This is a genomic window from Bordetella sp., from assembly GCF_057362025.1.
The window spans coordinates 1-56575 of sequence record NZ_JBMQQZ010000072.1; the positions used below are offsets into that span (position 1 = coordinate 1).

Sequence of the window (56575 nt, forward strand, 5' to 3'; positions counted from 1 at the left end):
CGGATGGTGCCGATTGTGAGCGCCTAGGCGCAACGGTTCGGAGCCGCCGGCGGTCCATTGGCCCAAGGTATCCAGTTCCGCGCTTATCTCGTAGCTGGTCGTTGCTTCGTTGAGCGCGATAAAGCGGCCGCCATGCTGGATAATGTTCACGAAGGCGCCGTTTTTCAGGAACGATGGCGCTTCTCCCGGTAGGAATAGGCCGCGATCGACAGGCACAGGATGCGCGAAGCTTCCAAAGACGGCCCTGCCGGCCCGGCGCTCGACCATCAGGCTTTGCGTTTTCACGAAACGATTGCAATAACGGGCCTTTCCGTCTTCGATATAGACGGCATGAATCATGCCATCGCCGTCGAGCGGATAGGTGTAGCCGATAGGCTTGAACTCCGGGTTGGGTCCGTTGCGCATGTAGACGCCGCGCAAGTCGGCGGGAATCTTCCCCGAACTCACTCGAAGATCGTGTGCGTCGACCTCGCGCTGCACCGGAAGGAAGTTCCCGCTAAGATGCGGATCGTCGTAAGTCCAGGGCACATCGACTCCCTCGTCGGCCCGGGCCAGAGGCCACAGGGCATGGCTGCCGATAAGCGCGGCCCCGCTGGCGGCCAGATGGTGAAACGCGCGGCGTGTGAGTGGTGGCGACATGATGGTCCCCAAGAAAATGGACACAGTCTTCTCGCGCTCGGCACCGCCGGCGCATGTCAGCGTGTACGAATCAGCTATTGGCCTTCCAAAGCGGGATACTGCTCGACGTATTCCTCATCCAGGCAACCGTAGTACTTAACGGTTCGAGCAACCAGGTCCACGTCGTAGCGGACAACACCTGCGCGCCACGCAGCCTCGAGAAATTCCGGAAACGTGCTCTCTCCTGCCTGGTCGGTCCGCAGCGCCTTTACGAGCGCATGCCTATCGAATGCCGGTACGTCTGCCGCGCCTGTCACCAGCGGCGTTCCCTGCATGACCACCGGCCCATCCTGAGTCAGATACAGGCTCTGGCATGCCGGTAAGAACCATATGTTCCGCACGACGCCCGCTCGACGAAGGGTATCGGCCAGGTATGGAAACCCGCCCACTTTAGGTCTGTCGATCACGGCCCGCTGCTGCGCGGATTTCAGATTCTCTATCGCCTTGCTCATTGCCATTCCTCCTATTGCGGAAGCGGTGGTGCGAGAACGTGTGGAGGAGGCATGGCTTTCCATGGAAACTACTGTCGTTTCCATGGAGTGGATTGTCAAGGTTGATTGTCAAGGTCGTCACGTGGACAAAAAAATTGGGAGATCTCACATGTGAGGTGAGTGCCCGCGACGGATTACTGATTTTGGGTGACGACCGTGCTTTCCCGAATATGGGTGGACGGCTGGTTGGCCGGGGACGCGAATTGGAATACGCCAGTAGCCACTAACGCGTGTCACGCTGCCGTCACTCACCGACGCGAGCTGGCGCTGCCAAGCCTCGGCATCGGCAGCTGGAGCCGACGGTGTGGTATCTCTGCATCGAGGTCGTTGATGCTCTGGATATCGCGTGGGAAAAGCTTGTAGCATCGAGCGACTTCAGCTGCCGGCGGCGGATTCCGCCCGGGCGTTCCTGCGCAGGATATCGGCCGGTACACCGTACGTCCGGACGAACGCGCGCCGCATCCGTTCCCGGTCCGAAAAACCCGTTTCCTGCGCGACCACGTTGATCGTATGGCGGCCTTGCTCGATCATGAATCGGGCTGCTTCCAGACGAAGCTGTTCGACAGCTTTGGCGGGCGACTGACCCGTCTCGGCCACGAATGCGCGGCTGAACTGGCGAGGACTGAGGTTCGCCACTTCCGCAAGCTCTTCGATGGTGAGGGGATTGCGCAGGTTACGGCGAATGTGCGCGAGGACCAGTTCGATCCGATCGGATTTCGGCGTCATATCCAGCAGTGCGGAATGCTGCAGCTGACCGCCCAGTCGACGCTGATTCATGACGAGCAGTCTGGCAACCATTTTTGCGGCATCGGGGCCGAGGTCGTTGTCGAGCAACGCCAGGGAAAGGTCGATGCCCGCCGTCATTCCCGCCGAAGTCCAGAACGGACCATCGTTGACGAATATGCGGTCTTCTTCTATGCGGACATTCGGGAAACGCACCCTGAATTCGGACGCGTGCGCCCAATGCATGGTGGCGCGTCTACCATCCAGTAATCCTGCCTCGGCGAGGACAAATGCGCCGCTGCAGATCGAGCTTATCCGCCTGGACGCCTTCGCCGCCTCTTTGACGAACGCAACCACAGGCGCGTCGGAAGGCGGAATCTTCATTTCGGTGATCGAGCCCATGATGACGGTGTCGAATACCGGATCGCCGAATGCCTCGGTTTCCAATGTCATGCCACCTGAAGATACAACAGGACCGCCGTGTTCAGACAACAGATGGACCTCGTAGGAGGGTCCTTTCGGTGGCATGTTCGCGATCTCGAACACCGTCAGAGCCGCGAGGCTCATCATCTGAAATTTTCTCGGCACTATAAAGCCAATCCGGTGCATATCTGTTCCTGCCGTTCGCAATATGAACGTGATGTGAAGGAGTACCGTCTGGGTCGAACTCCCAGCTAGCAGACCGATGACGCTGAGCAGTGAGCTTACTGCGCCACGGCGACGGATGTCATGAATGGTGGCAACAACGACATGGCTAGTAATGGCGCGCGCCGTTAAGGTACAGGCACTTCTCTTAGCCGCGCCAGAACCAGCGAAAGGAACATCACCATGTCGAAAATCATCCGCGCCGCGGCGGTCCAGATTGCGCCCGTCCTCTATAGCCGGGAGGGTACTGTCGATAAAGTCGTCAGAAAAATTCTGGAGCTCGGCAAGCAGGGCGTCCAGTTCGCGACATTTCCCGAGACCGTCGTTCCCTATTATCCGTACTTCTCGTTCATCGAATCGCCGTTCGCCATGGGTTCGGAGCATTACAAGTTGCTCGAGCAGGCGGTGACTGTCCCGTCGGCCACGACTCGCGCAATCGGCGACGCGGCACGCCAGGCTGGAATGGTGGTATCCATTGGCGTCAATGAACGCGACGGCGGCACGCTCTACAACACGCAACTCCTGTTCGATGCCGATGGCAGTCTCGTTCAGCGGCGCCGGAAGCTCTCGCCCACCTATCACGAGCGAATGGTCTGGGGAATGGGCGACGGCTCAGGCCTGCGCGCAATCGATACCGCCGTGGGGCGCGTCGGCCAGTTGGCGTGCTGGGAGCACTACAACCCGCTTGCACGCTACGCGCTGATGGCTGATGGCGAGGAAATCCATTCGGCCATGTATCCCGGTTCGTTCGCAGGCGATCTTTTCTCGGAGCAGATTTCCGTGAACATCCGCCAGCATGCGCTGGAGGCCGGGGCCTTCGTGGTCAACGCCACCGCCTGGCTGACGCCCGAACAGCAACAGCAGATTCTGCAGGATACCAATACAACGCAGATTGGGCCGATCTCCAGCGGCTGTTTCACCGCCATTGTTTCTCCGGAGGGCGAGTACATGGGTGGCGCGCCGCTGCGTGAAGGAGAGGGCGAGATCATCGCCGATCTGGATTTCTGGCAGATCGACAAGCGCAAACGCATGATGGACTCCCGGGGGCATTACAGCCGTCCCGATGTGCTAGGGCTGGTGATCGACCGCACGCCGAAATTGCACGTCGTCGAGCGATCCGTCCGCGCAGCGTGTGAAGAGCCGGCCAGCGATCTGGAAGAGCTCGTCTGAGTCACACATGAAATCGCCCAATACCGTCGTCCGATGCACATCGCGCAAGTGCGATGCGCCAAACGCCGGGATCCAACCAGGCCACGTCGTTCCAACAACGCAGGAGTAAGAGAAAATGGACTTCAACGATGTCATGCTGGAGCGGAACGTCGACTTCGCAAATACCACGTTCGCGCCCGAATTGAAGATGATGCCGTCGACCGGAACGGTGGTTGTGGGCTGTGTCGACCCGCGCGTCGATCCTGCCAATGTGCTCGGTTTGAAGCAGGGCGAGGCGGTCGTCATTCGCAATGTCGGTGGCCGCATCAACAAACCGTTGCTCGAAACGTTGGCAGTGCTGAGTGTCGTCGCGAAAGCGGCGGGGCGTCCCGATGGCGCGCGCAATCTTGTTCTGCTCCAGCACACGGATTGCGGGATTATCGGTTGCCACAAGCATGCGCCTGCGTTGCTCGCAAGGCATCTTGGCGTCGCGCCAGAAGCACTCGATGAACTCGCTATTACGGAACCGTACGAAGCGGTGGCACTCGATGTCGCGGCACTCCGAGCGAACAGGGATCTTCCCGATAACCTGATCGTGTCGGGGCTGGTGTACGACGTAAAAACAGGCCTCATCAAGACCGTGGTTCCCCCCGCGCCCTTGCGTAAGTCGGAAGACTGAGAGCCGGCGGGATGTAAGAGCCAGCCGATCGTCGGGATTTCCTGGATGGTCGCTACCGCCCGCCACGCCGACGGACGAATACCGTCATGTTCCAACCTGGAGTATGAGATGAAGCACGATGTGTATCTGATTACGGGCGCTACCGGTGCAACGGGCGGTGCCGCCATCGAGGAACTGCTGTCGCGGGGCGCACGCGCGCGCGCACTGGTCCATCGCGACGATGAACGCGCCGCTTCATTGCGCACACGCGGCGTTGAAGTGGTTGCGGGAGACCTGCTCGACAGTCATGCCGTTCAGGCAGCGCTACGAGGCACGACGGGTGCCTATTTCGTGTATCCGATCATGCAGCCGCAACTCGTCGATGCGACCGCTTATTTTGCGCACGCCGCGAAGCTCGCAGGCGTTCGCTCCATCGTCAACATGTCGCAGATTTCGGCGAGCGCCGACGCGCGGAGCCATGCATCGCTTGCGCACTGGTATGGCGAGCGCATATTCGATTGGTCCGGCATTCCCGTCACGCATCTGCGGCCGACATTCTTCATGGAATGGCTAAGCTACGGATTTCAGCGCTCGCAGATCGCGAACGACGACCTGCTACGCGCGCCTGCCGGCAGCGGCCGTCACGCTCCGATCGCCGCTGCCGACCAGGGCCGCGTGATCGCTCGCATCCTGCTGGATCCTGAGCCTCACGCAGGCAAGACATATCCATTGTTCGGCGCGCAGGAACTGAATCACGAGCAGATCGCGAAAATAGTCGGCGATGCGCTCGGCCGCCCGGTGCGATATGAAGCAGAGAGCGTCGAATCATTCGAGGCGCGTCTCGAGCAGTTGGGATTGCCGGCGTATTTCATCCAGCACATTACGTCTGTGTATCGCGGCTATCAGGCAGGCGAGTTCGCAGGCACTAACGATCTGGTCGAACAGATAACGGGTCAAAAACCGCTTTCCGTGCGCGATTATGTCGTCGCTAATCGTGAAGATTTTCAGCCGGGAACGCAACGATAATTGATTGTCCCGTTCTGATTCATGCCGTTGGAACATTGATAGATCGACCGGCAGCGAAAGGCAGGCAGGCAGAATCAAACCCTTTTCTAGTCCTATCTCTTGTCGATCACGGTAAGATGCATGTCGACCCGTTCGACAAAGCCCAGTGCTCGATAAAGCGCGATAGCACCCTGATTCGATTTCAAGACGTGCAGGAAGGGGATCTCGCCGCGCGCCAGAATTTCCGAGATCAACGATCCCATTAATTCCCTTGCGAGCCCTTGTCCTCGAAAGTCTGGGGCTACGCACACCGCGCTGATCTCGATGTACCCACTGATCCGCATACGCTCGCCTGCCATCGCAACCAATTTTCCTTGCCGACGCACGCCAAGATAGTTCCCCAACTCGACTGTCCGTCGAGCAAATGGGCCAGGCTGGGTTTCAGTGGCCAAAGCAACCATGTCAGAAGCGTCACTATCGGTCAATCTGACGTACTCTCCTGTTTCGATGGGCATCGGTCTCCCTTGCCAGACCATCTGGACGAGCATCGCATGCTTCGCCACGACAAGATCCGGCAATGCAGGAATTGCGTCCGTGGTGCTGAAAGCAGCCGGCCCATGCTCCGCGATTAACGAGAGCAAGGTTTTGAGAGCGGCAGGGCTGACATCAGGCATTGCGGCGAATGGCGCGATCGTGGGCAGGTATCGGCGCACTCGGCCGTCGCCAATTGAAAAACGCCTTTGTTCGCCCGTGAGCGCATTCCAGATTACTTGATCCAACGGGTGCATCCCGTCTTCACGGTTTTCCATTCGCGTTCCTTCCATTGCCTGCCGCTATATCTGAAATTGCGTAATCCGTACCGGAATCCGCGGCTGTCTTCCGGTAAGGGAAGAGGGGCAGTCGCCGTTTCGGTGCGCTTCGCGTACGAGTTCGCTGCTTCCTGCAGCCTCACCTCCCAGCGCGATTCAGGGGGAGCCATTGACGATGTTATCTCGGTGAACTCGTCCGCAAGCAACGCTGGTTATAGATTTTTTCGACATCTAAAAATCGCGTCAACCCCTATGCTGCGGCGACTTGATATTTGCCACTTGACGTTGGATGTCAATCGACATCTAATATGGTGTCGATCAACATCTAAATTGGCGATAGCAAAGCGATTGCATCCGAGACGGACTCAACAGGCGATTGCGGGCTTCGTCGTCGTTTCAGGTACGGCTAGCCGTGCGTCTCCGCCGAGCCGTGTGTCTCTCGTCCATGATCAAACAGAAAGATATCTATGATGCCCAAGACCGTACTTATCACTGGCACCAGTAGCGGTTTCGGTCGCGACGCGGCGGAAACACTGGCTAAGGCCGGACACCATGTGTACGCCGCCATGCGCGATGTGAGCGGCCGCAATCGGCAACATGCAGAGGCGTTGCAGGCCCTGGGTGTCAAGGTCGTGGAGATCGATGTCACCGATGATGTGAATGTCGAGCGTGGAGTGGCATCCGTGCTGGCGCAGGCCAAACACCTTGATGTCGTCGTCAACAATGCCGGCATTGGGTCGGCTGGTGTCTCCGAGTCATTCACTGCGGACCAGGCCAAGGCACTCTTCGAGGTAAACGTCTTCGGTGTCCAGCGGATGCTGCGAGCCGTGCTTCCATCCTTCCGTCGCCAGGGCCAGGGGTTGGCGATAAACATTGGATCGATTCTCGGTCGAGTGACTTTCCCGTTTTTCGGTCTTTATGGTGCATCGAAGTTCGCCCTGGAGGCATTGACCGATAGCTATCGATACGAGTTGTCCGCCTCGGGCATCGATGTTGTGCTTGTGCAGCCGAGCAACTATCCGACGGGGATTTTCGCGAGTGCCCAGCGACCTGCTGACGAGGGCCGTGCAGTCGAGTATGGGGAGATCGGCAAAGTCCCCGAGAAAATGGTCCAGACCCTGATGGATCTGTTCCAAAGCGAGAATGCTCCGAATCCGCATGACGTCGCCAAGGCTATTGCCACTATCATCGATCAGCCTGCCGGCTCGCGGCCGGCGCGAGTGGTCGTGGGCCAGCCGTTCGGTACCGACATCATGAATGCTCAGTCTGAGTCGATTCAGGGGCAATTGCTGGAAGGCCTCGGTTTGAGCGGACTCGCCAGGCCGGCCAAGGCTGCTGCGGCGGTTTAAGACGGTATGGAGGGCCGGTGTCGCACTGGCCCACTGTCGCTGCTGCGACGCCTGGCCCTACACCCCATCCCGCATCCCCAGCATGCGCTCCACCTCCCGTGCCAGCGCCACCAGCCGTGGACCGATGTCCGCTGCCCGTTCCCGGTATGGCCCGTCACTGGATGGCACGCCGCAATTGAACACATACAAAAGCGACTGATAGGGACGGCAGAGCGGCGCGGCGAAACCGTACGCATCGGGGCGCCACTGCACGTTGTTGCCGCAGTACCCCTTGCGCTCCAGATCCCTGCGGGCGGCCGCCAATGTGCCGATATGCGCGGCGTAGTGGTGGGGGTCGGCCAGTTTCAGTTGGTTCAGGACGGACGCGCGATCGGCGTCGGACGATCGTGCCAGCCACGCCTTGCCGGCCGCGCTGGATAGCAGGGGCAGGGCCGCGCCGATGTCCGGGCGCGTTTGCAGTGCTTCGTTGGATCTTGCCGTATCCACATAGACCATCTGCAGCCGGTCCCGGACCACCAGCGACACGGCGCCGCGTATGTGGTTGGCCACCATTTTCATCAAGGGCCGGGCGACCTGGCGGATGGGCATGCTGGCCAGCAGGGGATGGCTAAGCGCCAGTACGGCCGCGCCCAATCTGTAGCGTGGCGGCTCCCCGACCGCTTGCAGGTAGCCCAGTTGCACCAGCGTATGCGTCAGGCGCGCCACCGCGCTTCGGGACAGTCCGGTGCGCAGCGCGAAGTCCTTGTTGGCCAGGAGGGGGCGTTCCGCGCTGAAGCACGCCAGGATGTCGATGCCGTGCGCCAGGGTGGCGGCGAAGTCGGGGTCGTGGCGCTCAGGCATCTTGCGCGTCCAGCATCCGTTCGACGCGCGCGACCAGTTTGCACAGGCGCGGGGCGATGCGCGTGCGCAGCGCGCCGGGGCGCAGGCGGGACAGGGGCACGCCGCAGTTAAAGACCAGCACGCGGCCGTCGACGGGCTTGCGCATGGGCACGGCGACCGCATGGATGTCCGATAGCCAGTCGCCTTCCGATACGCAGTATCCATGCCGCGCGAAATCGTCCTGGGCTTGCCGCCACGCTGCCTGGTGCCGGGTCCATGCGGCCGCGTCCTGTTGGCGCAGCGCTTCCAGTATCGGCCCTGCCTGGTCCGCCGGGGCCTGCGCCAGCCACGCGCGACCCATGGCGCAGGGCAGCAGAGGAAGCAAGGCGCCGATGTCGGGCCGGAAGGCGATGGCGTCGTGGCCGCGGCAGGTCTCCAGATACACCATGTGCAGGTCATGCTGCATGCCCAGGGACACCGATCCGCCCGCGAATTCCGCCAGGCGCTGCATCATCGGCCGTGCAAGCTGGCGCACGCGCACGTTGGCAAGCAGGGGGTAGCTCAGCGCCAGGACGGCCGGGCCCAGCCGATACCGCCGCAGGCCGGCGTCGTACGAGAGCAGGCCGCGCTGCACCAGAGTGTTGGTCAATCGCGAGATGGTTGCCTTGGACAAGGCCGTGCGCGCGGACAGGTCGCCGTTGCTTAGGGCGGGCTCTCCGTGACGGAAGGCCTGGAGCACCGACAGGCCGTGCGCCAGCGTGGTGGCGAAGGCGGGATCGGGATGGCGCTTGCGGGATGTGGCGGGCATGGGAGGCATCCGGATGCGGCATGGCCTGGCCGCGCGGGTGGTCCGATCATAGAACAGCTGCGGGCGGCGCGGCGTGTCCCGCGTTCAAGATATCGAAACAGTTGTCTCGCGGATTCCAGGGTTTTGCTAGGCTGCTTCCAGCTTGGTCCACGAGCCCGCGCACCCACACCGAACGCGGCCGCCAGGAAATGGAGACAAAGACATGATCAGGGATGCCGAAGGCTACGCGGGATTCATCGATAGCCTGCGCCGCTTCGTCCGGGAGCGTCTGATACCGCGCGAAGCGGAAGTTGCCGCGCGGGACGAGGTGCCCGGCGATATCGTGGCGGCCATGGCCGCGCAAGGCATGTTCGGCTATTCGATCCCGCAAGCCTTCGGCGGCGCCGGCATGACGACCGAGGAGCTGATCCTGGCGGCGCTGGAGCTTTCGCAGTGTTCGGTGGCGTTCCGGGCGCGTGTCGGGACGAATACCGGGATCGGTTCCGAAGCCTTGGTGGCCGATGGCACCGACGCGCAGAAGCAGCGCTACCTGCCGGGGCTGGCCAGCGGCGAGTTGACGGGCTGCTTCGCCCTGACGGAACCGGAAGCGGGTTCGGACGCGACGGCCTTGCGCACGACGGCGGTGCGCGACGGCGACGAGTATGTGCTGAACGGCGAGAAATGCTTCATCACCAATGCGCCCCTGGCCGACGTGTTCACCGTGATGGCGCGCACCGATCCGGACGAGGCGGGCGCGCGCGGGATCACGGCTTTTATCGTCGAGCGTGGCGCGCAGGGATTGTCCACCGGGCAGGCTTACGACAAGATGGGGCAGGCCGGCTCGCCGGTCTCCGCGGTGTACTTCCAGGATTGCCGCGTGCCGGCCGCCAACATCATCGGCGGTCGCGAGGGCCAGGGGTTCAAGACGGCGATGAAGGTGCTGAATAAGCAGCGCATCCATCTGGCCGCGCTGTGCATCGGCCCGGCCATCCGCATGCTGGACGACACGATGCGCTTTGTGGCGCAACGCCGCCAGTTCGGCAAGCCGCTGATGGATTTCCAACTGGTGCAGGCGATGATCGCCGACTGCAATACCGAGATCCAGGCCGCGCGCGCGCTCGTGCTGCAAACCGCGCGCGCCCGGGACGAGGGCAGGGATGTGACGCTGGACGCGTCGATGTGCAAGTACTTCGCGTCGGAAATGTGCGGCCGCGTGGCCGACCGCTGCGTGCAGATGCACGGCGGCTATGGCTATATCGCGGACTACGGCATCGAGCGCTTCTACCGCGACGTGCGGCTGTTCCGCCTGTACGAGGGCACCAGCCAGATCCACCAATTGACGATTGCCCGCCATACCTTGACGCAGGCGGGCCATACGCCCGGCCGCTAGCCAGCCGCGCACGCCGGAGCCACGGCGTCGCGCGCAAGCCCGACGCCAGGTACACAGCCTTTCCCACAGCCGGGCCGCCAGAAGCCCGCATCGCACCGCCAAAGGAGACTTCGCCATGCTTGCCCAACGCCTTCACGGATGGTTGACCGCCATCGCCATTGCCGCCTTATCGTGCATCGCGCCGCATGGCGCGTCGGCCGCCTATCCCGACAGGCCGATACGCTTGATCGTGCCGTTCGCGCCCGGCGGATCCACCGACATCCTGGGCCGCATCCTGGCCGATACGCTGCACCCCATACTGGGCCAGCCCATCATCGTGGAGAACCGGCCCGGCGCGGGCGGCAACATCGGCGGCGACTTCGTCGCCCGCGCGGCGCCCGATGGCTATACGCTGCTGCTGGCCGCGGCAGGCCCCACGGTGATCAACCCCAGCCTGTACCGCAATATGCCGTACGACCCGGCGAAGGACCTGGCCCCCATCTCGTGCCTGGAGCGCGAACACAACCTGATGGTGGTGGGGAAGTCCATGCCGGCGAAGACCTTGCAGGAGTTCCTGGCGTATGCGCGGGCCCACCCTGGCAAGCTTTCTTTCGGTTCGCCGGGTAATGGTTCGCCCGCCCATCTTGCCGGCGAACTGCTGAACCAGAGGGCCGGCTTGAAGATGCAGCACGTGCCTTACAAAGGGACCGGGCCGGCCATCACCGATCTGGTCGCCGGCCACATCGACATGATCATCGACAACATGCCGGCACTGCTGCCGCAGGTCAAGGCGGGCAATCTGCGGGCGCTGGCCGTGCCCAGCGATAAGCGCGCGACCGCCGCGCCGGATATTCCGACATTCTCCGAAGCGGGGCTGGAGGGCTTCGTGGTCATGGCCTGGAAGGGGTTGATGGCGCCGGCCAAGACCGACCCCGCGATCATCGACCGCTTGCATGCCGCCGTGGTGCAGGCCTTGGCGGATCCGAAGCTGCGCACCCGTTTCCAGGAACTGGGCGCGGAGCCCCTGGGCAACACGCCAGCGGAATTCGCCCGCCAGATCACCGAGGAAACCGCGTGGTGGAGCAAGCTGGTGGCGTCCACCGGGGCCAGCGTGCAATAGCCACGGCGCCGGCCGGGCAAGGGCCTCGCCACGGGCGCCGCGCCCGCGGGCCGGCGTCGAATTCAAGGAGTAGAGGGCATGGTTGCCGAAGACGACAACATCCAGGATGCCGGTGTGCAGGCGCTGTGCGCGCGCGTCGAGCGCTTCGTCGATGAAGTGGCGATTCCGGCGGAGTCCCCGGCCATCGCGCGCGATGTCGCGCAGCTGGACCGCCGCGTCGCCGCCTTGCGCCAGCAGGCGCGCGCGGCGGGCCTGTACGCGCCGCAGCTGCCGCCGGAATGGGGCGGCCTGGGCTTGGGATGGCGGGCATTGGCACGGGTGCTGGAGTCCGCCGGCCGAAGTTTCCTGGGGCCCGCGGCGCTGAACTGCGCGGCGCCCGACCAGCCCAATATGCTGACATTGCTGCGCCTGGGGACCCCGGCGCAACAGGCACGCTATCTGGCGCCGTTGACCCGTGGCGAGCAGCGTGCCTGCTTTGCGATGACGGAGCCCCCGCCGGGTGCGGGCTCCGATCCCGCCATGTTGCGCACGCGCGCCGAGCGGCGTGCCGGCAAATGGGTATTGAACGGCCACAAGATGTTCATCAGCGGCGGCGTCGGCGCCGATTTCGCGCTGGTGCTGGCCATGACGGACAGCGGTGCCACGCTTTTTCTGGTGGACGCCGGCAATCCCGGCTACGAGGTCGTGCGCGACATCGGCATGGTCACGGTCTACCAGATCGGCGGCCATGCCGAAATCCGCCTGCGCGATTGCGTGGTGGAGGACAGCGCCGTCGTCGGCGAACCGGGACTGGGCCTGGCGCACGCCCAGTTGCGGCTGGAACCGGCGCGGCTGCTCCATTGCATGCGCTACATCGGCCGCGCCCGCCGCGCGTTGGAAACCGCTCAGGCGCACGTATTGCACCGGGAGTCCTTCGGCGCGCGGTTGGCCGATCTGCAGCAGATACAAGCGATGGTCGCCGATTCGCATATCGACCTGCATGCCAGCCGGCTGTTGACGCTGGATTGCGCTGCGCGCATGGACCTGGGACAGCCGGTCAAGGAGAGCAGCGCCATGGCCAAGGTTTTCGTGTCGGAAGCCGTGGGCCGGGTAGCCGACCGCGCCGTCCAGATGATGGGCGCACTCGGCGTATCCGACGACACCCCCGTCGGCCAGATCTGGCAGGAGCTGCGCGCGTTTCGCATCTACGACGGCGCCAACGAGTTGCACCGCGCGACGCTGGCGCGCCGGCTGCTGTCCCGGCATCGTGCCGCACGGGAGAACGCCCATGACGATCAATGAATTCCCGGCCTACAGGCTGCATGCCGGCGTGGACGGCGGACGGCCGGAGGGCCGCATCGAACCCATCACGGTCGAGGACCTGTCGCCTGGCGACACCCTGGTGAAAGTGGCCTACGCGGGCCTGAACTACAAGGACGCGCTGGCCATGGCCGGCATCGGCCGCATCGTTCGCGACTATCCACGTATCGGTGGCATCGACCTGAGCGGCACGGTGGTGCATTCGGCGGAGCCCGGCCTGCGGCCCGGCCAGGAAGTGGCCGTGCATGGCTTCGGCATCGGCGTGGACCACGACGGCGGCTACGCCCACTACGCCCGGGTGCGCCACGAGTGGGTCATGCCCCTGCCGGAGGGCATCGGCCTGCGCGAAGCCGCGGCAATCGGCGCGGCCGGCTATTCCGCCGCCTTGTCGCTGCACTGGATGGAGCATTGCGGACTGGCCCCGGATCGCGGCCCGGTGCTGGTCACGGGCGCCACCGGTGGCGTGGCCGGCGTCGCCATCGACATACTCGGCGGGCGCGGATACACGGTGTGCGCGATGAGCGGAAAACCCGCCGCGCACGATTATCTGCGCGAGATCGGCGCTCACGTTGTGGAAGCGCCGCCCGATCTGGCCGGCGCCAGCCGTCCCCTGGCGAGCGCGCGCTGGGCCGGCGTGATCGATTCGGTGGGCGGCGCCATGCTGGCGCACGCGTTGGCCGCGGTGAAACCCGAAGGCGTGGTGGCGGCATTGGGCAACGCCGGCGGCGGCGAATTGCCGACCACCGTCATGCCCTTCATCCTGCGCGGGGTCAAGCTGCTCGGCATCAATGCCAACAGTCCCATGCCACTGCGCCGCGAGGTATGGGGCAAGCTGGCGCGCGAATATCGGCCCCGGCATATCGACCGTATGGCGCGGATCATCGACCTGCCGCAGCTTCCCGCGACGCTGCAATCCCTGCTCGATCGGGGCCATATCGGCCGCACGGTCGTGCGCTTTTCCTGATCGCCGTCCATAGCGCGGTCGGGCATCTGCCCGCCGCCTATTGGCGTCGCTTTCGGGCTTTCTACGCTTCGAGCACACATCATGTCCGCAAATTCCGAATCCTCGCTATCGCGCCTGTTCCATCCGCGCAGCATCGCCGTCGTCGGCGCATCGGCCACGCCGGGGAAGATAGGCGCCATGCCGATCACGCTGCTGCGCCAGCATGGCTACGACGGCGGGATCACCCCCATCAATCCGCGCGCGGACACCGTGCAGGGCCTGCCGGCCTATCCCGATCTGGCGGCCCTGGACGGCGAAACGGACCTGATCGTGCTGGCGGTGCCCGCCGAGCACGCGGCCGACGCGCTGGCCCGTGCACGGCCCGGCCAGGCGGCGGGCGCCGTCGTCTTCACGTCCGGGTTCGCGGAGGCGGGCGAGGCGGGCAGGGCGGCGCAGGAGCGCCTGGTGGAAGTGGCCCGTGCGCGCGGCATCCGCCTGCTGGGGCCCAACTGCCTGGGTTTCATGAATGTGCGCGACCGCGTGTATGCGACGTTCACGCCTGCCGCGGCACGCGATCCCGCGCGCGAAGGCGGCATCGGCATGGTGTCCCAGAGCGGCGCCTTCGGCGCCTACGCCTATAGCATGGCGCAGGCGCGCGGCCTGGGCCTGTCGTATTGGATCAGTACCGGCAACGAAGCCGATATCGACGTTGCCGACTGCATCGCCTGGCTGGCAGGGGACCCGCACACCCGGGTCATCATGACCTACATGGAAGGGTGCCGCGATGGCGGCAAGCTGCGCCGGGCGCTGGATGCGGCACGGGAAGCGGGCAAGCCGGTGGTCGTCACCAAGATCGGCCGCACCCAGGCCGGCGCGCAGGCGGCGGCCTCGCATACGGCCGCGCTGGCGGGCGACGATGCCGTCTATGACGCGCTTTTCCGTCAGCATGGGGCACTGCGCGCGCGCACCATCGAGGAGTTCTTCAATCTGGGCTACGCGCTGGATACCTTGCGCCACTATCCACGCGGCAAGCGGCTGGCCATCCTTTCCATTTCGGGCGGCGTGGGTGCCCTGATGGCGGACGAGGCCAGCGACTCCGGCCTGGGGCTGCCCGAGCCCGCGCCCGCGGCCCAGGCCAGGCTGCTGCGGCATGTGCCGTTCGCCAGCGCGCGCAACCCCATCGACGTCACCGGGCAGGCCGTGACCGAGCCGGGCCTGCTATGGGCGACGGCCCAGGACGTCCTGGGCGATGGACAGTATGACGCCGTGGCGGTGTTCCTGGCGGCGGCCGGGTCGTCGCCTGCGCTCTGGCCCACCTTCGAGGCATTCGCGCAGGGGCTGCGCGACAAATTTCCTGAGGTGCCTGCCGCCATCTGCGCGCTGTTCCCGGTGGAACGGCAACGGCAGCTGGAGCAGCAGGGTTGCCTGGTGTTCGCCGATCCCAGCGCGGCCATCCGTACGCTGGGCGTCATTGCCTCCGCTTTCGCGGACACGCCGGCCGCCCAACCGGCGCCGGAGGCGCTCGATGATGCCATTGCCACGCTGGACCTGCCGGCGGGGGGATGCAACGAGGTACAGGCCATGGAGATCCTGCGGCGGGCGGGTATTCCGGCGCCCGCCTTGGCTTTGGCGGGCAGCGCCGACCAGGCCGTGGCTGCCGCCGCGGCCTTGCAAGGCCCGGCCGTGCTGAAGATCGTCTCGCCCGACATCGCCCACAAGAGCGACGTCGGCGGCGTGAAGGTCGGTGTCGCGGGGGAACAGGACGTGCGCGCTGCCTATGCCGGCATCCTGGCCGCCGTGCGCGGCCGGCGGCCCGACGCGCGCATCGACGGCGTGCTCGTCGCGCCGCTGCTGCGCGGCGGCGTGGAATGCATCGCCGGCGCGCACCTGGACCCGGTTTTCGGCCCGGTGGTCATGTTCGGCCTGGGTGGGGTATTCGTGGAGGTGCTGAAGGACGTCAGTTTCCGGTTGGCCCCGTTCGGCCGCGACCAGGCGCTGGGGATGATCCGGGAGATCCGCGGCTACGCGCTGCTGCAAGGGGCGCGCGGCGAGCCGCCTTGCGATATCGACGCCATCGCGGATGTCCTGGTGGCGCTATCGCGCTTCGCGTACCGGCATCGCGCGTCCATCGGGTCGGTCGAGATCAATCCTTTGCTGGCGCGTCCGCGCGGCCAGGGGGTGGTCGCCCTGGACGCGGTCATCGCGCCGCCTCCCTGACGCGATGCCGCACCCGAAGGGGCGGGAATAGCGTCGACATGCCGGTTTGATTTGGGTCAAACCGCCGGCGAAAGATCGGCAGTCTGATAGGCACGGTGGCCGCCTTCGCTCGCGGGAGATGGCAGATGCTGATCATCGCGGTATTCATCTCGACGGTCTTTTTCTACAGCCTGGTGTCCCGGCGACTGGAGCGGACGGTTCTGACCGCGCCCATTGTGTTCACCGCGGTTGGCGCGCTCATGTCCGCTTCGCTTGCAGCCGTGGCCGAACTCGCGCTCGATCGCAAGGATCTGCTGCTCATCGCGGAGCTCGGCCTGGTGATGACCCTCTTCAGCGACGCGTCGCGGGTCAGCCCGCGCATGCTGAAGGGCGACACCAATCTGCCCGTACGGCTGCTGAGCACCGGGATGCTGCTGACGATCGGGCTGGGCGTACTGCTGGCGATGGCGGTGTTCCGCATGCTGAGCTGGTGGGAGGCGGGCATCCTGGCCGCTATCCTGGCGCCGACCGACGCCGGGCTGGGACAGGTCATCGTGAACAGTACCCAGGTGCCGCAACGGATCCGGCAGGCCTTGAATGTGGAGGCGGGCCTGAACGATGGGCTCTCGGTTCCTTTCCTGATGTTCTTCATCGCGCTGGCCGAAGCGACGGAGACGAGCCAGGGGGGCAGGGTACTGACGCGCTTCCTGATCGAGCAGCTCGGCTACGGGACACTGGTCGGACTCGGCGTCGGATTGCTGGGCGGCTGGGCACTGGGGGTGGCGCAACGCAAGGCGTGGATGGCGGAGAACATCGCGCAGCTGGGCGTCATGGCGTTGCCGCTGGCATGCGTGGTGGCGTCCGAGGCCAGTGGCGCGAGCATGTTCATCGCGGCGTTCGTGGCGGGCCTGGCGACGCAATGGGGCTTCAGCGATGTGGGCCGGCACAGCGTCGAATTCGCCGAGGACTGGGGACAATTCCTGAACTATTTCGTGTTCTTCATGTTCGGCCTGTTCGTTGCCGGCGTCTGGGCGCAATTCGATACCGCCATCCTGGCCTATGCGGTGCTGAGCCTGACGCTGATCCGCATGGTGCCGGTGGCGATCGCGCTGCGGGGCACGCGCATGAGCCGGTCGACCGTCCTGTTCATGGGCTGGTTCGGTCCAAGAGGATTGGCGTCGATCGTCCTTGGACTGGTCTACCTGGATGGGGCCACCGGTCTTCCCGGCGAGCAGACGATCAAGCTGACGGCCATGGCGACGGTGCTGCTCAGCATCGTCGCTCACGGCCTGACGGCATTGCCCGGCATCGACCGGTACGCGAAGGCGATCGGCGCCTTGGATGGTTCCGCGCCGGAGCATCAGCGCGAGATCGAGGACGTCGATACATCCCGGTCGACGCACGGTGCCGTCCGTCCATGACCGGGCCTGCGTTGGACTTCGCCTCGTCGCACGCGCGACGAGGCGAATGCGCAGGGGTCAGACCGTGCCGGAACCCGTGATTTCGCCCTTTTCAAGCACGTATTGCCGGTCCGCGACCATTTCGGCGAAGCGCTGGTTCTGTTCGGACAGCAGCACGCTGGCGCCTTGCTGCTTCAGCTCGATGATCGCGCGCGCCATGTGTTCGACGATCAATGGGGCGACGCCTTCCGAGGGCTCGTCCAGCAGCACCAGATAGGGATTGCCCATCAAGGTGCGCGCGACGGTCAGCATCTGCTGCTCGCCGCCGCTCATGCGGCCACCCGGGCGATTCCGCATGGCGCGCAGGTTGGGGAACAAGGCATAGAGCCGGTCGGCGGTCCACGCCGGGGCGGGCCCGCCATCGGGCCACGTCCTTGGCGCTTGCCGGCCGACTTCCAGGTTCTCCTGCACCGTCAGGTCCGCGAAAATCCGCCTGTCCTCCGGGACGAACCCAAGGCCGGCCCTGGCGATCTGATGCGGAGCCTTGTGCGAGATGTCCCGGCCCATGAACGCCACCTGGCCGCGGCGTTTTTCGAGCAAGCCGACGATGGCTTTCAATGTCGTGGATTTGCCCGCGCCATTGCGGCCCATCAGGGCGACGACTTCGCCACGGCGGACTTCCAGATTGATGTCGTACAGGATATGGGCGGCGCCATACCAGGCGTTCAGGTCCCGCACGCGAAGCAGCGCTTCGGGCTGCGCGGGGCGTTGCGGTTCCATGCGGGCGTCGCGGCGCGCGCGCGGGTTGGCTTCGGTCTTTCCGCCCCCGCGACCGGATGGCGGTTCTTCGGCGGGCGGACGATGTTCGGGCTCGAAGGCGGCCCCCGAGCCAAAGTACACCTCCCGTACTAAGGGATCCGCCCGCACTTCGGCCGCGCTGCCCTCGGCGATCGCTTTGCCGCGCGCCAGCACGATGATGCGATCGGCGTGCGCGAAGACAACGTCCATGCTGTGTTCGGTGAACAGGACGGCCATGCCGCGTTCGACCACCAGCCGCTTGATCAGGGACATCAGGGCGTTGCGCTCGGTCGCCGCCATGCCCGCCGTGGGTTCGTCCATCAGCAGCAGCTTGGGGTCGTTCGCCAGCGCCATGGCCAGCTCGACGCGCTTGACGTCGCCGTAGGCGAGTTCGCTGCAAGGACGGTGCGCCTGATCCGCCATGCCGACCTGCTCCAGCAGATCCAGCGCCTGCACGCGGTATTGCGGCGATGCGGGCCTGCATCCCGCGAAAATCCGCCGGTGGTGCGACAGCAGCGTCATCTGCACGTTCTCGACCACCGACAGGGACGCGAAGGTTTCGGTGATCTGGAAGGTACGGCCCACACCCAGCCGCCAGATATCGCGCGGATGCAATCCCGTCAGTGTTCTCCCATCGAGGGTAATGGACCCGGCACTGGGTTCGATCTGTCCGCCGACCATATTGAAGGTCGTGGATTTGCCCGCGCCGTTGGGCCCGATCAGCGCCAGCAGTTCGCCGGCCGCGACGTCGAAGTCGATACCGTCGACCGCCGCGATACCGCCGAAGTGCTTGCTGAGGTTGCGGACTTGCAGCAGGCTCACGACGATCTCCCGATCGCGCCGGCGTTGGACGGCTTCGCGGCGCGGCCGCGCGACTGGCGACGGTCCGCCCATTGACGGGCGAAGCCGGCGATGCCCTGCGGAAAGACCAGCACCAGCAGCAGGATCACGCCTCCCAGCGTGGCGCGCCAGTAATCGGTGGCGCGCATGACGTTGTCCTGCAGCCAGGTGAAGGCGGCGGCGCCGACCACCGGGCCGGCCAAGGTCTGGATACCGCCCAGCAGCACCATCACCAGCCCGTCGACCGATTTGCCGACGGCCATGACGTCGGGCGCGATGCTGCCCTTGGAAAACGCATACAGCGCGCCCGCCAGCCCTGCGAACAGGCCGGCGACGACGAAAGCGGCCCATTGCACGCGGCGCACGTCGATGCCGATGGCGTCGGCGCGCAGGGGGGAATCCCGTCCCGCCCGCATGGCGTAGCCGAAGGGCGAGAACAGCACGCGGCGCAGCAGCAGGACGCCCGCGACCGCCAGGACCAGCGTCAGGTAGTAATAGGCATCACCGGTCGACAGCCAGGCGGACGGCCACAAGCCGGTGATGCCGTTGGACCCGCCCGTCAGCCCGTCCCATTGATAGACCACGGACCAGACGATTTGCGAGAAGGCCAGTGTGAGCATGGCCAGATAGACCCCCGACAGCCGCACGCAGAACCAGCCGAAAACCAGCGCGCCCAGGCCTGCGGCCAGCGGGGCGAGCGCCAGCGCCGCTTCCATGGGCAGCGCCAGGTTTTTCAGCAGCAGGGCCGCGCCATATGCCCCCAGGCCGAAATACGCCGCATGGCCGAACGAGTGCATGCCGGCCGGTCCCATGATGAAGTGCAGGCTGGTGGCGAAGAGGGCCGCGGTCAGGATGTCGGTGAGCAGGATGGTGGCATAGGGGAAACGGTCGCCGGCCAGCGGCAGCAGGACGAGCAGGGCCAGTATCGCCAGGGCGAAGCCGCGCAGCGCGCGCGACGATGGCCGTAGCGGGGCTTCGATGGCGGCCGCGGCGCGCGCCGTGACGGCGGGACGGCCCAGCAGGCCCCAGGGCCGTATTGCCAGCACGACCGCCATGACCAGGAATTCCGCGACCAGGGTAAGCGACGAGAGCGAAATTTCCAGCCCGGCCACGTTGATGGTGCCCAGGGCAATGCACAGGGCCTTGATTTCGGCGATCAACAATGCGGCGAGATAAGCGCCCGGGATGGAACCCATGCCGCCGACCACCACGACGACGAAGGCGTCGCCGATGGTGCGCAGGTCCAGCCCCAGGCTGGCTGGCTCCCGTGGCAGTTGCACCGCGCCGCCCAAGCCGGCCAGCGCGGCGCCCAGGGCGAATACGCCGGTGAACAACCATGCCTGATTCACGCCCAGGGCGCCGAGCATTGCCCGGTCTTGCGTGGCCGCGCGAACCAGCGTGCCCCAGCGGGTGTGCGACAGCAGCAGCCAGAGCAGCAGCAGCACGGACGGGCCGATGGCGATCAGCACCAGGCTATAGGTGGGAAATTGCCGGCCGAGTATCTCCACCGCCCCGCCCAGCCCGGGCGCGCGCCGGCCCAGCAGGTCTTCCGGCCCCCAGAGGGCGAGCGCCGCATCGTTGATGACCAGCACCAGCGCAAAGGTCGCCAGCAGCTGGAACAGTTCCGGGGCATGGTAGACGCGCCGCAGCAGCAGTATTTCGACGGCGGCGCCAAGGGCGCCCACCGCCAGGGCCGTCAGCAGGATGCCGCCCCAATATCCCAGGCCCGTGGCGCCGAAGGTTTCGGTCAGGCTGTACGCGATATACACGCCCAGCATGTACAGCGACCCATGCGCGAAGTTGACGATGCGGGTCACGCCGAATATCAGCGACAGGCCGGCGGCCACCAGGAATAGGGTAGAGGCTTCGGCCAGGCCGTTGAGCAGCTGGACCAGTAATGCGTTGACGTTCATCTGGAAAATCCGCGAAGCAGGCGTGACGCGTGCGGGGCACGCGCCGACATTGCCTGGGTGGCAATACCGGCGCGCATGTCCGCCGCCTGTCCTTGGCGCGGTCGGCTAGCGCGCCGGGCGCAGCTTCCTGACTTCCTCGTCGGAGGGCAGGAAGTCCGCGCCATTCATGTAGCGGTAGTCGACCATGATGCCCTTGCCGTCCTTCTGCGCGAGCTTGCCCACGAAGGCGCCCATGGTGGACTGGTGGTCGATGGCACGGTACTCGATCGGCCCGAACGGCGTGCCGACCTTCAGGCCCTCGAAAGCCGCAATCAGCTTTTCCGTATCGGCGCCGCCGGCTTTCTTCATGCCGGTGGCCATCGATATGACGGCGCTATAGCCGATGATGGAGCCCAGGCGCGGGTAGTCCTTGAAGCGGTCCTGGTAGGCCTTCAGGAAGGCCGCGTGGTCGGGCGTCTGGATGGAATACCAGGGATAACCGGTGACGATCCAGCCGGTGGGGGTTTCGTCCTTCAGCGGATCCAGGTATTCCGGTTCGCCGCTCAGCAGGCTGACGACGGGCGTCTTGGGAAACAGGCCGCGCGTATTGCCTTCGCGCACGAGTTTGGCGAGGTCGGTGGCGAACAGGACGTTGAATATGGCGTCCGGCCTGGCGTCGGCCAGGGCCTGCACGACGCTGCCGGCATCGATCTTGCCCAGCGGCGTGGCTTGCTCGTTGACGAACTCGACATCGGGTTGCGCCTTCTTCATCAAGGCCTTGAAGGTGGCGGCGGCCGATTGTCCGTACTCGTAATTCGGATAGACGATGGCCCAGCGCTTCTTGTGCAGCTTGGCCGCTTCCGGCACCAGCATGGCGGTCTGCATATAGGTGGAGACGCGCAGCCGGAACGTATAGCGGTTGCCATCCTGCCAGACGATCTTGTCCGTCAGCGGTTCGCTGGCCAGGAAGAAGACTTTCTTCTGCCGGGCGAAGTCCGTCAAGGCCAGGCCGATGTTGGACAGGAAAGAACCCATCAGCACGTCGACCCGTTCGCGCGACAGCAGCTCTTCGGCCGCGCGCACGGCATCGCCCGGGTTGGCATTGTCGTCGCGGGTGATCAATTCCAGCTTCTTGCCGTCGATGCCTCCCGCCGCGTTGACCTGCTCCACCGCCAGTTCCATGCCCTTGCGGTAGGGCTCCAGGAAGGCCGGCTGCGCCTTATAGCTGTTGATTTCGCCGATTTTCAGCGTGTTGCCCTGCGCGGCCGCCGGGGCCGATAAGGACAGGCCCGTCAACGTGAATGCAAGGCTGACGCCAGTGAGCGCGGCTGCGCGAAACAGGCGACCGGCGGCGCCCGGTTTCCGCGCGGCTTCTTGACTGTCCATGACTTCCCCTCGGAATACAGATCGATGATCGCCAATAGTAATGGGAATTCCCGTCAGGTCCCGGATCCGACAGGCGGCGGCCATCAGCCATAGGGCGCAAGCGGCATCAGGCGTCCGTGTCCGCGGTTTCCAGCCTTTGCGCTTCCCCGGCGATCAGCACGCGGAGCAGGCGTTCGCGTTCGGCGCCTTCCAGGCCGTGATCGTAGTGGGGTTTCTTCGCGATCCAACTGGCGACGGGAACGCCATCGCGGAACAGGATGCGGTTGCCCGCCAGGGCGGGCACTTTATCGCCGGGCAGCAGGCTGCCGCACAGGTTCAGCGGATCGACCGCCGATAGGCGAACCAGGGCGCCATCCAGGGGGCGGCGGCGGACTTCTCGCAGCAGGGGAATGGCTTCCGGCAGCGCGAACTGTTCGCCTGCCAGCCCGTCGACAAAGCGCCCGCCGCGGATTTCGCCGCGTGCTTCCATGCGGTGCAGGACGGGCAGCCATTCCCGCCAGGGGGGCAGCCAGCCCGGTTCGCGGTCCAGCAAGCGCCAGAAGACCACGCCGTAGCGGCGCAGCAGCACGCGGGCGATGTGTTCCAGGGTGTCGGGCGGGGCCGCGGCACGGCGCGGCGACTTCGCGGCGCGCGCCGGCCCACAGATCGCGCCGGTGCCCGCACTTCCGTTGTCTCGAGCGGCGTCCACCGCGGCCGACATCGTGGCCATCGCGACTTCCCGTGGATGCCGCACGGGCGCCCATCGTCCGGCGGCTTCGAGCGGGTCCGGCATGGCACCGCGCCGCCGGCGCGCGGCGTGGGCAGTGCGCCTGGACGCCGGCACGAGCAGGGCGCGCAATCCGGCAAAGCTGTCGGCGGCGATCAGGCCGGCGGCGACCAGTTCTCCCAGCACTTCTTCCAGCTGGCCCGGCAGCAGGCGCGTTTCCGCGGTCAGCTCGTCGAAGAACATGGCGCCGCCGTCCAGCAGGGCGGCGAGCACCAGTTGCGCGCGGGGAGAGATCTCCACCGGCGCTTCCAGATGCGGCAGCGATTGCCATATGCGCAGATGCCGTCGCGGCAGAATCACCATGGGCGTGGCGCGGACCGGTCCCGCGCCCGGACGGACGCAGGCGCCGTGGACGGGGTTGGACAGGCGCGTCCAGGCGATCTTGCCTGCGCGCGACAGTTCGTCCAGCCAGTCCGGCGCATAGTCGGCGATGCGTGCGGCCAGCAGTTCGCTTTCCCAGGCGCCGGCGGGGGCTTCGTAGCCCTCCAGCTGGTCGAGAACGGTGGGCAGCGCGTGCGGGCCGCGCAGGCGTCCCTCGGCGGACAGGTGCTGCCAGTCGAACAGGAAGCGCATGAAGTCCTGGCGCGAGACCGGTTCGATTTCGCTGCGCAGGCGCTTCAGCGTGTAGCGATGGATGCGGGCGAGCAGGTGGCGCTCGCACCATTCTTCTTCGCGGGCGCCGGGGCTGAAGCGGCCGCGCATGACGCTGCCTTCGCTTTCGAGCCGCGCCAGGGCAATGGCGACGCTGGATGCGGGCCGGCACAACAGGCCGGCAAGCGCGGCGGCCGTGATGGGGCCGGCGGCCCCCAGGCGCGCGCGCAGGACCTCTACCTGGGCGTTGTCCGCTTCCCAGTCCGTATCGCCGGGCAAGGGACTTAGCACCGGTTCGGCGCGGGCAGCGGGGTAGGCGGCAAGAAGCGCCCCCAGGCGTTCCAGCGGCACCCAGCGCACGGATGCGGAAGCGGAGTCGGAAGCCGGTGCGGTCGAAGACGCCGGCGCCGGTTGCGATGCCAACGTCCCGTCCGGTAGTGCCGCCGGCAAATACAGGCGGCAGGCGCGCCCGGCCCGCATCAATGCCTGCAGCCAGGTGTTCCAGTTTTCCCCCGCGTCCGCCTCGGCGGGGGTGATGAAGGCCAGTTCGTTCAGCGCCTCGTGCATTTCATCGGCATCGCGCGGCTGGGGCCAGGCTTCGTCGCGCACGCGCTGGATGGCGTCGGCATCCAGCGCGCCCAGGTCGTCGGTGCTGGCCGGATCGGTCCAGCGGCGCGCCATGACGGCGTGGGTACGGCGTTCTTCCAGCGGCGCATCGTCCAGGAAGGCATAGGGTTTGGCGCTAAGGATCTCCATCGCCAGCGGCGAAGGCGCGGGCAGATCGCGCGCCAGCAACCGGCACTGGCCTTGCTCGATGCGGCGCAGGACGTCCAGCCATCCCGCGCTGTCCATGGCTTCATGCAGGCAATCGTCCAGCGTCTGGCCGACCAGGGGATGGTCCGGCACCTCGCGTTCGCCCTGGATGTTTTCCAGGCAGGCGGCCTGGTCCGGGAACACTGCGGCCAGCAGGTCGTCGCTGCGCATGCGCTGGATCTGCGGCGGTACCTTCCGGCCGCCGGAGAACCGCGGCAGCGCCAGCGCGACACCGGCGGTCCAGCGCCATCGCACATTGAACAGGGGCGCGTCGAGCAGGGCCTGGACCAGCACATGTTCGGCCGTCGCCGCGCGCAGGTAGCTCCAGACTTCCTCCAGCGGGAAGCTGTGCGAGTCCGATAGCGAAAGCACGATGGCGTCCTCGGTCGCGGCCGCCTGCAATTCGAAGTTGAAACGCCGGCAGAAGCGCTTGCGCAGGGCCAGGCCCCAGGCGCGGTTCACGCGGCTGCCGAAGGGCGCATGCAGCACCAGTTGCATGCCGCCCGATTCGTCGAAGAAGCGTTCCAGGATCAGCGTGTCCTGCGTGGGCAGCTCGCCCAGGGCGGCGCGCGCGCGGGCCAGGTACTCCACGATCTGGCGGGCGGACGACAGATCGATGCCGGTCTCGTCGGCCAGCGCTTCGGTCGCATGGTCCAGCACGGCCTGGCCCCCGGCGGGCAGCCCGGCGGCCGATGCCCGGTCCAGGTCGTCAGGGGTATCGCTGCGCAACGCCATAGCGCCGCCAGCCGCGGCGTCCGGGGCGGGCGTCGCGCCCAGCAGGGCATTCACGCGTTCCCGCAGCCGCGCCACGCCGGCCGATAGCTCATCGCTGCGTCCCGGCGCTTCTCCCATCCAGAAGGGAATGCTGGGGGCCATGCCGTGCGCATCCTCGACGCGCACCCTGCCGGTCTCCACGCGCAGGATGCGGTACGAGGTATTGCCAAGCTGGAAGACATCGCCGGCCAGGCTTTCGACGGCGAAGTCTTCGTTCACCGTGCCGATGTTCAGGCCCTGCGGCTCCAGGATCACCGCGTAATCGGCGTTGTCCGGGATGGTGCCGCCGGACGTCATCGCGGTCAGCTGGCTTCCACGCTTGCCTCGCACCGTGCGCGCCACCGCGTCGCGGTGCAGGTAGACGCCGCGCTGTCCATTGCGGCCAACATAGCCGCTGGCCAGCATGCGCAGCACTGCGTCGAAGCGTTCGCGGGGCAGGCCGGCATAGGGATCGGCCCGGCGCACCATGTCGAAGAGGTCGTCTTCGCCCCATTCGCGGCACGAGACGTCCGCGACGATCTGCTGCGCGAGTACATCCAGCGGCGCGCGGGGAATCCGCAGCAGATCCAGTTCGCCGCGCCGCACGCAATCCAGCAGCGCCGCGCATTCGATCAGGTCGTCGCGCGAGGTGGGGAACAGGCGCCCTTTGGGCACGCCGCCCACATGGTGTCCCGCACGCCCGACACGCTGCAACAGCGCCGAGATCCCGCGCGGCGAACCGACCTGGCAGACGAGATCGACATCCCCGATATCGATGCCCAATTCCAGCGAAGCAGTGGCCACCAGTACCTGCAGGTGGCCGCGCTTCAGGCGCTGTTCCGCGTCCAGGCGGTGTTCCTTGGACAGGCTGCCATGATGGGCGGCCACCGCTTCCGTGCCCAGGCGCAGCGCCAGATGCCGGGCGGCACGTTCGGCCATGCGCCGGGTATTCACGAAGACCAGCGTCGTGCGGTGCTGCGCCGCCAGCACCGCCATGCGGTCGTACAGCAGCTCCCATACATCGTTGGCCATGACGGCTTCCAGCGGCACGGGCGGCAGTTCGATCGCCAGATCGCGCCGGCGGGTATGGCCGACATCGACGATGGCGCAATCGTTACCCCGGCCCGTTCCGGCCAGGAAGCGGGCCACCGCGTCCAGCGGTTTTTGCGTGGCCGACAGCCCGATGCGCGCGGGCGCTTCGCCGCACAGCGCGTCCAGCCGCGCCAGGCTCAGCGCGAGATGGCTGCCGCGCTTGGTGCCGGCCACCGCATGGATTTCGTCCACGATCACCGTGCGCGTGGTCGCCAGCATGGCGCGGCCGCTGGCGGAGGTCAGCAGGACATAGAGGGATTCGGGCGTCGTCACCACGATATGCGGCGGGCGCTTGCGCATTGCCGCGCGGTCCTGCTGGGTGGTATCGCCGGTGCGCACGGCGGTGCGGATGCCGTGATCGGGCAATCCCAGGCGCCGCAGCGCCTGGCCGATGCCGGCCAGGGGGGCTTCCAGGTTGACCTGGATATCGTTGGACAGCGCCTTCAGGGGCGAGACGTAGACGACCGTGGTTGCGTCGGGCAAGGTCCCGCCGGCCGCGATGCTGGCGCGCACCAGTTCATCGATGGCGGCCAGGAAGGCGGTCAAGGTCTTGCCCGAACCGGTCGGCGCGGCAATCAGCACGGGGCGGCGCTCGCCGATCAGGGGCCACGCGGCCTCCTGCGCCGGGGTGGGCGACGGAAAAGCGTGACGGAACCAGGCGGCGACAGCGGGATGGAAAGCGCCCAGCGCATCGGCGCCGGCACGGGAAGCGGTCATGCCTTCTTATATCGGGGCGCCGAAGCCGAAGTCAACGGCTAACATTGCCCCCATGAAGACGACCCTCGACGAAATGCAGACCTTCATCGCCGTGGTGGATAGCGGTTCCATCACCGCGGCATCGGCGCGGCTGGGCCAGACGGTATCCGCCATCAGCCGCGCCCTGGGCCGCCTCGAACGCAAGCTGGACACCACCCTGCTGCAGCGTACGACGCGCCGGCTCGCATTGACGGAGGAGGGTCGGCACTTCCTGGCCGACGCCCGGCGCATCGTCGAATCCGTGGACACCATGGAAGAGCAGATGGCCGTGCGCCGCCACGTGCCCTCCGGCCTGTTGCGCATCAATGCCGCATCGCCCTTCATGCTGCACGTCGTCGTACCGCTGGTCGGGGGCTTTCGCCAGCGATACCCCGAAATCACCCTGGAGCTGCATACCAGCGACCAGATCATCGATTTGCTGGAGCAGCGCACCGACATCGCCATCCGCATCGGCCCCTTGCGCGATTCGACGCTGCACGCGCGGCCGTTGGGCAGCAATGCGCTGCGGATCCTGGCCAGCCCCGCGTATCTGGCCGAACGGGGAAAGCCGAGCACTCCCGACGACCTGGCGCGCCACAGCCTGCTGGGTTTCACGCAGCCGGACACACTGAACCACTGGCCGCTGCGTCACGCCTCGGGCGACAGCCTGCCGATACAGCCCACGCTGTCGGCGTCCAGTGGCGAAACCTTGCGCCAGTTGGCGCTGGCCGGGCAGGGCCTGGTCTGCCTGGCGGATTTCATGACACGCGAGGATCGCCGCCGCGGCGACCTGGTGCAGGTGCTGGCGCGCGATACCGTGGAGACGCGCCAGCCCGTGCACGCGGTGTACTACCGCAATACCCAGCTGGCATCGCGTATCGCGTGTTTCCTGGACTACGTCGCCGGGCAGATGGGCGAGCTGCGGGATTGACCGGCCTTATTGTTGACGCAACTGCGCCGTCCGCCATTGCGTCAACGCGACCTGGCATGCCAGCTCCATATCGCCCGCGCCGGATCCCCCCAGCATGGCGGCACCCTGGCGCCGGCATTCCTTGTGCATGAAGCTATTGAAGCTGTCCTGCGAGTGCTTCAGCGCGCGCAGCGCCTCGGGCGTCGCGGCCGAATCGATTTTCTTCAGGCCGGATTCCACCTGGGCATACGCGGCGCGCATCGTCTGTTGCGCGGTCTTCAACCGGGTCTTCAGGCATCCCTGCATGGCGGTGCGCGGTTGATTGCCGATGGCCGTTTCGCAGGTATTCAGGACGCTGGCCGCGGTCGATGCGTCGGCCGCCCGCGCGCCGGCGGCCACGCCCAGCAGCGCGGCCGACATTGCCGCGCAAGCGATAGTGGTACGCAGGATGGTCGGTTTCATTGCCTACTCCTTGATCGAACGGCGTGTGCGGAATAACACTGCGGACGATTGTAGGCAGGACGCGCGCGGCGAGCGGCCCAGGGCATGAAATAGGCATGGAATCGGCAAGATAGTGCGTGCTTCCAAAAAAAAACCATGCACGGAAACAACGGTCCGGGATGCAGGCGGCGCGGCCGCGCTCGTGTCGTCCTGCATGCGGTTCCGGCACGCCGACCTGCCGGGTCGTGCGGGCATGTCGTGCCAACATGCTGCTCCTGTCTACGCGGCGTCGTGGAAGATTACCCCCATCACATGGCGGCGGCCTTCGCGCAGGCGGCTGACGCCGTGGCGCAGCTTGACGCGATAGACGCCGCGCGTGCCTTGTACCGGACGTTCGTTGACGGCGAATACCACGGCATCGCCCTTATCGAGCGGCACGACTTCCACGCGCGATTGCATCCGCGGCCGTTGTTCGGTCAACACGAACTCCCCGCCGGCGTAGTCGCGACCCGGCCGGGAAAGCAATATCGCGATCTGCAGCGGGAATACGTGTTCGCCGTACAGATCCTGATGCAGGCAGTTGTAGTCCCCCGGGCCATAGCGCAGCAGCAGCGGGGTGGGGCGCGCCTGGCCTCCCTGGTGGCAGCGGCGCAAAAAGCCCGCGTGCGTCGGCGGATAGCGCACGGGATTGCCCATGGCGGCATTCCAGCGATTGGCGATAGGGGCCAGGTAAGCGTAGGCCTGTTCGCGCAAGGCCTGGATCAGCCCGGGCAGGGGGTAGGCGAAGTACTGGTATTCGCCGCGTCCGAAGCCATGGCGGCTCATGACGATACGGCTGCGAAAGCGTGCGTTGTCGTCGTAGCAGGCCGCCACCGCGTCGCACTGCGCGTTGGACAACAGGCCGGGCAGCACGGCGCAGCCTAGATCGTCCAGCGCCCGGGCCGCCTCGGCCCAGTCCTGTCCGGCCAGGCCGACGGGCGGCGTGTCCAATTCGAGGGCGGACGGGCGCGCGGCGCGGCCGGGCGGGCGCCCGGGGGTGTCGACGCCCGCCGCGGTCTGGCGCGCGGCGTGATGCTCGGATGAGGACATGCAGAACCTTGCCGCGTGCGCGGCGTTAACTGGACAGTGTGAATGCCTGGACTGTGTGAATGCGGTTTCAGTCTAGGCCTGTCCACGTTCCGATCGCACTCCGGATGTTGCTCGGATACGGGCCGGGAGCGGCCGCCCGCCGATTTCCGGATGGCGGGCCTCGGCCGGCAGCCCGCACCGCCTGCCGCGCGGGAGTTCGGCATTGCCGGTCGCACGCCTGCGATGTACTGGTCCACTTCTTCGGCGCGGCATCATCAGTTGTCATATAACAAAAGCTCGGTTTTTCCGCGTATGCCTGGGCGTTCAGCTATGAGACAGGATTCCGGGTCTCGGGTGTAGGGATTTGTGCCATGTACGTTGTCGTACATCGATGATATAGTCTGCACCAGCGTAGGCCGGTGCCGCACCGCCGAACCGACACCGCGATATCCAAGAAAAGAGGGGTGGGCCACAAGCACCGCCCCGATGAAGAACGAGACTAGCGCGCGATGAGCTTTTCCCTGGATTTCAGCAGTCTCTGGCCCTACTGGCCGGTCTTTCTCAAGGGCGCGTGGCTGACCCTGAAAATGACCGCCGTCGCGATTTTCTTCGGCGTCATCCTCGGTACGCTGGTGGCGTTCGCCAAGCGCAGCCCTTACCGCCTGCTGGCCCGTGCGTGCGGCGTTTATATCGAGGCGGTGCGCAACACGCCTTTCCTGGTCCAGATATTCCTGCTGTTCTTCGGCCTGGCCAGCGCGGGCATCCATTTGCCGACATTCACGGCGGCGGTGCTGGCCATGATCGTCAACATCGGCGCCTATTCGGCGGAGATCATCCGCGCGGGCCTCGAGGCCGTGCCACGCGGCCAGATCGAGGCCGCGGAATGCCTGGGGTTATCGAAGTGGCGCATCGGCTGGCATGTGATGCTGCAGCCGTCCATCGAGAAGGTATATCCATCGCTGACCGGCCAGTTCCTGCTGATGATGCAGGCCTCGGCCGTCGCATCGCAGATTTCGGCAGAGGAACTGACGGCCGTCGCCAATACCGTGCAATCCGACACGTTCCGCTCGCTGGAGACCTATATCGTGGTCGCCGCGCTGTACCTGATCCTGTCCTTGCTGATCAAGCTGCTGGCATGGGCGGTGGGCGAGTACGCCTTCAAGCGGCGTCGCGCGATCCGGCTTGCCGCGGTGCGGGCCGGCAAGGCGCCGCCCAAGCGTGCCGGCGTATCGGCGGCCATCAAGCGGGGGGCCGCGTGATGCACGGTTTTTCGATGGCGCACTTCTGGTATCTGGTGCAGTCGATCGGCTGGACGCTGGTGCTGTCCGCGCTGGCGTTCGTGCTGGGCAGCATCGGCGGGTTCGGTGTGATGCTGGCGCGGATTTCGCCGCGCCGCTGGCTGCGGGTATCGGCCCTGGTCTATATCGAAATCATTCAGGGCATCCCGTTGCTGATCCTGTTGTTCATCGTCTATTTCGGCCTGTCGGTCTATGGCTACGAAGTGCCGTCGCTGGTGGCGGCCGGCCTGGCCCTGATGGTCTACGCCAGCGCCTACCTGGGCGACATCTGGCGCGGTTGCGTGCAGGCCATGCCCAAGCCGCAATGGGAAGCCTCCGAATGCCTGGCCATGACCCGCTGGCAGACGCTGCGGCTGGTCATCATCCCGCAGGCGGTGCGGCTGGCACTGCCTTCCACGGTCGGCTTCCTGGTGCAGCTGATCAAGATGACCTCGCTGGCGTCGGTAATCGGCTTCATCGAGCTGACCCGCGCCGGCCAGATCATCAACAACTCCATTTTCGAACCCTTCCTCGTATTCGGCCTGGTGGCCGCCTTCTATTTCGTGCTGTGCTACCCGCTGTCGCGCTGGAGCCAATCGATGGAGAACAAGCTCAATGTCGGCAATCGTTAAGCTCGACGATGTCTATAAGCGCTTCGGCTCGAACCAGGTCCTGCAGGGCGTTTCCTTCGAGGTGGCGAAGGGCGAGATGATCGCCGTGATCGGCGCCAGCGGCTCGGGCAAGAGCACCGCGCTGCGCTGCATCGACCGCCTGGAAACCATCGACCAGGGCAGTATCGAGGTTTGCGGCATTCGCGTGGACGGGCCGGACGTGGATCTGCGGCAATTGCGGCTGGAAGTGGGGATCGTGTTCCAGAGCTACAACCTGTTCGCCCACCTGACCGTGGAAGAAAACATCATGCTGGCGCTGCGGCATGTCAAGAAGCACAGCCGCGAGCAGGCGCGCGGCATCGCGATGTCGGTGCTGGAGCAGGTGGGCCTGGCGCAAAAGGCGGCGGCCTATCCGGAACAGTTATCCGGCGGCCAGCAGCAGCGCGTGGCGATCGCCCGGTCGCTGGCCATGTCGCCCAAGGTCATGCTGTTCGATGAAGTTACCTCCGCGCTCGATCCTCAACTGACGGGCGAGGTGCTGCGCGTCATGGAAGACCTGGCGGCCGGCGGGATGACGATGATCCTGGTCACTCACGAAATGGCCTTCGCCAAGCGCGTGGCCGACCGCATCATCTATATGCACCAGGGCAAGGTCTGGGAGGTGGGCGACGGCGGCATGCTGGACACGCCCCGGACGCCCGAGCTGCGTGCCTTCCTGAGCAACGGGCTTTGATCCGCTTTCTTTTCACGGCAGTTCGATCAACACAAACCTCAACGAGGAGACATTCTTGAAACTCAACCCTCTATTCCTGCGCGGCGGCGTCGCCGCGCTGTTGCTGGCCGGTGTCGCGCACGCGGCCGTCGCGGACGAACTGGCCGATATCAAGAAGGCCGGCAAGATCCGCGTGGCCATCGCCATGGGCACCCCGCTGTACAGCTATGTGGATGACAATCTGAAGCCGGTCGGTTCCGACGTCGAGACCGCGCAGTTGCTGGCCAAGGACCTGGGCGTGAAGCTGGATATCGTGCAGGTCACCAACGCGGCGCGCGTGCCGACGCTGCAGGCCAAGCGCGCCGACCTCGTGGTGGCGGACTTGTCCATCACGCCGGAACGCGCCAAGGTGGTGGATTTTTCGGTGCCTTACGCGGTGATTTCCCTGATCGTGGGCGGGCCCAAGAACATCAAGATCACCGGCTATCCCGACCTGAAGGGCAAGACCATCGGCCTGACGCGCGCCACCGTGAACGACAGCATCACCACGGAACTGGCCAAGGGCGCGGACATCAAGCGCTACGAGGACGATGCCACGTTGATCACCTCGATGGTAACCGGCCAGATCGATATCTTCTCCAGCACGCCCTCCAATCTGGCGGAAATCCAGAAGCGCGCGCCGCAGCGCAACGTCGAAATGAAGTTCGGGCAGAAGGATTTCGACCTGGGCATCGCCCTGCAGCAGGGCCAGCCCGCGCTCAAGAACTGGGTCAACAACTGGATCCGCGAGAATATGAAAAACGGCAAGCTGAACGCGATCTACAAGAAGTATCACGGCCGCGATCTGCCCACGCGTATCACGCAGGCGGGGTAAGGCCCGTCCCGATACCTTGCGCAGACGTGCGCTGACGCCACCGGCGTGCGGCGTGCAGGCATAGCCTGCGCGCCGGCGCCGGTTTTTCGTTATGCTGGGCGGCTTCGATGCGGACGAGGCGACGGATGCGCGCCATCCCGCACCGGGATCCGAACGGGAGCACATGGGGATGAAACGGGGGGGAATGCAGTGTCTGCGTTGACGCAATCCGGCAAGGGCGCGGGAAGCGCGGCCCGCGCGACCGGGATAGGCGTACTCGCCATTCTGCTGTGGGCCGCGCTGGCCTTGTTGACCGTCCGGGCCGGCGCGCTGCCGCCGTTCCAGCTGCTGACACTGAGTTTCGGCGTGGCGTTCGTGGGTGGCATTTGCGCGCTGTTGCCCCGCGGGCGCGCGGCGCTGGCGGAAATGCGCCAGCCGCTGCGCCCCTGGCTGCTGAGCTTCGGCGGCATCTTCTGCTATCACGCCCTCTACTTTTACGCGCTGTCCCACGCGCCGGCCGCGCAAGCCAGCCTGATCGCCTACCTGTGGCCCCTGTTCATCGTGCTGTTCTCCGCGCTGGCGCCCGGCGGGCGGCTGCAAGGCCGGCATGTGCTGGGCGCGGTGCTGGGCCTGGCCGGCACCGCGCTGATCGCGCTGGATCGCTCCGGGGCCGCCGATGCCGCGTGGCCGGTTGCCGGTATCGCCGCCGCCTTCGGTTGCGCGCTGATCTGGTCGGGGTATTCGGTGCTGAACCGCCGCTATGCCAATGCGCCCAGCAGCATGATGGTGGGCGTTTGCGGACTGGTGGCAGTGGCCGGGGCCGCCTGCCATGCCGCGCTGGAGACCACCGTGCCGGTCAGCGGCGCGCAGTGGGGCGCGATCCTGCTGCTGGGGCTGGGGCCGACGGGCCTCGCCTTTCTTGCCTGGGACTATGCCACCAAGCACGGGCATCTGGCCTTGCTGGGGCCCTTGTCGTACCTGGCACCGCTGCTTTCGACACTCTTGCTGGTCCTGACGGGCGAAACGCCCGCCACGCTGTCGCTGCTGATGGCGGCGCTGCTGATCATCGGCGGGTCCGTGGTGGCGACCATCGCCCGCCGGTAGCGGAATGCCCTAAAGCACTTCCAGCGGCAGCTTGCGTTTGGGGGGTGGAAAGGCCTGGTCCAGTTCGGCCAGGTCCCGGTCGGTCAGCGTCACATCCAGGCACGCCAGGTTTTGCTTCAGGTGCTCGCGCGATGCGCTCTTGGGGATGGCGATGACCCCGGGGTCGCGCAGTACCCATGCCAGCGCCGCAGCCGCCGGGGCGATGCCGTGGCGTTCGCCTATCTGCTTGAGCGTGGGGTCGTGCAACAGGCGGCCTTGCTCGATCGGCGAGTAGGCCATGATGGGTATCCGCCGCTCGCGGCACCACGGCAGCAGGTCGAACTCGATGCCACGCCGCCCCAGGTTGTACAGCACCTGATCGGTTTGCACCCGATCGCCGCGGGGCAGGGCGCTGACTTCCTTCATTTCGCCGAGGTCCAGATTGCTGACACCCCACGCGGCGATCTTGCCTTGCTCGACCAGTGCCTCGAAGGCTTCTATCGTTTCGCCCAGCGGATATGGCCCGCGCCAGTGCAGCAGGTAGAGATCGATGCAGTCCACGCCCAGGCGCCGCAGGCTGGCCTCGCAGGCACGCGCCACGCCGCGGCGCGACGCATTGCCCGGCAATACCTTGCTGACGAGGAAAACGTCGTCCCGCCGGCCCTGGATGGCGCGGCCGACGATCTCCTCCGCGCCGCCATTGGCGTACATCTCGGCGGTATCGATCAGTGTCAGCCCGTGGTCGATGCCGGCTTGCAGCGCGCGGATTTCGGCCGCCGCGCGCGTGGGCGATTCGCCCATGAACCAGGTGCCCTGGCCCAGGGCACACAGGGATCGTCCATCCGGAAAAGCGACGGTTCGGCGCGTGGTCGTCATGGCGGGCTCCTCCGTTGCGTGCCGCGGCCCGCAAGCCGCGGCGGGTGTTCAGCCGCAGCGCAGCGCGGTCAGGGCTCCCTGTTCGTCCAGGATCAGATTGATGCGCCGCGGGTCGTATTCCATCGTCATGACTTCGCCGGGCTTGAGCACGCGGGTCTTGCTGGAAGAAGACGCCTGCTTGATCTGGTTTTCCACCGAGCTGGTCAGCTTGGTGCCGATCAGTTTCTGCACCGGTTGGGCGTCGCAGTCCCGGCCGGCCGCATAGGATGGGGTATAGCCGCCACCGCCGCTATCCGTGGAGCCTTCCGTGGCGGTCGTGCTGTCCGTGGTGCCGGAGGCCGTGGAGGATGTCGTGTCGTCCGCGCCGGCCGACGATGCCTGCCGGCCCGTGGGGGCGCAGGCGGCGAGACTGGCGACAAGAACGAGCGGGATGAGCTTGCTGATCATGCGTACCCCTATAACGGCGTTGATATGGCGCCTGAGCGCCCTTGCGAGAATGACCCGTACATCATAGTTCAGTGCGAACGGCTTGCGTTCGCGGCGGCGCGGGCGCGTTGCCTTCCGCCCCCAGCGGCGTGGCGACCTCCTCCAGCGGCTTGCGTTCCGCATCCACGCCATGGCGCAGGGCCAGCAGGCCGGCCGCGATGACGAGCAGGGCGGCGATCGCATAGCCGACGCCGACGGCGTCGCGGCTGCCGCTTTCGATCAGTGTGCCGAACAGCACCGGGCCGATGAAGCCGCCGGCCCCGGTGCCGACGGCGTAGAAGATGGAAATGGCCAGCGCGCGGGTTTCCAGGGGGAAAACTTCGCTGACCGTCAGGTAGGCGGAACTGGCCGCGGCCGACGCCAGGAAGAACACCGCCGACCAGCACAGCGCCAGTGTGCCGGCGTTCAGCCAGCCCGCCATGAAGGCCCAGCCGGTCAATGCCAGCGCGATCCCGGCCGAGACATACGTCAGCGCGATCATGCGGCGCCGCCCCACGTGGTCGAAGAGCGGGCCGAGCAGCAGCGGTCCCAGCACATTGCCGGCGGCGAAGGGAAAGATGTATAGCGCCACCCGTCCCTGCGGGACGTCCATGAAGCGCGTCAGCACCAGCGAATAGGTAAAGAAAATCGCGTTGTAGAAAAAGGCCTGGGAAATCATCATCGACAGGGCGACCACGCTGCGCCTGCGATACCGCTGCAGCAGGACGTGCGCCACCTGGCGCACCGTCGGCACGGCCTGGCGATCGAAAGTCACGCTGCCGGCCGCCGGCGGCAGGCCGCCTTCGCGGACGGCGACCTCGGCCTCGATATCGTCGACGATGCGCAGGGCTTCGGCCTCGCGCCCGTGCGACAACAGCCAGCGCGGGCTTTCCGGCACATGGCGCCGTACCAGCAGGATGGCCAGGGCCAGCACCGCCCCCAAGGCGAAGCCGGCCCGCCAGCCGTATTCCGGACCCAGTACGCGGGCGTCGAGCAGGACCAGGCTGACGGCCGCGCCCAGCGCGGCTCCCAGCCAGAAGCTGCCGTTGATGGCCAGGCTGACGCGCCCGCGCACCCGCGCCGGAATCAGTTCGTCGATGGCCGAATTGATGGCCGCGTATTCGCCGCCGATTCCCAGCCCCGTGGCGAAGCGGCAAATCGAAAAGAAAACGAAGTTTGTGGAGAATGCCGTCAGCAGCGTGGCGGCCATATAGAGCGCCAGCGTCATCAGAAAGAGCTTCTTGCGTCCCAGGCGGTCGGCCAGCCGGCCGAAAACCAGGGCACCCACCACCGCGCCGGCGATATACAGCGAGCCGGACCAGCCGACCTGGATCGCGTCCAGCCCCAGCGTGTCCGGGCGTTCGAGCACGCTGCCCAGCGAGCCGACCAGCGTCACCTCCAATCCGTCGAGCACCCATGCCACGCCCAGCGCCAGGACGACGCGGGTGTGCCAACCGGACCATGGCAGGCGGTCGAGCCGGGCGGGGATGTCGCTGTGGATGACGCTCATGTCGCAGTTAACGGGGCGGTTCAGTGATTCTTCCCGGAGTGTGAGGGCGCGCGGTGTTCCGCGGGCGTGTCAAAATCCTTTTGACGGATACCAATGGAGACACGCCGCGGCGCCGCGGCGCAGACGCCCGATGCTCGACCTGAATGAGTTCCTGACCTTTTCGGTGATCGCGGAAGAGAAGAGCTTTTCGCGCGCCGCGGAAAAGCTCGGTATCTCCAAGGCACTGGCCAGCAAGCATGTGGCCGACCTGGAACATGCCCTGGGCGTTAAATTGCTGCATCGCACCACCCGTAAGATCGGGCTGACCACGGCCGGCGCGCTGTTCTATGAGCGCTGCCGCCAACTGGTGGCCCATGCGGAGGACGCCCGTCACGAGATCGAACAGTTCCGCAGCGCGCCGGGCGGCCTGATACGCGTCAGCTCGGCCATGGCGTTCGGGCGCCGCCATCTGGTGCCCGCGATTACGCGCTTTCTGGAGCAGTACCCCGATATCTCCATCGACCTGGACCTTAGCCAGCAGTTTCCCGACCTGATCACCGGGGGCGCCGATGTAGTGATACGGCAGGCGGACGAACCCTTGCTGGTTTCGCTGGTGGCGCGGCGACTGGCGCCGGTACGCTGGGTCGCCTGCGCCAGCCCGGCGTACCTGGCCCGGCATGGCGCGCCGCGCGTGCCGGCGGACCTCGCCGCGCACAATTGCCTGGTGTATTTCGTCAACAGCAAGGGGGAGTGGTCGTTCACCGATGCGACCGGCGCGCATGCCGTGCGGCCCAAGGGCAATTTCAAGGCCAACAGCGCGGATGCCGTCCTGAACGCCGCGCTGGGCCACCTGGGCATCGGCGTGGTGCCCACCTTCGCGGCCGGCGACGCGCTGCGCAGCGGCCAGTTGGTGCGTGTGCTTCCGGCGTACGGGCTGCCGGAGCGCGGCCTGTACGCGGCCTACCTGCCCAATCCGACCATGGCACAGAGCACGCGCCTGTTCGTCGGTTTCCTGGGGGAGTATTTCGGCGACGGGCCTTACTGGGACCACGGCCTGGCCGGGTGAGTCACCCGAAGCGCGGTGAACAATCCGGGCCCAGCTTCGTGAACAATCTTTTCACGGAACCCTGTTGAATCGGGCGAGCCGGGCGGTCACCATGTTTTCCTCTGTAGATGACACTTCATAGGAAGACAGCATGGTTCAAGCAGCATCGTCCCAGGACCCGTCCTTGAGCGGTACGGGCGCCGTCACCTGGCAGGGAGGCCAGGAACACTGGATCCAGCGCGACGGCGACATCACGCTTTTCATGTGGCATAAGCCGGCCGCCGCCGGCGTTCCCCACGCCGGCACGGTGCTGTTCGTGCACGGGTCTTCCATGGCCTCGCAGCCCACCTTCGACCTCCGCGTGCCGGGCCGGCCCGATTCCTCCGTCATGGACTGGTTCGCCGCGCGCGGTTTCGATACCTGGTGCATGGATAACGAAGGCTATGGCCGCTCCAGCAAGCATCGGCCGATTAACTTCGACATTCCCAATGGCGCGCTCGACCTGGCCGCCGGCAGCGAATACATCCTGAAGCGTGCCAAGGACGACAAGCTGATGGTCTACGGCATTTCGTCGGGGGCCCTGAAGGCCGCGCTGTTCGCGCAGCAGCATCCCGAGCGCGTCGCCCGCGCGGCCCTGGACGCGTTCGTCTGGACCGGCGAAGGCAGTCCCACGCTGGCGCAGCGCAAGCTGAAGCTGCCGGAATTCCTGGCCAAGAACCGCCGGCCCATAGACCGGGCCTTCGTCGAAAGCATTTTCTCGCGCGACCATCCCGGCTGCGCCGACGAGAAGACGGTGTCCGCCTTCGCCGATGCCATCCTGTCGCTGGATAACTCCATGCCCACCGGTACCTATGTCGACATGTGCAGCAAGCTGCCCCTGATCGATCCGGAACAGCTGCGCGTCCCGACCATCGTCATGCGCGGCGAATACGACGGCATCGCTTCCTTCGACGACCTGGCGGAATTCTTCAAGCGCCTGCCCAACACCTTCAAGCAGTTCACCGTCATGCAGGGTATTTCGCACGCCAGCTTCCAGCAGAAGAACTACAAAATGGTCTATCACATCCTGCACGCATTCTTTACGCAGCCCGACCCCGTGTATCGCTGACGGCGGTGCGCCCCGGCGGCGCGATGCGCGAGTCCGGAACACCGGGCCGCGCCTTCCATAAATAGAAAAGGAGGAGACAACGATGCGACATCGATTTGCAGGCATCATGGCGGCGCTCGCCCTGGGCACGGCCGGCATGACCGGCGCCTGGGCGCAGGGCGATGCCAACACCTATCCCAGCGCGCCGATCAAGCTGGTCGTGCCGTTCGCGCCCGGCGGTTTCACCGACGTCGTGGCGCGCATGCTGGCGGAAAAACTCACCCCCGAACTGGGCCAGCCCGTCGTGGTGGAAAACCGCATGGGCGCGGGCTCCACCATAGGCACGGATTTCGTGGCCAAGGCGGCGCCGGACGGCTATACGCTGGTGCTGGTTTCCACCACGCACGTCATCGGCCCGTGGCTGTACAAGAAGCTGCCCTATGACGCCATCAAGAGCTTCGCGCCGATCACGAAACTGGTGGATAGCCCCTATGTCCTGGTCGTCAATCCCAAGGTGCCGGTGAAGACCGTCGGTGAACTGATCGCGCTGGCCAAGGCCAAGCCGGGCCGCCTGGATTATGCATCGTCGGGCAACGGCAGCAGCCAGCACCTTGCCGCGGCCTTGTTCGCCACCATGGCCGATGTCAAGATCAACCACGTACCGTATCGTGGCAGCGGGCAGGCCTTGAGCGACATCATCGGCGGCCAGGTGTCGATGGGTTTCCTGGGGGTGACGGCGGCCTTGCCGCAGATCGCGGCCGGGCGCCTGCGCGCGCTGGCCGTCACGACCCGCGAACGCTCGGCGGATCTGCCCGGTGTGCCGACCCTGGACGAGGCCGGCCTGAAAGGCTATGAAGCCAATATCTGGCTGGGGCTGCTGGCGCCGGCCGGCACGCCCAAGCCTATCCTGGACAAGCTGCATGACGCCACGGCCAAGGTGATGAAGGGACCGGAAACGGCCAAGGCGTTGGCCACCGCCGGGCTGACACTGAGCCTGAGCAGCGAAAGCGGGTTCGAAGCACTGCTGAAATCGGAATCGGCCAAGTGGGGCAAGGTCGTGCGCGATACGGGCGCGACGGTCAACTGACGCGCCAGAGCGGAACGCTTATGGCAGGATCGCCGGATAGCCGTCCAGCGCCAGGCTGATCTGCTGGCGGATATCCCATTCCTCCAGCCTGGCCTGCACCGGGCCATGGAAGGCGCCGTCGCGGATGACGAACATGGCGGGCAGGTGGAAGACTTCGTAGCGTTCGACCAGCCCGCCGTTATCGCCGGCATCCACCCAGCACAGGCGCTGCACCGGCAAGTCCATCTCCGGCAGGCGCTCGCGCGCCTGCCGGCAATTGCCGCACGTGAGGCTATGAAACACCAGCAGCGACAGGCCGGGCGCATCCAGCAGGAAGCGGTCGGCCGTGCCGTCATTCAGTTCTATCTGTTCCATCGGGATCGCATATGAAGGCAGGCGGATACCGGGCATCTTAGCGCGGTGCAACGCGGGGCCGCGGCAAAGCCGCGACGGTCGTGGGCCTTCAGGGGCCTGGCGGCGGGGCGTCAGCCATCGTGGCGACCGACTGTGGTTAAGATACACGGAACCGGCATCCTCCCGAGGCGACATGCAATCGAACAGTTTCTTTGAATCCCTGGGCAGCGTCCTGGGCGAAATCATCCGATCCATCGTCGGCGTGTTGCGCTACCTGTTGGGCGGCATCGGCCGGGCGATCAGCCAGTTTTCGGAAGGCGTGGCCCACGCCATGGGCATGAGCCCCAATCTGTTCAATTTCGCCGTGCTTATCCTTGGCGTCCTGTTGCTGATCGCGGCGATACGCGCCTTGCTGCGGCGATCCATACTGGGATTTTTGTTCTGGGCCATATTGGCCGTGCTGGTATTGGGCGCCTTGATCGGCTAAGGCACCGGGAGAACGCACATGGCGGAAGGTCGGATACGCACGGGCATCGGTGGGTGGACATTCGAGCCGTGGCGCAAAACCTTTTATCCCGAAGGGCTGCCGCACAGCCGCGAGCTGGAATACGCCAGCCGCCAGGTCACGGCCATCGAGATAAACGGCACCTACTACAGTACCCAGAAGCCCGCGTCCTTCGCGCGCTGGCGCGACGAGACGCCCGACGATTTCGTGTTTTCCCTGAAGGCGACGCGCTACGCCACCAACCGCCGCGTCCTGGCCGAGGCCGGGGATTCCGTGCACCGCTTCATCGAGAGCGGCATCAGCGAGCTGGGCGGCAAGCTGGGCCCCATCCTGTGGCAGTTCATGCCCACCAAGCGCTTCGACGCGGAGGACTTCGAGGCCTTCCTGGCACTATTGCCGGACCGCGTCGACGGCCGCCGGCTGCGCCACGTCATGGACGTGCGCCACGATAGCTTCATGGACCCGGCCTATCTGAAGCTGGCGCACAAGTACAAGGTGGCGACCGTCTATACCGACTCCGACAAGTATCCGTCTTTCGCCGACCTGACCGCCGACTTCGCCTATGCGCGGCTGATGCGGTCCAGCCCGGACAACCGTGCCGGCTACCCGCCCAAGGACTTGCGGGCCTGGGCCGACCGCGCCCACGCATGGGCGGCCGGCGGACAACCCGGCGATTTGCCCTGTGTCGATGCCGCCAGGACCAAAGCGCGCGCCAAGGGCAGGGACGTGTTTATCTTTTTCATCAACGGCCATAAGGAAAAGGCGCCCGCCGCGGCGCAGGCGTTGCTGGAGCAACTGGCCTGAATCCATCATCGACATCCCACGGCCTGCATACCCTCGTACCTCGACATCCATCATGACGCGCACCAACGAATACGGACAACCCATCGGCGATCCTCTACCGGGATGGACGCCGCGCCCGCGCCCCCCCGCCACGCCCATGCACGGGCGCTTCTGCCGCATCGAGCCGCTCGATCCCGGCCGCCACGCCGCGGACCTGTTCCACGCCTACAGCCAGGCGCCGGACGGGCGGCTGTGGACGTACCTGTCGAGCGAGCCCTTCGCCGACGCCGCGGCCTTCGATGCCTATATGGCCAAGGCGGCGGCCAGCACGGACCCCATGCATCACGCCATCGTGGACCTGGCGTCGGGCAAGGCCATCGGTACGGCCGCGCTGATGCGTATCGATCCCGCCAACGGCGTGATCGAAGTGGGGCACGTCAGCTACTCGCCCTTGCTGCAGCGGACGGCACACGCCACGGAGACGCAGTACCTGTTCATGAAGCGCGTATTCGAGGAATTGGGCTATCGCCGCTTCGAATGGAAGTGCGACAGCCTGAACGAGCCCTCGCGCAAGGCGGCGATCCGCTACGGCTTTACCTTCGAGGGCATATTCCGCCAGGCCATTGTCTACAAGGGCCGCACCCGCGATACGGCGTGGTTCTCCATGATCGATGGCGAATGGCCGGCTTTGCGCGTTGGCTACGAGGCCTGGCTGGCGCCGGACAACTTCGACGCCCAGGGCCGGCAGCGGCGTACCCTGGCGGCGTGCATGGGGCGGGCATGACTGCCGGTACGGATGTCGCCGCGGCCGACCGGGCGGAAGCGGCCAGCCTGATCCGGCGCTTGAGCCTGCAGCCGCATCCCGAGGGCGGCTATTACCGCGAGACCTACCGTGCGCCGGAACGCGTGCATCGCGCTGGCCAGGCTGCGGATCGCGCGGCCAGCACGGCGATCTATTACCTGCTGAGCGGCGATGCGTTTTCCGCGTGGCATCGCATCGGGTCCGATGAGATCTGGCATTTCCATGCCGGAGGGCCATTGCTGGTGCACGTGCTGGACGGGCGAGGGGGCCTGGCCACGCATCGGCTGGGCAATGCCATCGAGGACGCGGATTGCGTCTTCCAGGCCGTTGTGCCGGCCGGCTGCTGGTTCGCCGCGGAGCGCGTCCGCGCAGACCGCTACACCCTGGCCGGCTGCACGGTGGCGCCGGGCTTCGAGTTCAGCGAGTTCCAACTGGCCGATGCGGACCGCCTCGCCGCGGAGTACCCGGCGCATCGGGACCTGGTGAAAAGACTGGCGCCGCGATCGCGTTGAATCCGGGATCCGGCAGGCCGGGCGCCCGTACGGTCGCATCGATGGGTTCACGCGGTACCATACCCGGGTCTTCCGCATTCCATCCGGCCCGATATCGATATGCTCACGTCTCGCCATGCCCGCCCGTCCGTCACATCCCGCTCTCCGCGCCGCCACCGGCTGATTCGCCGTTGGCTGCCCGCGGCCATGCTCGCGGGGGCGGGAATCGCGGGATGCGCGCAGCCGTCCACGAGCGCCTCGGCACAGGCCATTGCGCCGGCCGCGGGTACGCCATCCACGACTATGCCATCGCCGAATGCACCCATGGCGAACCCGGTGTTGTCGCCGGGTGGCGCGGCCGATCAGCAGGATCGCGATCCCGCGCAATGCCTGGCGACGCTGCGCGCATCGGCGCCCGCCAATGGCGTCAGCGTCGCGGACTTCGACCGTTATACGCAGGACACGCGTTTGCTTGCCGTGACCGTGGCGGCCGCCAAGGCGCAGCCCGAAGGCCAGGAAACCTGGTGGGACTACATCGCCAAGACGGTGGACGACCAGCGCGTGGCCGACGGCAAGGCCGTCTTGGCCAAATCGCATGACGCATTGGCGGCCATCGACGATCGCTACCGGATCGACAGCGAACCGCTGGTCGCGATCTTCGGCATCGAGACGAATTATGGTTCCCAGCTCGGCAAAGTGGACGTACTGAATGCGTGGCTGACGCGCGCGTGCACGGAGCAAAAGCCATTGTGGGTAAAGAACGTCTATGCGTCCGTGCGGCTGCTGCGCGACGGTACCGTCACGCGCGACCGCTTCATCGGCTCGTGGAGCGGCGCCTTCGGCATGACGCAGTTCATCCCGACGTCCTTCTACGAGCTGGCCGCCGATGGCGATGGCGATGGCCGTATCGACCTGTACGGATCCCTGCCGGATGCGCTGGCGTCGACAGCGAATCACCTGCTCAAGCGCAAAGCCACCTGGACGCGCGGTATGCCGGCGGTCATCGAGGTACGCCTGCCGCCGGCGATGGCCGCGACCCTGCCTCCTTCGCCGGACAACGAAATCATGAATCGGGACGATCGCCGGTCGCTGTCGCAATGGAGCGACTCGGGTGTGACCCGCGCCGACGGTACGCCGCTGTCCACCGTCCCCCTCCCGCAGCCCTGGACATCCGTGCAGGCCTATCTGTTCGCGCCCACCGGGGCGCAGGGTCCGGCTTTCCTGGCCACGCGCAATTTCGATGCGATCCTGCACTACAACCAGTCGCACAAATATGCCCTGGCCGTCAGTCTGTTGACGAACCGGCTGAAGGACGGCCCGGGGCTGATCGCGGCGTGGCCGACCGACGATCCGGGCCTGTCGCGCGCGCAGATCAAGGAATTGCAGGGGCTGCTTGCCGCCCGCGGCTATGACGTCGGTACACCGGACGGCATCCCCGGCAGCAAGACGCGCCAGGCCGTCGCGGCCGAACAGCAGCGGCTGGGCCTGCCGCAGGACGGCAGAGTGGGCTACAAGATCTATAGCGCGCTTCAGAACGCCAGGTAAAAACGCGCGGCCGAGCCGGCTACAGCGCGGGCAGCACCAGATCCGCGGTGCCCGGCCTGACCCAGCGTACGCATTCGCGCGTGGTATCGATGCAGCCGCCGTCGATATACACGCCGCGCGGCTCGCGCAGCCTGACCATCTGCTTCAGGATACGCTCGACCTGGGCCGGATCGGCCATCGATTCCCGTACCCGCGCTTCCACGCGCGTTTCGTCCAGCCGCAGCATGCCCGTGTCATCGGTATGAACGCCATGGCGCCAGTGGTAGATCTCCACGCACTTGGCGGTCAGGCTGAAGGGTTGCTTGTGCTTCCAGAAGTTGTTGAACATACCGCCGCCCAGGTAGAACACCCAGGAGCCCTCGAAGCCTTCCACATTGGAAGAGCGTTCGTCCGGGTTGCGAAACCACAGGCGGTCGCCCGGCACGTAGAAGCGCGGCGGCAGCGGCTCTTCCATCGACCCGTACTCGCGCAGGAAGACGTCATGGAACAGGCCGGACATGATGGCGCGCTGTTCCCAGTGGCGCTGTAGCTGGTCCAGCAACGCCGGATTGCACAGCGCGAGTTCTTGCGCGATGCCCAGCAGGGTAACGTATTCGGTGGCGCGATAGCAGGAAAAGGAATACAGCTTGCCGGAGGCTTCCGGCTGCGTTGCCTTGATCAGGCCGTCGATCAGGGACTTGCCGGGCAGGATGGTGAAGCCGCGCGCTTCGTCGTAGGTCCAGTAGTCTTCCGGGCGTTCGGCGTGTTCCGTATCGAAGGCCAGTTCGGTCAGGCTGGCGGCATGCACGATGTTCAGCTTGATGCGTACCGCGGAAATGAATTCGTCATGGCTGGGATAGCGAAAGGGCACCGGCGCGGCCAGCATGGCCAGTACGACTTCGCGTTCCAGGTTGCGGCTGTCGTCCGGATAGCGCCCGGCCAGTGCCGCGGCCAGCCGCGTGGTGTCGTGATCGGGCGTCCAGCGCTCGGCCGCGGCGTCCGTCAGGCGGAACGCCGATACGGGGCCGTCCTCGTCCCGCCACGCCTGTGTCGCGACCAATTCTTCCAACCCAAGATCCGCAAGATAGGCCGTCATGCGCCGCGCCGTTTCGCCGTGATCCGCGGCGTGGCCGAACACCTGCACGCCTATTGCGCGGGCACGCGCGGAAAATGGGGTATTTCGATTCACGAAAAGGCCTCCCTGGGGCCGTCGCGACAGTGCGCGACGCTGACGAATTTCTGAACGGTACGCCGTGAATGGCCGGCTTTCGCGGCCTTCTTGCGGTCGATTTCGCGATCATAGGCGATCGGCCTATGATTGCCGACGTTCGGGTGCATGAGGTGTCGCGCATGACGCGGCCACCCCGCCCATAGAGAGGGGAAATGAAGGAAAGTTCGTCGCACCGCGGCATGCTCTGGGTCGTCGCCGCGGGATTTTTCATGCAGTCCCTGGATGCCACGATCGTCAACACGGCCTTGCCGGCCATGGCTGACAGCCTGCACGAGCTGCCCCTGGCGATGCGGCCGGTGATCGTCGCGTACTCGCTGTCGATGGCGATGCTGACGCCCGCTTCCGGCTGGCTGGCCGACCGTTTCGGTACGCGCCGCGTCTATTTCACATCCATCCTGATTTTTGTCCTGGGCTCGCTGTTCTGCGCCATGGCCGCCAATCTGTCGCAACTGGTCATCGCACGTGTGGTCCAGGGCGTGGGCGGCTCGATGCTGCTGCCCATCGGCCGCCTGGCCATCCTGCGCTCGGTGCGCGGCGAGTCGTACATCGCGGCGCTGGCGTTGATTTCCATCGCCGGGCAGGTAGGGCCGATGATCGGTCCCATGACCGGCGGCTGGCTGGTGCAGGTACTCAGCTGGCATTGGATATTCCTGATCAATATCCCCATCGGCATCCTCGGGCTGGCCGCCGTGCGGCGCTACATCCCGCCCGAATCCGCGGCGTCTCCGCCCGCGTTCGATTTCGTCGGCTTCACCCTGCTGTCCACCTGCATGGTGGCGTTCTCGTTCGCCATGGAAGGCACGGACGGCCCCGGCCGGGCCGCCTATATCGCGGGCCTGTTGGGCTTGAGCGTGCTTACCGTGATGGTCTATATCGCCCATGCCCGCCGCCGGCCGAGGCCCTTGTTCAGGCTGGGCCTGTTTCGCGACGAAACCTTCAGCATCGGCCTGGTGGGCAATCTGGTCTCGCGCATCGGCAGCAGCGGCGTCACCTTCCTGCTGCCCCTGCTATTGCAATTGCAGCTGGGCTACGAACCTTTCTATGCGGGGATGATGATTTTCCCGACCGCCCTGGCGGCCTTGATCACCAAGCGCTGGGTGGCGCCGCTGGTGCGGCGTTATGGCTATGAGACCTTCCTCTCGGTGAATACCGTCGTGGTGGGCGTATCCATTATGTCGTTCGCGCTGATCGCGCCGGGATGGCCGCTGGCATTGCAGATCGTGCAACTGGCGATCTTCGGCGGCGCGAATTCCATGCAGTTCGCCGCGATGAACAGCGTCACCCTGAAGGGCCTGAGCGTCGAGGACGCGGGCAGCGGGAACAGCCTGTTTTCCATGGTGCAAATGCTGGCCCTCAGCCTGGGGGTCAGCCTGAGCGGCGGCCTGGTCGGCATGTTTTCCCACGGCGCCCACGCCGACGCCTGGGGATTCCGCTGGACCTTCCTGTGCGTGGGCGGCGTCACGCTGCTGTCGACCCTGATCTTCAAGAGGCTGGACGTCGATACGGTGCGCGGCAGCGCGTGAAGGTTATGCTCATCCGTGGGCACGGCACTTGCTGGACCATGGCTTTACGAACGCGCTGTCCCCAGGGCAGCCATCGACTGGGAGGTCAAGCATGACGCATCGAATCAAATTGTCGGCAATCGGATTGGCATTCTGCGCCGCGGGCGTGCTGGGCGCCGCGGGGCCGGCATGGTCTGCGTCCGGCCCGGACGCGCAATACCGTGAAGACGTAGCCCGATGCAAGAGCGGGGCCAGCGGGCAGGACCAGGCGACTTGCATGCGCGAAGCGGGCGCTGCGCTGGTGGAGCGCCGCCGCAATGGCCTGAGCACGCCGGCCGATCCCCAAAGCAACGCCACGGCGCGCTGCAATGCGCTACCGGCGGATCAGCGCCGGGATTGCATGATCCAAATGTCCGGACAGGGCAATACCACCGTGCAGGGCAGTGTCTCGGCGGGCGGCGTCCTGCGTGAAACCGTCATCCCGGTACCGGCCGGCACGCCCGGCAGTACCCCGGCGGGAACCACGCAGCCCGGCTATACGCAACCGGGGTATTCGCAACCCGCCACGCCCGTGGCGCCGCCGCCGGCCGTTCCGCCCAGCGGCTACGGCACGCCCGCGCCCTACGGCGGTACGATGCCCCGCCGCTAAGCACGCGCCGCAGCGAGCGGCCCGGGCGGGCCGCTCGGGCTTCTCTCTTAAGGGCAAGTCTATTCGGGCCGCGGGTCCCTCAATCCCGTGTCGGGCCGGCACAGCCGGCCCTCTCGTATTTGGCCGGCCACCGCCGCCGGGGCGCGGCGTTGCGCAACTCGTCCTGCACATCGGCGCGCATGCCCGGGTTGCTGCGATGCAGCATAAGGGGTTTAATGCAAACACCGGGACTTACCCGCCAGGCCAATCGCAATGCGAAGCAAGCTGTCCACGCTATTCTTTTCTACCGCCCGCAAGGTCGCGCGCCTGCAGCGGACCGCGTGGCGGCTGGGTATGCCAGGGCTCTTCGACGAAAGGGCCACGCAGCGGCCCCGGTCCCGGCCGGCGAAGGGCCCCTCGGCGCGCAAGCCCCTGGCCGCCGACGCGGCACCCGAGTTCGATACCGCCGATTTCGCCGGAACCTGGAAGGCCCGCGTTTACCGCACGCCGCCCGTGCCGGGCGCCTGGCCGGTGCGCCTGTCGTATTTCGTTTATATGCCCCCGAAGCTGCGCAAGGGCGGTCCCGTACTGGTCATGCTGCATGGGTGCGAACAGAGCGCCCTGGATTTCGCGGTGGGCACACGCATGCACCGCCTGGCCGATCGCGAGGGTTTGCTGCTGGTGTATCCGCAACAGCCGCTGCGCGGCCATCGGCATCGCTGCTGGCATTGGTACCAGCCCGACGCCGCGCACGGATATGCGGAGGCCGATGCGATCGCCGGCATCGCGCGCGCCGCCGTGGCGGACTACCACGCCGATCCGGCGCGGATCTATATCGCCGGACTGTCCGCCGGCGCCGGCATGGCGGCACTGACCGCCCTGCGCCATCCGGATGTCTTCGCCGCGCTGGCCATGCATTCCGGGGCGGTGCTCGGCAGCGCGCGCAGCGCCGGCGAAGGGCTGCGCGCCATGCGGCATGGGGCCTCGGAGCCGCCGGAGACGGCCCTGGCCTCGCTGCTGCCGGACCGCGCCGCGTTTCCCGGCATGCCTGCCATCATCCTGCAGGGGGATCGCGACACCGTCGTCGACCGGCGCAACGGCGCGCAGTTGCTGGCGCAGCTGGCATGGGCCAACGGCCTGAAGGTGGGCGCCGCCGCATCCCAGCCGGAGGCCGAGGGCAGTTCGCGCCACTATCTGCGCACCGATGTACCGGCTGGGCGGGGCGCCGTCGTCAGCCTGTGCGAAGTGCCCGGTCTGGGACATGCCTGGAGCGGCGGCGACGCCCGCGTGCGCTTTCACGCGCGCCAGGGACCCGACGCGTCGCGCCTGATGTGGCAGTTCTTCAAGACACGCCGCCGTCTTCCGGTGGCCGCTGTCGCCGAGGAATGACCGATTTGCCGCGTCCTGCCGTTCGCGGCCGCCGCCAGGGACCCATACGCGGCAGCCTGGCCGCACGGGGGCGCGTTGAAATTCAGCCCGGAGGCTGCGCCAGGGTATGCCAGGCGAAATCAGGCAAAATGGCGGCTATTTCCCCCGCACGCTTTTTCCATGTCCGACGTTATCGCCCTGATATTCGATTTCGACGATACGCTTGCGCCAGACAGCACGTCCGGCTTTCTGGCGAACATCGGCGTGGACACGGCCGGCTTCTGGAAAGAACAGGTGGATCCCTTGTTGTTCGAACAGGACTGGGACCCGGTCCCGGCTTACCTGTATCGCATGATTCAGCTCTCGCGCGCCGGCTCGCATGGCCTGATCACGCGCGACCGCTTGCGGGACTGGGGGCGTCAACTGCCTTTGCATGACGGCGTGACGACGGTATTCCAGCGCCTGCGCGACGCGGTGCGCGAAGCGCAACCCCAGGTATCGCTGGAGTTCTATCTGATCTCCAGCGGCATCGGCGACGTCGTCCGGTCCACCGCGATTGCCCCCGAGTTCACGGAAATCTGGGCGTCCGAATTCGTCTACGGCGAAGACGGCGGCATCGACTTCCCGCGCCGCGTCGTCAGCTTCACGGACAAGACGCGCTATCTGTTCCATATCCAGAAAGGCATCATCGGCCGCGAATTCCACAACAAGCCCTTCGAAGTCAATCGCAAGGTGCCGGAAGACCGCCTGCGGGTGCCCTTCGACCAGATGGTGTTCGTCGGCGATGGCTATACCGATATCCCTTGCTTTTCGCTGATCCGCGGCGCGGGCGGCATCGCCTTCGGCGTATGGGATCCGCGCCACCGCGACAAACGCAGCCGGGCCTGGGGGTTCATCGAACAGGGCCGCGTGTCCAATCTGAACCACGCCCGCTATGACGAGGACGCCGAACTCTATCAACTGCTGGAAGAGGCCGTGAGCAGCCTGGCGCATCGCATTGCCCTGAAGTCCCGGGTGTATCGTGGTTGAATCGGTCGCCGCCAGGACGGCCGGCGAACAGGCGCAGTTCGACGCGGCCATGATGGCGCTGGCGCTGGCGCAGGCCCAAGAGGCCGGGCAGGCGGGCGAAGTGCCCGTGGGCGCGGTCGTGGTCGATTCCCAGGGGCAGGTGCTGGGCGCCGGCTACAACCGTACGATCATCGACGCCGACCCCACCGCGCATGCCGAAATCGTCGCCCTGCGCGCGGCCGCGCGGCGGCTGTCCAATTACCGTTTGCCCGGGCTGACGCTCTACGTCACGCTGGAGCCGTGCGTCATGTGCATGGGCGCGATGCTGCATGCCCGGCTGGCGCGCGTCTGCTATGGTGCCAGCGATCCCAAGACGGGCGCCTGCGGCAGCGTGCTGGATGTCGGCGCGGTGGCGCAACTGAATCACCATACGTCGTTTCATGGCGGCGTCCTGGCCGAACCCTGCGGCGACATTCTGCGGCAGTTTTTCCGGGCGCGTCGCATCAAGGAAAACCCCCAATGAGCAGCAAGCACGGCATTTATCTGTTTTCCCCTTCCTCCGCGGTACAGGATCCGGCCGCGCTGGAACGCGCGCGGCAGCGGCTGGAGGCCGAAGGCTTCAAGACGGCGATCGACCGCGGCGCGGCCGCCACGCACCAGCGCTTCGCCGGCACGGATGCGCAACGCCTGAAGGCGCTGTCGCGCGCGCTCAAGCAGAAGCACCCGATCGTCATGGCCACGCGTGGCGGCTACGGGCTGGGACGCCTGCTGCCGATGATCGACTGGAAGGCGGTGGCCGATAGCGGCAAGCGTTTCGTCGGGCACAGCGACTTCACCGCATTCAACCTGGCACTGCTGGCGCAGACCGGCGAGATCAGCTACAGCGGTGCGACCGCCGTCGCGGATTTCGGCGGCGACGAGATGGACGACCTGACGGCCGCCCTGTTCGGCGAGCTGATGCGCGGCGAACTGGAAATCCTCAGTTTCGAAACGCCGGATGCGGATCCGGTGGATTGCCGCGGTATCCTGTGGGGCGGGACGCTGGCCATGGTCGCCTCGCTGGTGGGGACGCCCTACATGCCCGGCATCAAGGGCGGAATCCTGTTCCTGGAGGACGTCGGCGAACACCCGTATCGCGTCGAGCGCATGCTGACGCAGCTCTGGCAGGCCGGCATTCTGCAGAAGCAGAAGGCAATCCTGCTGGGGTACTTCACCAACTATCGCCTGGCGCCCCATGATGCGGGCTTCGATATGCCGGCCGTGCTCGCCTGGTTGCGCAAGACCGTGAAGGTGCCGGTGCTGACGGGCCTGCCGTATGGCCACATCGCATCCAAGGCGACGCTGCCGGTGGGCAAGAAGGTCGGCCTGGCAACCGAGCCGGGCATGGTGCATCTGGTGCTGGACGAACACGACCACTGACCGCGGTCGTCCGCCGGGGCCGTGATATCCTCGGCGCGTTGAACGCGTTCAGCGGTTATTCAGAATGGCGCCCTGGCGCCGCCAACTTTATTTGCTGGAGCCTGCATGCCTCATTCCACACCGCTCATTACGACGATTGTGGGCGGTCTGGTATTGGCGTTTGTCCTTGCCGCCATCGCGGTGCGCCTGAAGCTGCCCCCCCTGATCGGTTATCTGTGCGCAGGCATCCTCTGCGGGCCCTATACCCCGGGCTTCACCGCCGACAGCCACCTCGCCAATGAGCTGGCCGAACTCGGCGTCATCCTGCTGATGTTCGGCGTGGGGCTGCATTTTTCGCTGCGCGACCTGCTGTCGGTCAAGCACATCGCCGTGCCCGGGGCCATCGCGCAGATCGCGGTGGCCACGGCGATGGGCCTGGGCCTGTCCTGGATGCTGGGCTGGAACATGGGCGCTGGACTGCTGTTCGGGCTGGCCCTGTCGGTGGCCAGTACCGTCGTCCTCATCAAGGCCATGGAGGACAGCAACCTGGTCGATACCAACGAAGGCCGCATCGCGGTCGGCTGGCTGATCGTCGAGGACCTGGCCATGGTCGCCGCGCTGGTGCTGATTCCCGCCCTGTCCGGCGTGCTGGGCGGCCGAGAACAGGATAACGGCGGCGCATCGCTGTGGGCGATATTGGGCGTGACCGCCGTCAAGGTGGCGGCCTTCGTCGCCCTCATGCTGGTGATCGGTCGGCGCGTCATTCCGTGGCTGCTGGAACGCGTGGTGTACACCGGCAACAGGGAACTCTTCCGCCTGGCGGTGCTGGCTTGCGCGCTGGGTATCGCCTATGGCGCGACCGCGCTGTTCGGCGTGTCGTTCGCGCTGGGCGCCTTCTTTGCCGGCATGGTGATGGCAGAGTCGGAATTCAGCCAGCGCGCCGCGGACGAATCCCTGCCCATGCGCGATGCGTTCTCGGTATTGTTTTTCGTATCGGTCGGGATGCTGTTCGACCCGCTGGTACTGGTGCGCGACCCATGGGGCGTGCTGGGCACCTTCCTGATCATCCTGGTCGGCAAGTCGATTGCCTCTTACCTGATCGTGCGCTCCTTCCGCCATCCCAAGCTCACGGCCCTGACGATTTCCGCCAGCCTGGCGCAGATCGGCGAGTTCTCTTTCATCCTGGCCGGCCTGGGCGTGATGCAGGAGATCCTGCCCAAGGCGGGGCAAGACCTTATCCTGGCCGGCGCCATTCTTTCCATCCTGGTCAATCCCTTGTTGTTCAACGCGCTGGACCGCTATCGGGCCAATCTGGAGCGGGTGCGCATCCGGCCGGAAGAGCCGGATCCAGGCGTGTAGGGCGCGTGCGGGCGGCCGTTTCAGGCTCCCAGCATCCCGGTCATCCATGATGGACCGCGGCCCGGGCCGCTGTCGCTTTCCGGCGATGCCGGATTCCTGCCGGCCAGGATGCCGCAACTCGCGAGACTGTCCGCGTCGCAATGTGCCGCCGCCCGCCCGGGTACCTCATGGACCAGCGTTTTGGTGGCGGCGACCGCGTCGGGCGCGGTCAGCATGAAGGTGTCGACCAGCGCGGCGATGCGCATATCCAGGGAGTCCGGTTCGGACAAGCCATGCACGAAGCCGATGCGCCAGGCTTCGGCGGCACTGAAGGTTTCGCCCGTCAGGAACCAGCGCGTGGCGTCGCGCGGGCTCATGGCGCGCAGGACATAGGGCGCGATGATGGAGGGGATCAGGCCCAGCCGCGTTTCCGGCAGCGCGAAGGTCGCCTGCGACGAGGCGATCGCGATATCGCAGGCCGATGCCAGCCCCATGCCCAGCCCCATGCAGACGCCGTGCAGCCGCACGATGGTCGGCTTGGGGCAGCGGTATATGGTCTCCAGCATGGCGGCGCAGGCCGCCGTATCGGCCCGCACGGACATCTCGCCCGCCTGCGCGCTCTGGCGCAGCCATGTTTCGTCCGCGCCGCCGCAGAAGGCGATGCCGCGTGCCGCCAGCACGATGGCCCGTACCTGGCTGTCATTGGACAGGGACGCGTAAGCCTCCGTCAGCTCCTGGACCATTTGCGCATCCAGGGCATTGCGTACATCGGGTCTCGACAGCCAGACCAGCGCCGCCTGCGGCTTGTGTTCGATTTCCAGCGTTTGCAGCATGATGTGTTTTCCTCGTCGATGCCTGGCAGCCCCGCGCCGGCGGCCTCGCAGCTGGACGGGCGAGGCGCTTCTCGGGCGTCGTTCCCGGGGCCTCACGGCGTGCGGCGATCGGACGGTTTGCGTCGCATCGATCCGTCGCGCTCTGCTCGCATTACATCCTCGTTGCCGTAGCTTGACAATCAGCGGATGCGGACTAATCCAAACGTCACCGTCCGCAGGGCGAGCCGGTTGCGGTGGCGCTGTCGCCTGTCTGTCGGGGCGCTGTCGCGCTTCCGTCATCCGGTCTGCGCCGTCTCGCCCGGTCCGCGTCCACCTTCATCCGGTCGTCGGCGTCTTCATCGGGTCCGCGCCCATCCGTACCGCAAGGGGTACACTGATGGGTTTTCGCTTCGCCTAATTCGACTCAAACGTGATATCCACCGCCAATCTCACCATCCAGTTCGGCCCCAAGCCGCTTTTCGAGAACGTCAGCGTCAAGTTCGGGGACGGCAACCGGTATGGACTGATCGGGGCCAACGGATCCGGCAAGTCCACCTTCATGAAGATCATCGGCGGCGACCTGGAGGCCTCCTCGGGCAACGTGTCGCTGGAGCCGGGCGTGCGGCTGGGCAAGCTGCGCCAGGACCAGTTCGCCTTCGAGGATTCCCGCGTGCTGGACGTCGTCATGATGGGCCACACCGACATGTGGGCCGCCATGACCGAGCGCGACGCCATCTACGCCAATGCCGACGCGTCCGAAGAGGACTACATGCGGGCGGCCGACCTGGAAGCCAAGTTCGCCGAGTACGACGGCTATACGGCCGAGGCCCGCGCGGGCGAGCTGCTGCTCGGCCTGGGTATCGCCGTCGAACAGCACAACCAGCCCATGCGCGAGATCGCCCCGGGCTGGAAGCTGCGCGTGCTGCTGGCGCAGGCGCTGTTCTCCAACCCCGATGTGCTGTTGCTGGACGAACCGACCAACAACCTGGATATCAATACCATCCGCTGGCTGGAAGACATCCTCAACGGCTACCAGAGCACGATGATCATCATCAGCCATGACCGGCACTTCCTGAACCAGGTGTGCACCCACATGGCCGACCTGGACTATCGCGAAATCCGCGTTTATCCGGGCAATTACGACGACTACATGCTCGCGTCCACGCAGGCGCGGGAGCGTGTGTCGGCCACCAATGCCAAGGCCAAGGAACGCATCGCGGAACTCCAGGACTTCGTGCGCCGCTTCTCCGCCAACAAATCCAAGGCGCGCCAGGCCACGTCGCGCATGAAGCAGATCGATCGCATCAAGGCGGACCAGATAGAGGTCAAGCCCTCCTCGCGCCAGAACCCGTATATCCGCTTCGAGCAGAACAAGGTCATGCACCGCGTGGCGGTGACCGTGGACAACATATCCAAGTCCTATGACGCGCCGATCATCCGCGGTTTTTCCGCGATGGTCGATGCGGGCGAGAAAATCGCCATCGTGGGCGCGAACGGCGCAGGCAAGACCACGCTGCTGCGCATGCTGGCGGGCGATCTGGCGCCGGACTCCGGCTCGATCAAGTGGTCGGAAAACGCCGACGCCGGTTATATGGCGCAGGACGTGTCGGATCAATTCCAGCAGACCGATATCAACCTGTTCGACTGGATGGCCGAGTACCGGCAGCCGGGCGATGACGATCAGTCGGTCCGCTCCGCCCTGGGGCGCCTGCTGTTTTCGTCCGATGACCTGCCCAAGGCGCCCAAGGTGCTGTCGGGCGGCGAGAAAAACCGCATGACCTTCGGCCGGCTGATGCTGGGCCGGCACAACGTGCTGCTGCTGGACGAGCCGACCAACCACCTGGATATGGAGTCGATCGAATCGCTGCAGTTCGCGCTGGAAAAGTACGAAGGCACGCTATTCTTCGTGTCGCATGACCGGGAATTCGTATCCGGATTGGCGACCCGCATCATCGAGATCTTGCCCAATGGCGAAATCGTCGACTACCGCGGCGGCTATGAGGATTACCTGGAGACGCGCAGCGCCCAGGCCTGAACCGCGGACGGCCCCGGGGCCGGGAGACGATGGGGCACGCCAGGACGTCGGGCGCGGCATGCCGGCAACATCACATTGTGAAATCTGGTGCGGCGCAACAGATTGCCGGCGGGCTGCGCTAAACTACGGGAAAACCCTTAGTCAGGCGTCGCCTTGTTTTCCATGTCCGTTTCCCGTTACGCGCCGTCCCGCCCCGCGGCGATCACTTTGCGGGTGATCTCCATCGTGGTCTTCACCTTCCTGTGCTACCTGATGATCGGCCTGCCGATGGCGGTCCTGCCCGGCTATGTCCATGGCAACCTGGGTTATGGATCCGTCCTGGCTGGGCTGGTGATCAGCATCCAGTACGTCGCGACGCTGCTCAGCCGCTCCCATGCCGGCCGCATGGCCGATACCGTCGGCCCGAAGCAGACGGCGATGATAGGGCTGGCCGCGTGCACCGCCAGCGGCGGCTTGATGCTCGTCGCCAATCTTCTGTCCCACATGCCCGCGCTCAGTCTGGCCGCATTGATGGCGGGCCGCCTGGTCCTGGGCTTCGGTGAAAGCTGGGTCGGCACGGGCTGCATCATGTGGGGAATCGGCCGCGTGGGTGCGGCGCATACGGCCAAGGTGATTTCCTGGAGCGGGATCTGCACCTATGGCGCACTGGCGATCGGCGCCCCGCTGGGTGTGCAGCTGCAGACGCATTGGGGTTTCGGTGCGGTGGG

Annotated in this window: 51 protein-coding genes (1 of these 51 cut by a window edge); 33 read left to right on the forward strand and 18 right to left on the reverse strand. The window is 66.0% G+C overall.

Translation table 11 applies throughout. From position 1 onward, the window contains the following. From ACO1P8_RS13750 to ACO1P8_RS13760, 3 genes are all read right to left on the reverse strand, one after another. Positions 1–663: carotenoid oxygenase family protein (locus tag ACO1P8_RS13750; RefSeq protein ID WP_486296447.1), on the reverse strand; the 663-nt coding region annotated here is incomplete at its 3' end. Positions 664–713: 50 nt separating this feature from the next. Then, positions 714–1130: a DUF1398 domain-containing protein gene (locus ACO1P8_RS13755; protein WP_486296448.1), complete on the reverse strand. Its 417-nt coding sequence runs from the start codon at positions 1128–1130 to the stop codon at positions 714–716. A 414-nt stretch (positions 1131–1544) separates the two neighbouring features. Then, positions 1545–2501 carry a GlxA family transcriptional regulator gene (locus tag ACO1P8_RS13760; protein WP_486296449.1) on the reverse strand — a complete coding sequence of 319 codons (957 nt, stop codon included), beginning with the start codon at positions 2499–2501 and terminating at the stop codon, positions 1545–1547. A 219-nt stretch (positions 2502–2720) separates the two neighbouring features. Here ACO1P8_RS13760 and ACO1P8_RS13765 point away from each other — a divergent pair, with 219 nt between their 5' ends. The 3 genes from ACO1P8_RS13765 to ACO1P8_RS13775 all read left to right on the forward strand — a co-directional run bounded on the left by ACO1P8_RS13765 (position 2721) and on the right by ACO1P8_RS13775 (position 5370). Continuing rightward, on the forward strand, positions 2721–3707 hold the full coding sequence (locus ACO1P8_RS13765) for a nitrilase-related carbon-nitrogen hydrolase (protein ID WP_486296450.1): 987 nt from the start codon (positions 2721–2723) through the stop codon (positions 3705–3707). A 115-nt stretch (positions 3708–3822) separates the two neighbouring features. After that, positions 3823–4365, forward strand: a complete 543-nt coding sequence (locus ACO1P8_RS13770) for a carbonic anhydrase (RefSeq protein ID WP_486296451.1) — start codon at positions 3823–3825, stop codon at positions 4363–4365. A 108-nt stretch (positions 4366–4473) separates the two neighbouring features. Next, a complete protein-coding gene (locus tag ACO1P8_RS13775; RefSeq protein ID WP_486296452.1) occupies positions 4474–5370 on the forward strand; it encodes an NmrA family NAD(P)-binding protein in 897 nt (298 codons plus the stop codon). 92 nt (positions 5371–5462) lie between these two features. Here ACO1P8_RS13775 and ACO1P8_RS13780 read toward each other — a convergent pair whose 3' ends face one another. Further along, entirely contained in the window at positions 5463–6158 is a 696-nt protein-coding gene (locus ACO1P8_RS13780; RefSeq protein ID WP_486296453.1) for a GNAT family N-acetyltransferase, read from the reverse strand. A 467-nt stretch (positions 6159–6625) separates the two neighbouring features. Here ACO1P8_RS13780 and ACO1P8_RS13785 point away from each other — a divergent pair, with 467 nt between their 5' ends. After that, positions 6626–7507, forward strand: coding sequence for an SDR family oxidoreductase (locus ACO1P8_RS13785; RefSeq protein ID WP_486296454.1), 882 nt, complete (start codon positions 6626–6628; stop codon positions 7505–7507). A gap of 57 nt (positions 7508–7564) precedes the next feature. On the opposite strand, the gene ACO1P8_RS13790 is transcribed toward ACO1P8_RS13785, so the two are convergent. After that, positions 7565–8347, reverse strand: coding sequence for an IclR family transcriptional regulator (locus ACO1P8_RS13790; protein ID WP_486296455.1), 783 nt, complete (start codon positions 8345–8347; stop codon positions 7565–7567). Then, positions 8340–9134 (reverse strand): IclR family transcriptional regulator, encoded by a 795-nt coding sequence (locus ACO1P8_RS13795; RefSeq protein ID WP_486296456.1) that lies wholly within the window; start codon positions 9132–9134, stop codon positions 8340–8342. Before ACO1P8_RS13795 ends, ACO1P8_RS13790 begins: the two co-directional genes overlap by 8 nt. 202 nt (positions 9135–9336) lie before the next feature. On the opposite strand from ACO1P8_RS13795, the gene ACO1P8_RS13800 reads away from it, so the two are divergent. The 6 genes from ACO1P8_RS13800 to ACO1P8_RS13825 all read left to right on the forward strand — a co-directional run bounded on the left by ACO1P8_RS13800 (position 9337) and on the right by ACO1P8_RS13825 (position 17461). Continuing rightward, positions 9337–10503: an acyl-CoA dehydrogenase family protein gene (locus ACO1P8_RS13800; protein ID WP_486296457.1), complete on the forward strand. Its 1167-nt coding sequence runs from the start codon at positions 9337–9339 to the stop codon at positions 10501–10503. Between the two features lie 115 nt (positions 10504–10618). Beyond that, positions 10619–11602 carry a Bug family tripartite tricarboxylate transporter substrate binding protein gene (locus ACO1P8_RS13805; RefSeq protein ID WP_486296458.1) on the forward strand — a complete coding sequence of 328 codons (984 nt, stop codon included), beginning with the start codon at positions 10619–10621 and terminating at the stop codon, positions 11600–11602. A gap of 78 nt (positions 11603–11680) precedes the next feature. Then, positions 11681–12883, forward strand: a complete 1203-nt coding sequence (locus tag ACO1P8_RS13810) for an acyl-CoA dehydrogenase family protein (protein WP_486296459.1) — start codon at positions 11681–11683, stop codon at positions 12881–12883. Next, positions 12870–13865 carry an acrylyl-CoA reductase family protein gene (locus ACO1P8_RS13815; RefSeq protein ID WP_486296460.1) on the forward strand — a complete coding sequence of 332 codons (996 nt, stop codon included), beginning with the start codon at positions 12870–12872 and terminating at the stop codon, positions 13863–13865. Before ACO1P8_RS13810 ends, ACO1P8_RS13815 begins: the two co-directional genes overlap by 14 nt. 81 nt (positions 13866–13946) lie before the next feature. Further along, positions 13947–16061, forward strand: coding sequence for an acetate--CoA ligase family protein (locus ACO1P8_RS13820; protein WP_486296461.1), 2115 nt, complete (start codon positions 13947–13949; stop codon positions 16059–16061). Between the two features lie 125 nt (positions 16062–16186). After that, complete coding sequence (locus ACO1P8_RS13825; RefSeq protein WP_486296462.1) at positions 16187–17461, forward strand: cation:proton antiporter; 1275 nt, start codon at positions 16187–16189, stop codon at positions 17459–17461. 57 nt (positions 17462–17518) lie between these two features. Here the strand turns inward: ACO1P8_RS13825 and ACO1P8_RS13830 are convergent, their stop codons facing one another. From ACO1P8_RS13830 to ACO1P8_RS13845, 4 genes are all read right to left on the reverse strand, one after another. Then, positions 17519–19060 carry an ATP-binding cassette domain-containing protein gene (locus tag ACO1P8_RS13830; protein ID WP_486296463.1) on the reverse strand — a complete coding sequence of 514 codons (1542 nt, stop codon included), beginning with the start codon at positions 19058–19060 and terminating at the stop codon, positions 17519–17521. After that, positions 19057–20991: an ABC transporter permease gene (locus tag ACO1P8_RS13835; RefSeq protein WP_486296464.1), complete on the reverse strand. Its 1935-nt coding sequence runs from the start codon at positions 20989–20991 to the stop codon at positions 19057–19059. Before ACO1P8_RS13835 ends, ACO1P8_RS13830 begins: the two co-directional genes overlap by 4 nt. Positions 20992–21096: 105 nt before the next feature. Beyond that, positions 21097–22356, reverse strand: a complete 1260-nt coding sequence (locus ACO1P8_RS13840) for an ABC transporter substrate-binding protein (protein ID WP_486296465.1) — start codon at positions 22354–22356, stop codon at positions 21097–21099. A 106-nt stretch (positions 22357–22462) separates the two neighbouring features. Next, positions 22463–27088: an Lhr family helicase gene (locus tag ACO1P8_RS13845; protein WP_486296466.1), complete on the reverse strand. Its 4626-nt coding sequence runs from the start codon at positions 27086–27088 to the stop codon at positions 22463–22465. 52 nt (positions 27089–27140) lie between these two features. Here ACO1P8_RS13845 and ACO1P8_RS13850 point away from each other — a divergent pair, with 52 nt between their 5' ends. Beyond that, positions 27141–28037: a LysR substrate-binding domain-containing protein gene (locus ACO1P8_RS13850; protein ID WP_486296467.1), complete on the forward strand. Its 897-nt coding sequence runs from the start codon at positions 27141–27143 to the stop codon at positions 28035–28037. Positions 28038–28043: 6 nt separating this feature from the next. Here ACO1P8_RS13850 and umoC read toward each other — a convergent pair whose 3' ends face one another. Both umoC and ACO1P8_RS13860 read right to left on the reverse strand, forming a co-directional pair. Beyond that, on the reverse strand, positions 28044–28478 hold the full coding sequence (umoC, locus tag ACO1P8_RS13855) for a UmoC family flagellar biogenesis regulator (protein ID WP_486296468.1): 435 nt from the start codon (positions 28476–28478) through the stop codon (positions 28044–28046). Positions 28479–28736: 258 nt separating this feature from the next. Next, the gene (locus tag ACO1P8_RS13860) at positions 28737–29546 is read right to left on the reverse strand and encodes a 2OG-Fe(II) oxygenase (RefSeq protein ID WP_486296469.1); all 810 of its coding nucleotides are present in this window, start codon (positions 29544–29546) and stop codon (positions 28737–28739) included. Between the two features lie 488 nt (positions 29547–30034). Between ACO1P8_RS13860 and ACO1P8_RS13865 the strand changes: the two genes are divergently transcribed. From ACO1P8_RS13865 to yddG, 5 genes are all read left to right on the forward strand, one after another. Further along, a complete protein-coding gene (locus ACO1P8_RS13865; protein ID WP_486296470.1) occupies positions 30035–30784 on the forward strand; it encodes an amino acid ABC transporter permease in 750 nt (249 codons plus the stop codon). Then, positions 30784–31434: an amino acid ABC transporter permease gene (locus tag ACO1P8_RS13870; protein WP_486296471.1), complete on the forward strand. Its 651-nt coding sequence runs from the start codon at positions 30784–30786 to the stop codon at positions 31432–31434. The genes ACO1P8_RS13865 and ACO1P8_RS13870 overlap by 1 nt, the downstream gene beginning before the upstream one ends. Next, a complete protein-coding gene (locus ACO1P8_RS13875) occupies positions 31418–32146 on the forward strand; it encodes an amino acid ABC transporter ATP-binding protein (protein WP_486296472.1) in 729 nt (242 codons plus the stop codon). Before ACO1P8_RS13870 ends, ACO1P8_RS13875 begins: the two co-directional genes overlap by 17 nt. A gap of 55 nt (positions 32147–32201) precedes the next feature. Next, positions 32202–32999: a transporter substrate-binding domain-containing protein gene (locus ACO1P8_RS13880; RefSeq protein ID WP_486296473.1), complete on the forward strand. Its 798-nt coding sequence runs from the start codon at positions 32202–32204 to the stop codon at positions 32997–32999. Positions 33000–33188: 189 nt separating this feature from the next. Then, complete coding sequence (yddG, locus tag ACO1P8_RS13885) at positions 33189–34082, forward strand: aromatic amino acid exporter YddG (RefSeq protein ID WP_486296474.1); 894 nt, start codon at positions 33189–33191, stop codon at positions 34080–34082. A 9-nt stretch (positions 34083–34091) separates the two neighbouring features. On the opposite strand, the gene ACO1P8_RS13890 is transcribed toward yddG, so the two are convergent. From ACO1P8_RS13890 to ACO1P8_RS13900, 3 genes are all read right to left on the reverse strand, one after another. Next, entirely contained in the window at positions 34092–34937 is an 846-nt protein-coding gene (locus ACO1P8_RS13890) for an aldo/keto reductase (protein WP_486296475.1), read from the reverse strand. Positions 34938–34985: 48 nt separating this feature from the next. Then, positions 34986–35384 carry an I78 family peptidase inhibitor gene (locus ACO1P8_RS13895; protein ID WP_486296476.1) on the reverse strand — a complete coding sequence of 133 codons (399 nt, stop codon included), beginning with the start codon at positions 35382–35384 and terminating at the stop codon, positions 34986–34988. Positions 35385–35445: 61 nt separating this feature from the next. Further along, positions 35446–36912 (reverse strand): MFS transporter, encoded by a 1467-nt coding sequence (locus ACO1P8_RS13900; protein ID WP_486296477.1) that lies wholly within the window; start codon positions 36910–36912, stop codon positions 35446–35448. A gap of 130 nt (positions 36913–37042) precedes the next feature. On the opposite strand from ACO1P8_RS13900, the gene ACO1P8_RS13905 reads away from it, so the two are divergent. The 3 genes from ACO1P8_RS13905 to ACO1P8_RS13915 all read left to right on the forward strand — a co-directional run bounded on the left by ACO1P8_RS13905 (position 37043) and on the right by ACO1P8_RS13915 (position 40110). Continuing rightward, complete coding sequence (locus tag ACO1P8_RS13905) at positions 37043–37957, forward strand: LysR family transcriptional regulator (RefSeq protein ID WP_486296478.1); 915 nt, start codon at positions 37043–37045, stop codon at positions 37955–37957. 130 nt (positions 37958–38087) lie between these two features. After that, complete coding sequence (locus ACO1P8_RS13910) at positions 38088–39044, forward strand: alpha/beta hydrolase (protein WP_486296479.1); 957 nt, start codon at positions 38088–38090, stop codon at positions 39042–39044. 82 nt (positions 39045–39126) lie between these two features. Further along, positions 39127–40110: a tripartite tricarboxylate transporter substrate binding protein gene (locus tag ACO1P8_RS13915; protein ID WP_486296480.1), complete on the forward strand. Its 984-nt coding sequence runs from the start codon at positions 39127–39129 to the stop codon at positions 40108–40110. Positions 40111–40128: 18 nt separating this feature from the next. Here the strand turns inward: ACO1P8_RS13915 and ACO1P8_RS13920 are convergent, their stop codons facing one another. Further along, the gene (locus tag ACO1P8_RS13920) at positions 40129–40464 is read right to left on the reverse strand and encodes a thioredoxin family protein (RefSeq protein WP_486296481.1); all 336 of its coding nucleotides are present in this window, start codon (positions 40462–40464) and stop codon (positions 40129–40131) included. A 172-nt stretch (positions 40465–40636) separates the two neighbouring features. On the opposite strand from ACO1P8_RS13920, the gene ACO1P8_RS13925 reads away from it, so the two are divergent. The 5 genes from ACO1P8_RS13925 to ACO1P8_RS13945 all read left to right on the forward strand — a co-directional run bounded on the left by ACO1P8_RS13925 (position 40637) and on the right by ACO1P8_RS13945 (position 44569). Next, positions 40637–40930: a hypothetical protein gene (locus ACO1P8_RS13925; RefSeq protein WP_486296482.1), complete on the forward strand. Its 294-nt coding sequence runs from the start codon at positions 40637–40639 to the stop codon at positions 40928–40930. Between the two features lie 18 nt (positions 40931–40948). After that, positions 40949–41752: a DUF72 domain-containing protein gene (locus tag ACO1P8_RS13930; RefSeq protein ID WP_486296483.1), complete on the forward strand. Its 804-nt coding sequence runs from the start codon at positions 40949–40951 to the stop codon at positions 41750–41752. A gap of 52 nt (positions 41753–41804) precedes the next feature. Beyond that, the gene (locus ACO1P8_RS13935) at positions 41805–42515 is read left to right on the forward strand and encodes a GNAT family N-acetyltransferase (protein ID WP_486296484.1); all 711 of its coding nucleotides are present in this window, start codon (positions 41805–41807) and stop codon (positions 42513–42515) included. Then, positions 42512–43045, forward strand: coding sequence for a cupin domain-containing protein (locus ACO1P8_RS13940; protein ID WP_486296486.1), 534 nt, complete (start codon positions 42512–42514; stop codon positions 43043–43045). Before ACO1P8_RS13935 ends, ACO1P8_RS13940 begins: the two co-directional genes overlap by 4 nt. Before the next feature lie 303 nt (positions 43046–43348). After that, positions 43349–44569 carry a lytic murein transglycosylase gene (locus ACO1P8_RS13945; RefSeq protein ID WP_486296487.1) on the forward strand — a complete coding sequence of 407 codons (1221 nt, stop codon included), beginning with the start codon at positions 43349–43351 and terminating at the stop codon, positions 44567–44569. A 19-nt stretch (positions 44570–44588) separates the two neighbouring features. On the opposite strand, the gene ACO1P8_RS13950 is transcribed toward ACO1P8_RS13945, so the two are convergent. Further along, positions 44589–45692 carry a hypothetical protein gene (locus tag ACO1P8_RS13950; RefSeq protein WP_486296501.1) on the reverse strand — a complete coding sequence of 368 codons (1104 nt, stop codon included), beginning with the start codon at positions 45690–45692 and terminating at the stop codon, positions 44589–44591. A gap of 239 nt (positions 45693–45931) precedes the next feature. Here ACO1P8_RS13950 and mdtD point away from each other — a divergent pair, with 239 nt between their 5' ends. The 7 genes from mdtD (at position 45932) to ACO1P8_RS13985 (ending at position 53042) form a co-directional block, all read left to right on the forward strand. Then, the gene (mdtD, locus tag ACO1P8_RS13955) at positions 45932–47302 is read left to right on the forward strand and encodes a multidrug transporter subunit MdtD (RefSeq protein WP_486296488.1); all 1371 of its coding nucleotides are present in this window, start codon (positions 45932–45934) and stop codon (positions 47300–47302) included. A 91-nt stretch (positions 47303–47393) separates the two neighbouring features. Beyond that, a complete protein-coding gene (locus ACO1P8_RS13960) occupies positions 47394–47930 on the forward strand; it encodes a hypothetical protein (protein WP_486296489.1) in 537 nt (178 codons plus the stop codon). 252 nt (positions 47931–48182) lie between these two features. After that, a complete protein-coding gene (locus ACO1P8_RS13965; RefSeq protein ID WP_486296490.1) occupies positions 48183–49298 on the forward strand; it encodes an extracellular catalytic domain type 1 short-chain-length polyhydroxyalkanoate depolymerase in 1116 nt (371 codons plus the stop codon). A 159-nt stretch (positions 49299–49457) separates the two neighbouring features. Then, the gene (locus ACO1P8_RS13970; protein WP_486296491.1) at positions 49458–50306 is read left to right on the forward strand and encodes an HAD family hydrolase; all 849 of its coding nucleotides are present in this window, start codon (positions 49458–49460) and stop codon (positions 50304–50306) included. A gap of 52 nt (positions 50307–50358) precedes the next feature. Then, entirely contained in the window at positions 50359–50808 is a 450-nt protein-coding gene (gene tadA, locus ACO1P8_RS13975) for a tRNA adenosine(34) deaminase TadA (RefSeq protein WP_486296502.1), read from the forward strand. Then, complete coding sequence (locus tag ACO1P8_RS13980; RefSeq protein ID WP_486296492.1) at positions 50805–51704, forward strand: LD-carboxypeptidase; 900 nt, start codon at positions 50805–50807, stop codon at positions 51702–51704. Before tadA ends, ACO1P8_RS13980 begins: the two co-directional genes overlap by 4 nt. A 105-nt stretch (positions 51705–51809) precedes the next feature. Further along, a complete protein-coding gene (locus ACO1P8_RS13985) occupies positions 51810–53042 on the forward strand; it encodes a cation:proton antiporter domain-containing protein (RefSeq protein ID WP_486296493.1) in 1233 nt (410 codons plus the stop codon). A 20-nt stretch (positions 53043–53062) separates the two neighbouring features. Here the strand turns inward: ACO1P8_RS13985 and ACO1P8_RS13990 are convergent, their stop codons facing one another. Further along, positions 53063–53854, reverse strand: coding sequence for an enoyl-CoA hydratase-related protein (locus ACO1P8_RS13990; RefSeq protein WP_486296494.1), 792 nt, complete (start codon positions 53852–53854; stop codon positions 53063–53065). 409 nt (positions 53855–54263) lie between these two features. On the opposite strand from ACO1P8_RS13990, the gene ACO1P8_RS13995 reads away from it, so the two are divergent. Further along, positions 54264–55868, forward strand: coding sequence for an ABC-F family ATPase (locus ACO1P8_RS13995; protein ID WP_486296495.1), 1605 nt, complete (start codon positions 54264–54266; stop codon positions 55866–55868). Between the two features lie 162 nt (positions 55869–56030). After that, positions 56031–56575 carry the 5' end (the start) of an MFS transporter gene (locus tag ACO1P8_RS14000; RefSeq protein ID WP_486296496.1) on the forward strand. Its footprint extends 772 nt past the window's final position, so the window shows 545 of its 1317 coding nt (coding positions 1–545); it begins with the start codon at positions 56031–56033; its stop codon lies off the right edge, out of view.

Bases quoted from the DNA above. Each gene is read 5' to 3' on its own strand.
- ACO1P8_RS13755 (WP_486296448.1), bottom strand. From the start codon at position 1,130: ATGAGCAAGGCGATAGAGAATCTGAAATCCGCGCAGCAGCGGGCCGTG.
- ACO1P8_RS13760 (WP_486296449.1), bottom strand. From the start codon at position 2,501: ATGCACCGGATTGGCTTTATAGTGCCGAGAAAATTTCAGATGATGAGC.
- ACO1P8_RS13765 (WP_486296450.1), top strand. From the start codon at position 2,721: ATGTCGAAAATCATCCGCGCCGCGGCGGTCCAGATTGCGCCCGTCCTC.
- ACO1P8_RS13770 (WP_486296451.1), top strand. From the start codon at position 3,823: ATGGACTTCAACGATGTCATGCTGGAGCGGAACGTCGACTTCGCAAAT.
- ACO1P8_RS13775 (WP_486296452.1), top strand. From the start codon at position 4,474: ATGAAGCACGATGTGTATCTGATTACGGGCGCTACCGGTGCAACGGGC.
- ACO1P8_RS13780 (WP_486296453.1), bottom strand. From the start codon at position 6,158: ATGGAAAACCGTGAAGACGGGATGCACCCGTTGGATCAAGTAATCTGG.
- ACO1P8_RS13785 (WP_486296454.1), top strand. From the start codon at position 6,626: ATGATGCCCAAGACCGTACTTATCACTGGCACCAGTAGCGGTTTCGGT.
- ACO1P8_RS13790 (WP_486296455.1), bottom strand. From the start codon at position 8,347: ATGCCTGAGCGCCACGACCCCGACTTCGCCGCCACCCTGGCGCACGGC.
- ACO1P8_RS13795 (WP_486296456.1), bottom strand. From the start codon at position 9,134: ATGCCCGCCACATCCCGCAAGCGCCATCCCGATCCCGCCTTCGCCACC.
- ACO1P8_RS13800 (WP_486296457.1), top strand. From the start codon at position 9,337: ATGATCAGGGATGCCGAAGGCTACGCGGGATTCATCGATAGCCTGCGC.
- ACO1P8_RS13805 (WP_486296458.1), top strand. From the start codon at position 10,619: ATGCTTGCCCAACGCCTTCACGGATGGTTGACCGCCATCGCCATTGCC.
- ACO1P8_RS13810 (WP_486296459.1), top strand. From the start codon at position 11,681: ATGGTTGCCGAAGACGACAACATCCAGGATGCCGGTGTGCAGGCGCTG.
- ACO1P8_RS13815 (WP_486296460.1), top strand. From the start codon at position 12,870: ATGACGATCAATGAATTCCCGGCCTACAGGCTGCATGCCGGCGTGGAC.
- ACO1P8_RS13820 (WP_486296461.1), top strand. From the start codon at position 13,947: ATGTCCGCAAATTCCGAATCCTCGCTATCGCGCCTGTTCCATCCGCGC.
- ACO1P8_RS13825 (WP_486296462.1), top strand. From the start codon at position 16,187: ATGCTGATCATCGCGGTATTCATCTCGACGGTCTTTTTCTACAGCCTG.
- ACO1P8_RS13835 (WP_486296464.1), bottom strand. From the start codon at position 20,991: ATGAACGTCAACGCATTACTGGTCCAGCTGCTCAACGGCCTGGCCGAA.
- ACO1P8_RS13840 (WP_486296465.1), bottom strand. From the start codon at position 22,356: ATGGACAGTCAAGAAGCCGCGCGGAAACCGGGCGCCGCCGGTCGCCTG.
- ACO1P8_RS13845 (WP_486296466.1), bottom strand. From the start codon at position 27,088: ATGACCGCTTCCCGTGCCGGCGCCGATGCGCTGGGCGCTTTCCATCCC.
- ACO1P8_RS13850 (WP_486296467.1), top strand. From the start codon at position 27,141: ATGAAGACGACCCTCGACGAAATGCAGACCTTCATCGCCGTGGTGGAT.
- umoC (WP_486296468.1), bottom strand. From the start codon at position 28,478: ATGAAACCGACCATCCTGCGTACCACTATCGCTTGCGCGGCAATGTCG.
- ACO1P8_RS13860 (WP_486296469.1), bottom strand. From the start codon at position 29,546: ATGTCCTCATCCGAGCATCACGCCGCGCGCCAGACCGCGGCGGGCGTC.
- ACO1P8_RS13865 (WP_486296470.1), top strand. From the start codon at position 30,035: ATGAGCTTTTCCCTGGATTTCAGCAGTCTCTGGCCCTACTGGCCGGTC.
- ACO1P8_RS13870 (WP_486296471.1), top strand. From the start codon at position 30,784: ATGCACGGTTTTTCGATGGCGCACTTCTGGTATCTGGTGCAGTCGATC.
- ACO1P8_RS13875 (WP_486296472.1), top strand. From the start codon at position 31,418: ATGTCGGCAATCGTTAAGCTCGACGATGTCTATAAGCGCTTCGGCTCG.
- ACO1P8_RS13890 (WP_486296475.1), bottom strand. From the start codon at position 34,937: ATGACGACCACGCGCCGAACCGTCGCTTTTCCGGATGGACGATCCCTG.
- ACO1P8_RS13895 (WP_486296476.1), bottom strand. From the start codon at position 35,384: ATGATCAGCAAGCTCATCCCGCTCGTTCTTGTCGCCAGTCTCGCCGCC.
- ACO1P8_RS13900 (WP_486296477.1), bottom strand. From the start codon at position 36,912: ATGAGCGTCATCCACAGCGACATCCCCGCCCGGCTCGACCGCCTGCCA.
- ACO1P8_RS13905 (WP_486296478.1), top strand. From the start codon at position 37,043: ATGCTCGACCTGAATGAGTTCCTGACCTTTTCGGTGATCGCGGAAGAG.
- ACO1P8_RS13910 (WP_486296479.1), top strand. From the start codon at position 38,088: ATGGTTCAAGCAGCATCGTCCCAGGACCCGTCCTTGAGCGGTACGGGC.
- ACO1P8_RS13915 (WP_486296480.1), top strand. From the start codon at position 39,127: ATGCGACATCGATTTGCAGGCATCATGGCGGCGCTCGCCCTGGGCACG.
- ACO1P8_RS13920 (WP_486296481.1), bottom strand. From the start codon at position 40,464: ATGGAACAGATAGAACTGAATGACGGCACGGCCGACCGCTTCCTGCTG.
- ACO1P8_RS13925 (WP_486296482.1), top strand. From the start codon at position 40,637: ATGCAATCGAACAGTTTCTTTGAATCCCTGGGCAGCGTCCTGGGCGAA.
- ACO1P8_RS13930 (WP_486296483.1), top strand. From the start codon at position 40,949: ATGGCGGAAGGTCGGATACGCACGGGCATCGGTGGGTGGACATTCGAG.
- ACO1P8_RS13935 (WP_486296484.1), top strand. From the start codon at position 41,805: ATGACGCGCACCAACGAATACGGACAACCCATCGGCGATCCTCTACCG.
- ACO1P8_RS13940 (WP_486296486.1), top strand. From the start codon at position 42,512: ATGACTGCCGGTACGGATGTCGCCGCGGCCGACCGGGCGGAAGCGGCC.
- ACO1P8_RS13945 (WP_486296487.1), top strand. From the start codon at position 43,349: ATGGCGAACCCGGTGTTGTCGCCGGGTGGCGCGGCCGATCAGCAGGAT.
- mdtD (WP_486296488.1), top strand. From the start codon at position 45,932: ATGAAGGAAAGTTCGTCGCACCGCGGCATGCTCTGGGTCGTCGCCGCG.
- ACO1P8_RS13960 (WP_486296489.1), top strand. From the start codon at position 47,394: ATGACGCATCGAATCAAATTGTCGGCAATCGGATTGGCATTCTGCGCC.
- ACO1P8_RS13965 (WP_486296490.1), top strand. From the start codon at position 48,183: ATGCGAAGCAAGCTGTCCACGCTATTCTTTTCTACCGCCCGCAAGGTC.
- ACO1P8_RS13970 (WP_486296491.1), top strand. From the start codon at position 49,458: ATGTCCGACGTTATCGCCCTGATATTCGATTTCGACGATACGCTTGCG.
- tadA (WP_486296502.1), top strand. From the start codon at position 50,359: ATGGCGCTGGCGCTGGCGCAGGCCCAAGAGGCCGGGCAGGCGGGCGAA.
- ACO1P8_RS13980 (WP_486296492.1), top strand. From the start codon at position 50,805: ATGAGCAGCAAGCACGGCATTTATCTGTTTTCCCCTTCCTCCGCGGTA.
- ACO1P8_RS13985 (WP_486296493.1), top strand. From the start codon at position 51,810: ATGCCTCATTCCACACCGCTCATTACGACGATTGTGGGCGGTCTGGTA.
- ACO1P8_RS13990 (WP_486296494.1), bottom strand. From the start codon at position 53,854: ATGCTGCAAACGCTGGAAATCGAACACAAGCCGCAGGCGGCGCTGGTC.